Raw genomic sequence first — 57671 nt, 5'->3', positions numbered from 1 at the left:
TCGACATCGCGCGCGGCAAGCTCGCCGACGCCAAGGTCGAGGTCGAGCTGCGCCAGGGGAGGATCGAGGAGGTCGGCCTGCAGCCGGGCTCGCTCGACCGCGTGCTGTCGACGCTCGTCCTGCACCATCTCACGGCCGACGAGAAGCTCGGCGCGCTGCGCGCCGCGCGCGCGGCGCTGCGTCCGGGCGGCGAGCTGCACGTCGCCGACTTCGGTCCGCCCAGCAACGCGCTGATGTGGCTCCTGTCGCTGCCGATCCGCCTGTTCGACGGCGAGGACCGCGTGCTTCCCAACCTGACCGGACGCCTGCCCGAGATCATCCGCGCGGCGGGCTTCAGCGACGTGCGCGAGCGCGGCTCGCGCATGACGGGCTTCGGCACGCTCGTCTACTGGAGCGCGGTCGCGTGAGCGCCGCGCGGGCTTGAGCGGCGCGCGCGAGACGGTCGTGCGCGCCGCGCCGCGCGCCGACGCCGCGGGTCAGCCGAGGATCGTCCGCCCCTCGAGGTAGCCCATCTCGACGAGCTGCGCGCCGGGCGTGCGCCGCTCGAGCTCGCGGCGGATCGGCTCCGTGTCGATCGGCCTGGTGAGCGGCGGCATCCAGTCGTCGTGGTGGCAGAGGATGACGCGGCCGGGCTTCAGCAGCTCGACCTCGTCGGCGACGAAGCTCGCGAGCGTCCCCTGGTGGGGCTCGCCGTCGACGTTGCCGCGGCCCACCGCGGCGAGCAGCGCGACGTCGGGCCGGAGGTCGCGCAGGAGACCGCTCCAGTGCCCGGAGCTGTCCTTCCAGAAGATCGAGCCGGCGGGCGTCTCGATGAGGAACGCGAACGACCCGCCCTCGCCGCGCGGATGGCGGTCGCTCTCGTGCATGTGCTTGGCGATGTCGTCGCCAAGCGCGCCCGAGTGCAGGAGCTGCATCGCGCCCTCGACGCGCATGACGCGCTCCTGATGCTTGACGCCGAGGTCGCCGAGGCAGGGATCGTCGGCCGCCGAGCCCATCGTCGCCCAGATGCACGAGTGCAGGCTCGGGAAGACGCGCACGCGCACGTCCTTCGCGAGCTCGATCGGCTCGCCGCCCGCGACCGCCATGAGCTGCTGCTCGGGGATCCTGTCGACGTCGTGCAGCAGGCGCACGGTCTCGTGTGAGCCGATCACGGTGGCGCCGGTCTGACGCGCGATGCGCTCCGCGCCCCACAGGTGGTCGAAGTGCGAGTGCCCGATCAGCACCCAGTCGGCGCGCTTCACGTCGGCGACCGTCATGCCGACCGGCGGCGCCGCCGGCACGCGGTCGATGTAGGCGTCGAGGAAGATCGTCAGCTCGCCGACGACGAGGCGGAAGGTCGAGACGCCGAGCCAGTCGAGGGTCACCCGCATGGCGCACGCTTAGCAGGCCGCGCACGCGGGCGTCAGGGCGCAACCTGCGCCGCGGTTCCGCTCCCGGAGGATCGTGGTAGGCTCTTCCTCGGTACCGCGAACCATGCGTTCACCACCCGAGCGGTACGCTCCTCACAACCACTCAGGAGGGAACCATGAAGAAGGCACCACGATTCGTCGCGCTCGCCGCGCTGGGCGTCGCCCTCGCCGCGACCCCGGTCGCCGCGCAGACCTCGACCACCACCACGACGACGACCACGACGACCCGCAGCAGCGCCGACCTCGAACGCCTCGAGAGCGCCGAGCGTCAGCTCGCCGCGCAGGCGTCGGCCACCAAGGGCGCGGCGCAGCAGGAGATCCTGCTCGAGAAGCGCCGCGTGCAGATGCTGATCGATGCGCTCGAGAGCGGTCAGCGCGTCGACCCGCGCGAGGTCGACGCGGCGGTGAGCGGCCCGAGCACGCCGTTCTGACCCGAGCTCACCCTTCGCGAAGCGAGCGCACCGCGCCGAGGGGAGGCGTACGCTCGCGGCGACGGCTCAGCCCGCCGCGACGACGCCCTCGTCCTGCGGCTTCGCGCCGCGGCTGCAGCGGTCGAGCGCTTCGCGCGCCGCGCGCAGCTTCTCGAGCGCTTGCTGCTGGTCGCCCTGTCTGAGCGCGTCGGCAGCCGCGCTCATCAAGCTCGCGTAGCCCGGGCAACCCGGGACCGCACGAGGGGTGGCCTCGGCCACCCCTCGTAGCGGCGCCAGCGCGAGAACGACGACGACGAAACGGAGCACAGACAGCACGTCCGCCGCCTAGCGCAAGCGTCGCGCCAGCCGGCGGCGTCGCGAACCGCCCGTCGTTGCTGAGCGCGCGGATTCGACGCGCCGCGCGCGCTGCCCAATGCGCGGGCAGTGCGCAAAAAGCAGGCTCCGTCAGCCGGGCAGCGCGGCGCGCTCGTAGCCCGCGGGCACCTGGAACAGCTTCGGATCGATGTCCTTGCGCTGGATGTCCTTGACGCGGAACTCGACCGTCTCGCCGTCCTCGGTGGCACGCACGCGCACCGGGAAGCCGCCGACCTCGTCGAGCAGCTCGAACACCTCGGCACCGGGCGCGGCCTCGAGACCCTCCCAGTTCATCGCGGAGAGCACCTCGCGCTGGAACTCGGCGAGCTTGCGCAGGCCGACGAGGTCGTCGGGCTTGAGCCCGGTGTCGCTCCACGACGCGACGCAGGCCTCGGCGATGCGCTTGCCGCCGCGCTGCACCTCGAACTCGCGGCACGAGCGCCCCTCGACGGAGCTCGTCTTGCCGGTGGCGACCGCCTTGAGCGGCGCGGGCTCCTTCTTCTGCCCGGCGCTGCCGAGCCCGCCGAACTCCTTCATCGCCTGCTCGACCGCGGCGCGGTCCTCGGCCGACATGTTCTCCATCTGGGCGCGGATCTGCGCGCGCGCCGACTCGAGCGACGAAGCGAGCCGCTTGGCGTCGGCGCGGGTGATCTCGAAGTAGGTCTTCTCCTGGTCGTCGATCACGATCAGCGTGTCGTTCGCGCCGCGGAAGAGAACGGTGCCGGACTCCTTCTCGTCGGCGTCCGTGCGCGTGCCCTCCATGCGCACGTCCGTGCCCGACGCGTAGAGAAGGCCCGTCAGGCGACGCTTGTCCTTCGCCGCTGGGTCGTTCGCGGCCTTCGCGGAGGCGGCCGGCGGCTGCCCGCTCTTGCCGACGGCATCGCCCGGCTCCTCGCTCTCCGTCACGATGACGACGCCCGCCCGGGCCGCCGTCGGCAACCCGAGCGCTCCCACGAGCAGAACCGCAAACCACCAGCTACGTGCACGCGTCATCGCATCCTCCAGTTGCATGGCCGCCTCCCGTCTTCCGGTGAACGATCGGCTCGACCGGAAGGGAAGCGGGCGTCGCCGAGCATAGCAGCGTAGCGGGAAAGCGCAGTGCGCTGCTAACTGCGGCGCGTGGACGCCACGGGCCTGACCATCTTCGCGCTGGTCTATCTCGGCATGCTCGCGGGCGGCGTGCCGGGCCTGCTGATCGACCGCACCGGGATCGCGCTGCTCGGCGCGATCGCGCTGCTCGCAACCGAGCGCGTCGGCGTCGACGAGGCCTGGCAGGCGGTCGACGTGGAGACGATCGCGCTGCTCTTCGGGCTGATGATCGTCTCGGCGCAGCTCCGTCAGGGCGGCTTCTACGGTCTCGTCACGCGGCGCCTCACGCTGCACCAGACGTCGCCCGAGCGACTGCTCGCGCTGGTGATCGTGCTCGCCGGCGCCCTGTCGGCGGTGCTGGTGAACGACATCGTCTGCCTCGCGATGACGCCGGTGCTGATCGAGGTGTGCGCGCGGCGCAAGCTCGATCCGGTGCCGTTCCTGCTCGCGCTCGCCTGCGCCGCCAACGTCGGCTCGGCGGCGACGCTGATCGGCAACCCGCAGAACATGCTGCTCGGACAAAGGCTCGGGCTGTCGTTCGCGGGCTACTTGCTCGACGCGTCCGTGCCGGTGCTGCTCGGTCTCGGCGTCGTGTGGCTGGTGATCCGCGCGCTCTACGGAGGGCGCTGGAACGCGGCGCCGCTGCCGGACGCCACCAAGCAGGCGCGCGCGCTGCAGGTGCGCTTCGACGCCTGGCAGAGCACGAAGGGTCTGCTCGTGCTCGGAGGCATCGTGTTGCTCTTCCTCTTCACCGAGCTGCCGCGCGAGCTCGTCGCGCTGACCGGCGCCGGCATCCTGCTCGTCAGCCGGCGAACGGCGTCGCGCGCCCAGCTCGCGCTCGTCGACTGGCACCTGCTGGTGCTGTTCATCGGGCTCTTCGTCGTCAATCACGCATTCAGCGCGAGCGGCGCCGCGGCCGCGATGGTGCACGAAGCGGCGGCGGTCGGCCTCGACCTGCGCGAGCCGGGCTGGCTCTTCGTCGTCGCGGCGACGCTCTCGAACCTGGTGTCGAACGTCCCTGCGGTGATGCTGCTGCTGCCGGCGGCGACCGATCCGCTCGCGGGCCCGGTGCTGGCGCTGTCGAGCACGCTCGCCGGCAACCTGATCGTCGTCGGCAGCATCGCGAACATCATCGTGCTCGAGCAGGCGTCGCGGACCGGGCTCGAGATCGACTGGCGCACGCACGCGCGGGTCGGCGTGCCGGTGACGCTCGCGACGCTGGCGATCGCCGGCGCGTGGCTGTGGCTGCTCGGGGCGTAGCTCGGCAGACGCCGTGAGCTCGCGGGCGGGATGTCACCCGGCGGGCGCGGCGGAGCTCGGCGCGTGTCGCGCGGCGGACGCGACTCAGCCGGCGCGCAGCGCGGGCAGGACGTCGCGCGCGAGCAGCGCGACCGCGTCGAGCTTGCTCGCGTGGTCGCCGGCGATGTGCAGCACGACCTCGCTCACGCCGAGCGCCCGTAGCTCCCGCAGGCGCGCGAGCGCGCGCGGCGGCGTGCCGAAGACGTGCGCGCGCTCGAGGTCGCCGAAGAGCCGCGTCATCGTGCGCGCCGCGTCGGCACGTCGGCGCGCTTCGGCGTCGCTCTCCGCGAGCGCCGCGAGGCAGTAGACCGAGCGCGTGAGCGTCGCGGGGTCGCGACCCGCGGCGGCGCACGCCCGATCGAGCTCGCGGCTGCGCGCCTCGAGCTCGGCGACGAACGGACAGTTCCAGCCGTCCGCGACCCGTGCGGCCGCGTCGAGGACGGCGCGCGAGCGTCCGCCGAGCCAGACCGGCACCGGCTGCGCCGCGTCCTCCTGCACGGATGCGCGCAGCCGCGCGACGTCGTCGGCGAGCGTGGCGGCGCGCTCGGCGTCGTCGCGCGCGGTGACGCCGAGCGCACGTGCCGCGCGACGGTAGGTGAAGCCGCCGAGCCCGACGCCGAGCACCAGTCGCCCCGGCGCCAGCGCGGCGAGCGTCCGCATCTGCAGCGCGAGCAGCGCGTGCGCGCGCAGCGGCAGCGCGAGCACGAGCGGTCCGATGCGCAGCGTCGTCGTCGCGGCGAGCGCTGCGAGCAGCGTCGTGCACTCGAGCGGCGTTTCGCCGTCGGGACGCAGCGACACGAGATGATCCGGCACCCAGACGCCGTCGAGCCCAGCCGCTTCGCAGGCGCGCGCGAGCTCGCGCACCTGCGCGAAGGTGACGCCGTGGACCGGCAGCTCGATGCTGATCCGCAGAGCGCTCATCGCCTCGCGACGCCGCTGCTTGAGATCGGGGTCATCGCTTCCGTACAACGCGCACATGGCGTCCCGAACGGCAAAGGTCGCGATCGCCGGGCTCGGCATCACCGAGCAGGGCAAGGTGTACGGCCCGAGCGCGGTCGGCTTCGCGGTCGAAGCGGTGCGGCTCGCGCTCGAGGACGCAGGTCTCGAGGCGCAGGACCTCGACGGTCTGCTGGTCAACCCCGGGCTCACCTGGGGCCAGGCCGCGACCATGGGCTCGTTCGCGCTGCAGCAAGCGCTCGGTCTCAAGGACCTGCGTCTGTCGGCGGCGATGAACCTCGGCGGCGCGACCGCCGGCGCGATGATCATGCAGGCGGCGCTCGCGATCGAGGCCGGGCTCGCGACGAACGTCGCGTGCGTGTTCTCCGACGCGCCGCTCAAGCCGCCGCGGCCCGCGGGCGAGAAGGGCTCGGGCTCCGGCTCGTCGGGCGCCTACGCCTTCGCCGGCGACCTCAACGCCGCGTACGGCGCGTTCGGCGTGAACGGCCTCTACGCGCTGGTCGCGCAGCGTCACATGCACCGCTACGGCACGACCAACGACCACCTCGGCGCCATCGCGGTCGCCGAGCGCGCCTGGGCGCAGGGCAACCCGCGCGCGCAGTTCTACGGCAAGCCGCTGACGCTCGAGGAGTACCACGCGTCGCGCTGGGTGGCGGAGCCGTTCCACCTGCTCGACTGCTGCCTCGTGTCGAACGGCGGGCTCGCGGTGATCGTCACGAGCGCCGAGCGCGCGCGCTCGCTGCGTCAGCCGCCGGTGTACGTCCTCGGCATGGGTCAGGGGCATCCGGGCGGCGATCCGATCGAGACGCTCACGTCGGGCGCACCCATCGCCGCGAAGACCGCCTTCGAGATGGCCGGCGCGACGCTCGCGGACGTCGACTTCTGCGAGATCTACGATTGCTACACCTTCACCGTGCTGGTGACGCTCGAGGACTACGGCTTCTGCAAGAAGGGCGAGGGCGGACCGTTCGTCGCCGACGGACGCATCGCTCCCGGCGGCTCGCTGCCGGTCAACACGGGCGGCGGGCAGCTCTCGTCGTTCTACATGTGGGGCATGACGCCGATCAGCGAGGCCGTCATCCAGCTGCGCGGCCAGGGCGGCGCGCGTCAAGTCGAGAAGAACGATCTCTGTCTGGTGAGCGGCAACGGCGGCGTGCTGTCGACGCACGCGACGCTGCTGCTCTCGAAGCACCCGAGCTGAGCATGAACGCGATCGCCAAGCCCGTTCCGCGCGTCACCGAAGAGCTGGCGCCGTTCTTCGAGGCCGCCAAGCGCGGCGAGCTCGTGGTGCAGCGCTGCACCGACTGCGGCTTGCTCCGCTTTCCGCCGCGCGAGGTATGCAGCCGCTGCTGGTCGCGCAACGCCGACTGGACGAAGGTCTCGGGGCGCGGAGAGGTCTACAGCTTCTACGTGATGCACCAGATCTACCACCCCGGCTTCGCGACCGAGGTCCCGTACCCGGTGGTGGTGGTCGAGCTCGAGGAGGGCGTGCGGGTGCTGTCGAACCTCGTCGACTGCCCGCGCGAGAAGATCACGATCGGCATGCCGGTCGAGGTCACCTTCGAGGAGCTGAGCCCCGAGGTCACGCTGCCGAAGTTCCGCCCGCGGGCGAGCTGATCTGCGCGCTTTGCTGCGCCGCGGCGCGCGCGCAGCGCACGTCCGCGACGCTCACCGGCACGCGACCCGCACGCGCTGCAGCTGGCAGCGCGGCCGCGCGCCGCCCGGCGGATTCCACGCCGCGCGTGCGCACTCGTCCTCGGCGCCGAGCACGATCGCGGCGGTCGCCGACGCCGGGTCGGGCATCTCGACGGCTTCCCGATGCTTCGCGACCACGCGCCAGTCGAGGAGCCCGTCCGCCTTGCGCGAGCGGTCGTGCACCACGACGCGCACGATCCCGTCGACGGTGCCCTTCGGATCGCGGTAAAGCCAGCGCGTCCCGGCCGCGTTCACGGTCCAGCGCTCGCCGCCGGGGACGGTGACGTCGTAGCGCACGCCGTCCGCATCGGCGACGACGACGCGCACGCCATTGATGCTTGGATTGACGCCGCTCCACGGCTTCGGGACGATCGCCTGCCCGGCGAAGGTCAGCGAGAACGGCGAGCCGCGCAGGACGAGGACCGGCTTCGTCGCGAGCGGACCGCTCTCGCACACCGCCGGCGTCGGCGGCTCGCTGCACGTGCAGCCCGCGCAGGTCGCGCCCGCCGCGCAGTCGTCGTCGCTCTCGCACTCCTCGCCCGGATCGAGGTCGCCGTCGCCGCACTGCGCGAGCTGCAGCTCGTAGGCGCCGACGTCGACGCCCGCTCCGACCGGACGTGGCGCACCGTCGAGGTCGACCGTCGGCGCGCCGCTCGCCGTGCCGGCGTCGACCGCGGGGCTCGTCGGCAAGAGGTGGAAGTCGCTGCCCGGCGCGACGAAGTGCTGCGCGGGCGTCGCGACGAACGAGTGCACGTCGTAGCCGAGCGCCTGCCAAGCGGCGAGCGAGACGATGGTGTCGCCGCCGTCCGCGCTGAAGCGGCTCATGACGCTGTTGTAGTCCGACGAGAAGCCCGGCCGGCTCGAGGCGTCGATCGAGATCACGCCGCGGAACGAGTGGAAGCTGTAGAGGATGTTGTTGTGCAGCGTGTTGCCGGTCGAGCCGTTGTTGATGTTGATCGCCCAGCGCGCGTCGGACGCCTGGATGATCGTGTTGTTGATCACCAGGTTGTCCTTCGCGCCGGCGCTCGCGTCGATGCGGTAGAGGCTGATGCCGCTCGCGTGGTTGTCGAACAGCAGGTTGTTGCGGATCGTGCTCCGCGTCCCGCCGTCCATGTTGATGCCCGAGCCGCCGCCGCGTCCGTTGTCCCAGATGACGTTGCCCTCGACGAGCGCGTCCTCGATCAGGCCGTCGCCGCCGAGGCTCGCGTCGCCGTTGAAGTGGATGCCGTTCGCGTTGTTCGACCAGATGAGGTTGTTGCGCACGATCGGGCGGTCGGAGCTGTTCGACACGTAGATGCCGTGCTCGATCTGCGAGTGGTGCGCCTCGTTGTGCTCGGCGACGAAGTCGTCGACGAAGCCCGTCAAGATTCCCCAGCGCCCGTTCCAGCCGAGCTTGCAGTTGCGCACCGTGACGTGCGAGCCGAGCACGGCGCGGATGCCGGCGCGCGTGCGCTCGTTGACGACGAAGCCGTCGATCACGACGTGCGACGCGCCCTCGAGGTTGATGCCGTCGGGCGTGATCGGGTTGTTCGCGGTGATGCGGACGTTCGGTCCCTCGGCGCGGAAGGTGATCGGCGCGCCCGGAGCGCCCGAGCGCGTCAAGTAGAAACCCTGATAGTCGCCGTCGAGGACGTGCACCGTGTCGCCGGGAGCGACCCTGGTCGCGGCGTGCACGAGCGTCGCCCACGCGGTCGCGATCGACAGGCCGTCGTTCGCGTCGTTGCCGCCGTTTCTCACCCAGTAGTCCGCGGCGTGCGCGACGCTCGCGCTCGCGAGCAGCAGCCCCAGCACCACGCCCGAGATCGCCCTCATCTCCGCCCTCCCCCGGTGGTCTCGAGCAGCGAGGATGCGAGAGCGCGCGCCTCGACTCAATGCCGCCCGCGCGAAGGAACGGTCGCGTGCCGCGCGGCGCGCAGCGACCGGCAAAGCGCTCGCTGCGACGTCACGCCGAGCGCCCGGCTCTCGCTGCCGCGAACGCGATGCCGACCGCGGCGATCGCGAGCCCCGGCACCCAGAACGTCGCCGCGAGATCGAGGTGCACGGCGAGCCAGCCACCGAGCAGCGGTCCGATCACGTTGCCGATCATCATCGCGGTCGAGCCGAGACCCGCCATGCGACCGCGCGCGCTCTCCGGCGCGCGCGAGCCGATCAGCTGGAACACGAGCGGAATGAAGCCCGCGACCGACACGCCGGAGAGCAGCCGCAGCACGAACAGCACCTCGACCCGGCGCGCGAGGAAGCCGACCGCCGCGTACGCGAGCCCGGAGAGCACCAGCGACAGGAGCATCACCCGCTCGACGCCGTGACGCCCGCCGAGCCGCGCCCACGCGGTGCTGATGAACATCGCCGGCACGCCGGCGACGAAGATCACGGAGCCCGTGGTGGTCGCGACCGCGTCGCGCGGCACGCCGAGCTTCTCGACGAACAGCGCGAGCGTCGGCCACGACGCCATGATCATCACCTGGAAGAGCACGACGAGCGCGAGCAGCGCGAGCGTCCCGCGGTCGCGGACGAGCTGCGCGAGCCTGATCCGCGACGCGTGCGACGCGTGCGCCGCGGCGGCCTCGCGACGCGGCTCCTCGAGCACCATCGCGCACACGAGGCCGGCGGTCGCGGCGAGCGCGCCGACGCCGAAGAAGAGCGCGCGCATGCCGACCAGGTCGGCGATGACGCCGCCGATCAATGGACCCGAGAGGCTGCCCGCGGCGCGCGCGCTCTGCAGCATCGCGAGCGCACGCCCGACCCGCGCGGGCGGCGTGCTCGCCGAGAGCAGCGCGACCGCGGCGGGAAACACGCCGCTCACCGCGCCCTGCAGCGCGCGCCAGCCGAGCAGCGCGAGCGCCGAGTTCGCGAAGCCCATGCCGGTCGTCGCGAGCGCGATGCCGAACACCGAGCGCACCACCATCGGCTTGTGCCCGACGCGATCGGCGAACGTGCCCCAAACCGGCGTCGCGAACACGGCGACGATGAACGGTGCCGAGCCCAGCACGCCGGTCCAGTAGCGAACCGCGTCGCGGTCGGTGACGCCGATGTCCTGCAGGTAGAGCGGCAGCAGCGGCAGGATCGCCGTCATCCCGGCGAGGGTGAGGAACTGCGCGGCGCACACGATCCAGAGGTTCAGGCGCTCGGTGCGCGGCGAGGTCGACATCGTGCGCTTCTGTAGACGCCGCGTCCGGCGGCGTCGAGATGCGCTCGCGGCGCGGGGCCCGTGCTGCGTGGTGCGGGGCCGTGCTGCGTGGTGCGGGCGCCGTCCTGCGTCGCGCGCCGTTCGTCGTGGCGCGCTCGCGGTGCTCAGGCGTGCGTGGGTGCGCACAGAATTGCCGGTGTGGCAAAAAGCCATATCGACCAGCGCGCGACTCCCGTGATAGCGCCACAGCATGGCTCCCGCGACCGCGCGTCCGGGCTCCGCGGGCCGAGTGCAAGCCGGGATCCTTCTCCTCGCGACCTGCTTCCTCCTGTCCGGCTTCGGTAGCCTCGCGCTCGAGGTCGTCTGGACGCGTCAACTACGGCTGGTCTTCGGCTCCACGACGCTGGCGGCGAGCACGATCCTCGTCGCCTACATGCTCGGCCTCGGGCTCGGCGGGCTTGCGGGCGGACGCGTGGCGGACCGGCTGCGCGACGGCGTCCGCGCGTACGGCTGGATCGAGATCGCGATCGGCCTCTACGCGCTCCTCGTGCCGACGCTGATCGGCTGGTTCCCCGTGCTGAACCGCACGGTGCTGCAGGACCTGAGCTTCTGGCCGGCGGCGCTCGGGCGCTTCGTGCTCGCGCTCGGCTTGTTCTTGATCCCGACGGTCCTGATGGGCGCCACGCTGCCAATTTTGGTCGCGGCGCTCGTGCGGCACGATCCGCGGATCGCACGCGGCAGCGGCCTGCTCTACGGGATCAACACGCTGGGCGCGGTCGCGGGCGTGTTCGTCGCGACCTTCGTGCTCTTCCCGGCGGTCGGCGTGTGGCGGACGAACCTGATCGGGGCGCTGGTCGACATCGCGGTCGGCGTGCTCGCGGTCGCGCTGCTGCCGCTGCTGATCCGCGGCGCTCCTGCGACCGTCGATGCTGCGGCGGCGCGCGCACGCGACGCCGGGCACGACGTGCAGCCCGACGTACGGCCGACCGCGACGCCGACGCGGCTCGCGCCGCAGGTCGACGCGCACGTCGCGCCCGCGGCGGTCCTCACCGCCTACGCCGGCGTCGGCCTCGTCGCGCTGGTCTGCGAGGTCGGCTGGATGCGCGGTCTCGCGATCGTGCTCGGCTCGTCGATCTACGGCTTCGCGGCCATGCTCGGCGCCTTCCTCTCCGGCATCGCGCTCGGCAGCCTGATCTTCCGCAGGTGGGCCGAGCGCACGCGGCGGCCGGTGCTGCTGCTCGGCGTCGGCCTCGCCGCGCTCGGCGTGCTCGCGCTCGCGACCACGGCGGCGCTGCCCGAGCTACCGAGCGTCTTTTTGCGCTTGATCACACGCAGCCCGGAGGCGGATCGCAGCCTCGTCTTTCTCCAGGTCGTCTTCTGCATGGCGACGCTGCTGCCGCCGACGCTGATCCTGGGCGGGCTCTTCCCGCTGCTCGCGCGCATCGTCGCGGCGTCGACGCGCGATGCGGGCGTCGCGATCGGCTGGGTCTACTTCGCGAACACGATCGGTGCGGCGGCGGGCGCGTTCGTCGCGGGGTTCGTGCTGCTGCCGACGATCGGCCTCGAGCGCATGCTCGCGCTCGCCTCGGCGCTCGCGCTCGCTTTGGCGTCGCTCTTCCTGATCCGTGCGGCGCGCGGAACGACGACGCGGGTCGCCGCGGCCGCGCCGCTCGCGGCGGCGATCGCTTTGCTCTCGACGTCGCTGCCGTTCGACCGCGCGAAGCTGACGCGCGGCGTGTTCCACAGCCCCGACGCGCACATGACCTTCGCGATCGAGATGGTGCCGTTCGCCGGCGAGGCGCGGCCGTCGCTGCTCTACTACCGCGACGGCATCAACGCGACGATCTCCGTGCACCGCCTCGCCGGGATGACGGCGATGAAGGTGAACGGCAAGGTCGACGCGTCGGACGGCGAGGACATGCCGAACCAGGTGCTGCCCGCGCACGTCGCGTTGCTCTTCGGACCGCCCGCGCGCGACGTGCTGGTGATCGGCTGGGCGTCGGGCGTGACGGTCGGCTCGGTCGCGCAGCACGACGGCGTCGAGCGCATCGACGCGGTCGAGATCGAGCCCGCGGTGATCGAGGCCTCGCACTTCTTCGACGACGTCAACGGACGCCCGCTCGACGATCCGCGCGTGCGCGTCATCCTCGACGACGGCCGCACCTTCCTCGAGAACGCGCAGGACGCGTACGACGTCATCATCTCGCAGCCCTCGAACCCGTGGATGACGGGTGTCGCGAACCTCTTCACGCACGAGTTCTTCAAAGCCGCGAGCCGCGCGCTGCGCCCCGACGGTCGTCTGCTGCAGTGGATGCAGCTCTACGGCATGGAGCCCGAGTCGCTCGCCGCGGTGCTGGCCGCGATGCGCGCGGAGTTTCCGTACGTCTACGGCTTCGCCGATCGCGGGATGGGCGCGAACGTCCTCCTGCTCGCGATGCGGCGGCCGCTCACGCGCGACGACCTGCCGCGCTGGGAAGACCTCGACGACGGAGTCCGCGAGGATCTGCGCCGCGTCCGAAACTTCTCGACCGAAGACCTCTGGAGCCTGCTGCGCGTGCTGCCCCCGGACGTCGACCGGCTCGCGCGTCGCGCGAGCGTGCGCAACTCCGACGGCAACCTGTTCATCGAGCTGCGCGCGCCGCTGGTCGCGAACCGCACCGCGACGCCGGACAACTGGCGCGCGCTCGCCAAGTCGAGCGACGCGGTGTTGCCGTTTCTCGAGTCGCTCGGTGAAGAGCTCGACCACGAGCGCGTCGCCGCGCTCGCGCTGTCGTACACCGCGCAGCGACGCGACTACCCGGTCGCCGAGCAGCTTCTCCGCGCCGCGGGCGAGCGCGGCCGCGCGGGACACGCGATCACGGCAGCGGTCACGATGGTGCGCGCGCTCGACCGCAGCGGCCAGCTCTCGCACGAGAACCAGCTCGCGTCGCTCGACGAAGCGGTGGAGCTCGCGCCCGACGCGTTCGAGCCGCGCCTGCTGCGCGGCCAGGTGCGTCTCGAAGCGGACCAACCCGAGCTCGCGCTGGCGGACGCGGAGGACGCGCTCGCCCGGCGTCCGGACGATCCGCGGGCGCGGGTGCTGCGCATGCGCGCACGCGCCGCTCTCGACCGGAATCACGAGGCAGCCGAGGACGCAGATGCTCTGCTGCGCTCGCGCTTCGCCCACGGCGACGACGACCTCGCGCGCGAGGCGGCCGCGATCTACGTCGCGGCCGGACGCTTCGAGGACGCCCGACCGCTCCTCGAGCAGGAGCTGCTCGATCGCGATCCGGTGTGGGAGGACGGCTGGGCGATGCTCGCCTTGGTGTACGAGCGAGCGGGCCGCGAGCGCGACGCGGAGATGGCGCGCTACAACGTGGCCGTGGCGCGCGCGAACCGCGCACGGCAGCTGCACCGGCTCGCGCGCCTTGCGCTCTGGCAGGGCGAAGTCGACGACGCGCGAATTCTTCTCGAGGTCGCGACGTCCATCGATCCCGAATACGCAGCCGCGCGCGACGACCTCGACGGCCTCGCGCAGACGGCCCTCGTGCAGTGAGGTTCGCGCGACCCGCGCGAGCGTTGTGGCGGCGGAACCGACGGGCTAAGTTGAGTCACCCCAGGAGGTCGCAATGGCGGACGAAGGACTCGCACCCAGCCTGCTGCTCGCCATGCCGCAGCTGGACGACCCCAACTTCAACCGGGCCGTGGTCCTCCTCTGCAGGCACACCGACGAGGGAGCGCTCGGCTTCATCGTCAACCGTCCGGTGCACGTGAACGCGCGGGAGCTCCTGGCGCTCGACCCGCCGATCGAGTCGGACGCGACGTTGACGGTGTGGGAGGGCGGTCCGGTGAGCCAGGAGCGCGGCTGGCTGCTCTGCCGGCAGGCGCCGTCCGACGCGAGCAACCTCGAGGTCTGCGAGGGGCTGTACATGTCGAACTCGCCGACCGTCCTGCGGCGCATCCTCGAGGGCGATCCGCGCAACTGCGAGCCCGACCGCAGCCGGCTCTTCCTCGGCTACGCGGGCTGGGGTCCGGGGCAGCTCGACAGCGAGCTCGCGATGTCGTCGTGGCTCAACGCGCCGCTCGACCTCGACCTCGTGTTCCACACCGCGCCGGAAGAGCTCTGGGTGCGCGCCATCCGCAGCCTCGGCGTCGAGCCGACCGCGATCGCGCCAGCGCCCGGCATCCACTAGAACGACGGGGTGAGCCAAGCCCTGCCGAACGCGGCGCCCGCCGACGACGCGCCGTTCTATCTTCCCATCCGCGACGAGGTCGAGGTCTTCACCGAAGCCTACGCCTGCCGCCTGCCGGTGCTGCTCAAGGGGCCGACCGGCTGCGGCAAGACCCGCTTCGTCGAGTACATGGCGAGCAAGCTGTTGCCGCGTCCCGCCGGCGACACGCGCCCGTCGCTGATCACCGTCGCCTGCCACGAGGACCTGACGGGGTCCGACCTGGTCGGGCGCTACCTCATCCAGGGCGACGAGACGGTGTGGATCGACGGTCCGCTGACGCAGGCCGTGCGCGCGGGCGCGATCTGCTACCTCGACGAGGTCGTCGAGGCGCGCAAGGACACGATCGTCCTGATCCACCCGCTCACCGACCACCGCCGCATCCTGCCGATCGACAAGCGCGGCGAGACCATCGAAGCGCACTCGGATTTTTTGCTCGTCATCTCCTACAACCCCGGCTACCAGAGCGTGCTCAAGGACCTGAAGCACTCGACCCGGCAGCGCTTCGTGAGCCTCGAGTTCGACTACCCGCCGCGGGACCGCGAGGCGGAGATCATCCGCCACGAGAGCGGCGTCGACGCCGACACCGCGCTGCTGCTCGCGACGCTCGGCGAGAAGGTGCGCACGCTTCGCGGCGCGGGGCTCGGCGAGGGCGTCAGCACGCGTTTGTTGGTCTACGCCGGACAGCTCATCGCCCGTGGCGTGGCGCCGCGTCGCGCCTGCACGGTGGCGGTGACCAACTCGCTGACCGACGACGCCGAGATGATCCGCTCGGTCGGCGAGCTGGTGAGCGCGCTGTTCCCGTAAGACGCGCGGAAGCTGCGACGGAGGCTGCGAGAGGATGAACTACAGCCGATCGATCCGCGGCAAGCGTGCGCTGGTGACCGGCGCGGCGAGCGGCATCGGCCGCGCGACCGCGAAGCTGTTCGCGGAGGAAGGCGCGTCGGTCGCCGCGACCGACGTCGCGCGCGAAGGGCTCGAGAGCCTGGTCGATGAAGTACGCGCGCGCGGCGGCGACGCCCGCTCCTGGATCATGGACGTCGCCGACGACCAAAGCGTTCGCGACGTGGTCGCGAAGGTCGTCGCCGAGCTCGGCGGCCTCGACATCCTGGTCAACTGCGCGGGCGTGAGCATTCCGGCGCCGTTCGGCGACGACGACGCCTGGCGACGGACGTTCGCCGTCAACCTCGACGGCATGATGCGCGTCATCCGCGCCTCGCTGCCCCACCTCGAGAAGTGCGGCGAGGGACGCATCGTCAACATCGCGTCGACCGAGGGGCTCGGTGCGACACCGCTTCTCAGCCCCTACACCGCGAGCAAGCACGGCGTGATCGGCTTGACGCGCGGGCTCGCCGTCGAGGTCGCGCTGCGCGGCATCACGGTGAACGCGATCTGCCCCGGTCCGATCCGCACCGGCATGACGGCGCCGATCCCCGAGGAGAACAAGCAGAAGTGGGCGCGCCGCAAGGTGCCGCTCAAGCGCTACGGCGAGCCCGAAGAGGTCGCGCACGCGATCCTGAGCCTCGTGCTGCCCGCGTCGTCGTACATCACCGGGACGTACCTGGTGGTCGACGGCGGCATGACGGCGCTCGAGGGCTGACGCGCTCGTCGACGGCGGCCTCGTCGCGCTCGCCGCTCGACGCTCGACGTCGGTGCTTGACGTCGGCGCGCTTGACGTCGGTGCTTGACGCCGACGCTCGAGGCCGCGCCGACGTCAGATGTGGTACTCGACGTCGCTCGCCAGCTCGTGCGGCGGCCTGCGACGCCGCACCCAGCGCACCAGACGCCGCCGGGCGCGGCTCCCCCAACCGAAGCGCCGCTGGCTCCACGCCAGCAGACCGATGGCGCCGGTCGCGACCGCCGTCGGCAGCACCGAGCGGAGGTGCGGCTCGTCGTCCTTGAAGACCATCTGCAGGGCGATGAACAGCATGAAGAGACCGAAGGTCTGACGCAGAACGCTGTCGTCGAGGCGGCCGGCGAGCATCGCGCCGAGAAACGCCCCGCACGCGAAGCCCACCGCGATCCAGGCGACGACCGGCAAGCGCACGAAGCCGTGCCGCCAGTACTCGAGCGCGGCGAAGATCCCGATCGGCGGCACCAGCACCGCGATCGAGGTCCCCTGCGCCTCGTGTTGCGAGAACTTGAACACGTAGTGAAGCGCCGGCACGAGGAACACCCCGCCACCGACTCCGACCATCCCGCTCACGACACCGATCGCGAGCCCCAGCACCAGCAGTCCAAGACCCATGCGCGAAATCCTCGCGTCCGGGTCGGGCTGCGGCAAAGCGCACGCGCCGCGCCGTGGGATCACGTGTACGAAACGTCGCACGCGGCGCGCGATCGGACGCCTCCTCGCGAGCGAGGCGGCACGCACGCTCTGCGACACGCCGCGCAAAGGCGCCGCCCGACGCCCCATTGACTGAAGGAATCCTTCGGTCCTAGACCGGCTCCATGCCGCGGACGCGCCCTCGAGGCCGCTTCGACGAGCCGCCGGGCGCGTGACGCGCTACCTCGAGCGCCGCGTCGCGGGCCGCGCGCTACGCGTCGCCACCTGGGCGCTCGTCGCCCTGCACGGCGCGCTGCTCGCAGCGGCGCTCGGCGACTACCGCGTGAGCGTCGACTCCGCGTACCACGTCGCGCTCGCGCGCCAGTACGCGGAGCACGGCGCCTACTTCTGGGACGACATCCACTACGCGCCCGCGCACCGTCCGAACCTGCAGGGACCCGCGGTGCACGTCGCGATCGCGCTCGTCGGACGCATGCTCGGCGGCGACGGCGACGCGTACGTGCTGGCGAACGCGCTGATCGCGCTCGCCGGCTGGCTCGCCGCGGTGCTGACGCTGCTCCACTTCACGCGTCGCGAGGACGGAGACCGCGCGGCGCTGCTCGCGGTCGCGGCGTTCACCGGCGCCGCCTTTGCCTCGGGCTCCTACTCGGTCAACCTGCCGTCCGGCGGTTGTTCGTCTTGACGCCGTGGGCGATCGACGGGTTCTTGCGCGGCCGGCTGACGATCGCCGCGCTGCTCACGACGCTCGCCTGCTACACGCACCTCGGCGGCTTTCTCACCGCGCCGCTCGGCGTCGCGCTCGCGGCGCTGCTCACGCGGCGCGGGCGCGACCTCGTGCGGGTCGGGATCCCGGTCACGGTGCTGACGGCGCCGTACTGGATCCACTTCCTGCGCGGCCTGCCCTGGTACGTCGGACGCAAGGGCGACAGCGCGTGGATGATCGATCCGCTGGTCGACCTGCTGTGGCTCGTCGGGCTCGTCTGGGCGCTGCGCGCGCCGCGCGAGCGCGCGTTCCTCGTCGCCTGGGCTCTGGCGCCGCTCGCCTGGCTCGTGCAGGACGCGAGCCGCTTCGTGCTGCAGTCGTCGCTCGCCGGCGCGGCGCTCGGCGGCGTCGCACTCGCGCGCTGGATGGAGCGCTGGTCACGGCCGCGCCTGCGCGCCGTGGTCACCGCGACGCTGGCCGTGCTCGCGACGCTCTTCCCGCTCGGTCCGCCGGCGCTCGGCGCGGAGCTGCTCTGGCTGCTCGCGCGCTACCGCGCATGCTCGACTGGCAGGAGATGCGCGCCGACGCCGCGGCGCTGCCCGACGACGTCGATCGCGGGCGCCTCGTGCACGGCTACGCGGTCTACGTCGTGAGCGCGCTCGCCGCCTTCCGCGACCTCGCGGGCGAGCGCGGGCACTGGGTCGAGGTGCAGCCGCGTCCCGACCCGGCGGACGAGATCGCGGTCGCGGACAAGGTCTACGTGCTCGCCCTGCCGCCCGACGACGCGCACCTGCGGGCCCTCGAGCGTCGCGGCTGGCTCGCCGTGCACGGCGGCGGCGCGTGGTCGGCGGTGCTCACCTTCGGCGCGCGTCCGACCATCGACGACGCGCGCCGCGAGCTCACCTCGACCCTCGCGCGCGAAGGCGCCTGGATCGCCGATCGCTGCGAGCACAACACGCTGGGCGACGTCGGGCGGCTCGCGCTCGAGCCGGACGCGCTCGCGCGCCAGCGCGCGGTGCGCGGCGAGTGCCGCACGCGCGTCGCGCGCATCCACGTGGCGCTGCTCGCCTACTGCAGCGCGCTCGAGGCCGAGGATCCGGAGCGCGCACGGGTCTGCCGCACCGGCGCGCGCGCCGTCGGCTGGATGTGCGCGCTCGTCGGCGACGAGGCGACGCTCGACTTCCGCACCGCGGCGACGCACGCGCGCATGCGCGAGGACATGCGGGCGATCGCCGCGGCAGCCGCGGCCGGGGACGATCCCGAGCCGGCGTTCGCGGCGCTGCTCGAGCGCTACCTCGGCGAGACGCGCGGCAGCCTGATCCGCGCGCGCCGCGAGAGCCTGCCGCCGCTGCGGCCCGGCCCGCAGGCGACGACGTCGGACGACGCGCCCGAAGCCGCACCGTAGGCGTGCGCTCCGAACGCACGCGCGCACGGACGCCTGGCTCGGACGACACACGCGCGCGACGTCCGACCGAGCTCGCGCGCACGTTGAGGCAACCGCGCGCAGCCCCTAGACTTCCTGCTTCCCCGCAATGCGCGACACCCCTCCGAGCGACGCCCTCGCGACGCTGGCGGCCGACATCGAGACCGTCAGCCCGGGCTTCGCCGGCCGTCTTCGCGAGACGGCGGCGCGGCTTCGCGCCGACGTGCCCGCGCCGCTCCTGCAGCTCTACGCGACCAGCCTGCGTCGCGTGATCGAGCGCGAGGGGGCCGGACGCGAGGCGAGCCAGGCGCTGATCGCGCTCGACGCGGAGCAGCTGCGCGCGATCGGCGCCGAGCAGCTCGAAGCGTGGTGCGCCGCGGTGGAAGCGATCGCCGAGCACTCGGTGCGCGCGGCCTCGGTATTCGGTGCGGCCGCTCTGCCCGTGCTCGCCGAAGCACGGCGTCCGCTCGCCGCCGACCTCGCGACCGCGGCGCGCGCGATCACGGTGCTCGCGCGCAGACACGGAGGCGACCCGATCGTGCAGCGCTTCGCCGCGGCTTCGGGTCAGGCGCTCGCGACGCGCGGCGGATCTGTGATTGACGCCTGGTCGGGAGCGGTCGAGCGCATCGCCTTCGGCTCGCGCCGCGCGCTCGACGTCGCGAGCCGGCTGCCGGATCACCCCGAGCTCACGGACGAAGAGCTCGCCGCCGCGCTCGCCCTCGCCGGTCGCGTCGCGCCGCGCGAGAAGGCGCTCGCGCTCTTCCCGGAGGTCGCGAACGCCGTCGCGCGCATCCCGGCGGGCGAGCGCATGCAGGTCGTGCACGTGCTGAGCCTGCTCGCTGCGCATGGCGACGAGCTGACCGATGCCCTCGAGGTCGCGGGCCCGGTCGTGCGGCGCATCCCGGCTGCGGCGCGTGCGCTCGTCCTCGACCTCGCGGCGGCGGTCGCGCGGCGCGTGCCGAGCGCGCTACCGCGCTTTCTCCGCACCGTGCTGCGCGTCGGCGAAGCGGTCGGCTTCGGCGAGCACCTCGAAGCGTTCGTCGCCAAGGGCATCGCGCTCGAGGCCGAGCATCCGTCGGCGGCGCGCGCGTTCTTCGGGCTCGAGTCGCGCGGCGCGCTCGCGTTCCTGCGGCAGCACGACGTCGCGGTGCTGCTCGAGCACGTCGAGACGACGCTGCGCGGCTACCTGCAGCTCATCGCGCCGGGGCGTCCGGCGATCGAGGGCGTCGACGCGCGCGGGCTGTTCCCGCCGATCTCGACCGATCCGGCGATCATCCTGCTGCCGCAGCGCACCGACGTCTTCCCGAGCTGGGAGGAGAACTTCACGCTGCTCAAGCTGCAGGCGACGCTCGCGATCTTGTGGAACAGCGAGGGCACGCGCGAGTTCTCGCTCGGTACGTGGCTCGGCACGGAAGACGAGGGCGGGCTGCCCGAGCTGTTCGCCCGCTTCGTCGCGCCCGAGGTCGCGGCTGGCATGTTCGTGCACATCGAGGCCGTGCGCTTGATGCCGCGGCTCGCGCGACGCTTCCCCGGCCTCGCCGCCGACCTGCGCGACCTGCGCGTGAACGTCTTCCCGCACGACCAGCCGCAGGAGCCGTACGGCGCCGCGCAGGCGATCCTGTTCCTCGCGCTCGGCGGCGACCCCGCGCGCATCGTCTGGCGCGACGAGTGGCGCGAGCCGCTCGCGAGCTTCGTCGCCGCGGCCTGGGCGGAGACCGCGACGGTGTACGACACGGCGAACGTCACGGCCGCTCTGTGCGAGCGCCTCGCCGAGGGCGACCTGGTGACCGTCTACGGCATCGAGCCCTTCCTCGAGGAGGACCCGCTGATGTCCTACCTGCTCGAGGAGGCGGAGGAGCGTCCCGGCGCGATCGGCGACGGCGAGCGCGACCCGGTGCGCCTGGTCGACAAGACCAACGCGGACGGCGAGCGCGTCGACGAGACCGCGCCCGCGGGTCCGCTCGATCCGGACATGCTGCGCGCCTTCCTCGAGCAGAACCCGCACCTCAAGGTGCTGCGCGCCGACGGTCCGATCGATCCGACCGGGTTGTTCGTCGCCGGCTTGACCGGCGGCGGCCACGAGGTCGAGACCGACCAGCGCCGCGGAGCGTCGACGCAGCCCGACCAGGTGCTGGCGCTCACGCGCCACGGTCGCGAGGCGCGCGGCGTCTACCTGCACGACGAGTGGGACTACCTGATCTCCGACTACCGCGCGCAGTGGTGCCGTGTGCACGAGATCGCGCTCGAGGGCGACAACGGCGAGTTCTTCACCGGCACGCTCGCGCGCTACGCGGACATGCTGCCCGAGGTGCGTCGGCAGTTCCTGCGCGTCAAGCCGGAAGGCTACCGCACGATCCACGGCCTGCTCGACGGCGAGGACTTCGACCTCGCCGCCGTGGTCGACGCGCGCAGCGACCTGCGCGCGGGCACGACGCCTTCGCCGAAGCTCTACATCGCGCGCCAGCGCGAGGAGCGCGACGTCGCCACGTTGTTTTTGCTTGATATGTCGGCGTCGACCGACGAGGACACCGAGCCCGACGAGCCGCTGCCCGAGGACGCCGCGCACACGGGCCTTCCCCAGCGGAAGCGCCGCCCGCGGCGCATCATCGACATCCAGAAGGAAGCGCTCGTCATCATGTCGCAGGCGCTCGAGGAGATCGGCGATCTGTACGCGATCTACGGCTTCTCCGGGCACGGGCGCGATCGCGTCGAGTTCTACGACGTCAAGTCGTTCGACGAGCCGCTGAACCACGCGGTGCGCGGACGCATCGGCGCGATCGAGCCGCAGCGCTCGACGCGCATGGGCGCCGCGCTGCGTCAGTCGATCAGCAAGCTGCGTCAGGTCGCCTCGCGCGCGAAGCACCTGATCCTGCTCTCCGACGGCTTCCCGCAGGACTTCGACTACGGCGAGGACCGGCGCTCGAACGTCTACGGGCTGCGCGACACGATGATGGCGCTGCGCGAGGCGCAGCGCGCCGGCATCGCCCCATTTTGCATCACCGTCGACCGCGCCGGGCACGACTACCTGCGCGAGATGATCGACGAGAAGCGCTACCTCGTGATCGAGGACATCTCGGAGCTGCCGCGCCAGCTGCCGAAGATCTACTCCGAGGCGACGCGCGGCAGCTGAGCGCGCCGTGCTCCGCGCCGCCGCTCGAGCACCCGGCGGCCGGCCCTTCGGTGCCCCATCCGCACTCTCCGGACGGCGTCGGGTCGGAAAAAGACGTACGCTAAAAAAATGTGCTTGCCTATGTCATGAGCGCGCTTGTATGAGGGCTTGCCAGCTCGGTTCGTCACCTAACTCGGAGCAAGGAGGTCTCTCATGCGCTTCACCGTCCGCTCGCTCGCCACGATCGTCGCCCTCGCGACACTCGCCCTCGCGGCACGACCGGCGAGCGCGCAGCTCGACGTCACCATCGACCCGACGCAAGGTTTTCCGGGCGATTCGGTGAACGCCCAGGTCGATCCGGGCACCGTGGCGGCAAACTGCACCACGACGGTGCCCGGCCTCTCCGCCACCTTCACGGACCTGTTCGCCGGACCGTTCGCCGACGGAAGCCTCGAAGGCGAGCTAGCGCAGCGCTTCTTCCCCGATCCGGACGACATCGTCTACGAGAGCTACGGGCAGCTCTCGTACCTCTTCACGATGCTCTACGTCGGAGCCGTCGCGCAGAACTTGCTCAACGCCACGGTCACGGAGCTTCCACACACGTTCGTCCTGACGTTTGCCGATGCCGTTCTGTCGCAGCAGATCGGCGCGATCACCCTTTTCGATGCGGAGACCGGTAGCGGCTCGCTCACGGTGCCCGACGAGCCGGCCGGTCCGTACTCGGTCGTCGCGCTCTGCATCACGCCGAGCTTCGACCTCGACTACCTCGAGCAGGGAGTCATCCAGGGCGGTCAGTACCTGCAGAGCATCGGGGCGGTGTTCGGACCAGCCGGTCCGGTCTCGCCGGAGTTCACGGAGTTCGCCCAGGAGTACCTCGACACCACGGCGACCGGCTTGGATCTGCTCGCCGAGTTCGTTCTCGCCGTCGGACCGAACCTGGTGCAGCCGCTGATGATTCCCCAGGCGCTCGGCGTGCAGCCCTACGAGATCCTGGCGCCGGGCCCGATCAACATCCGCACGGCCAACGTCTGGCGGACGCGCACCAAGCCGGGCCGCGTCCACGTCAACGGCACGCTGCAGACCGGGCAGCTCGGGCCCGACGACAAGATCGAGCCGACCGACTTCACGATCCGGGTCACCGACGGCCTCGATCTCGACGTCGCCGTCGACGTCACCGGGGCGAGCTGCACGCTCAAGAAGAACGGGGCCGTCATTTGCCAGAACGGCGCCAAGACGTACCGCGTGCGCTTCATGCCCGTGAAGAAGAACCCTGGGCAGTACAAGTTCGACATCAAGCTGTTCGGGCTCGACGTCAGCGCCCCGCAGGAGGGACCGGTCACGCTCGAGCTCGACAACGGCATCCCGCGCGCGGGATCCGCTGCGAGCTGCCGCACGAACAACGCGAAGCTGACCTGCAAGGGGTGAGCGCGTCGCCCACGACGCCCCCTTCGTAGGACAAGCACAAAAGAAGCCCGCCGGCGGCGAAGCCGGCGGGCTTCTTTTCTTTCCGTCGCGCGACGATCAGCGCGACGCGTCGGGCTTGGGCTCGGCGAGCATCTGCAGCAGCACCGAGCGCCGCGGATCGAGGTCGAGCGGCACGCCGACGTTGTGCAGCATGATCGTGCCCATCGCGAGGGTCGTGAGCAGCTGCCCGAGCCGCACGGGGTCGAGGTCGCGCCGGATCAGCGAGCGCTGCTGACCTTCGCTCACCGTCTTCGTCAAGCGGTCCATCGCCCGCACGATCAGCGCGTCGAAGCTCTGGCGCAGCACGGGCCAGCGGTTGATCGCGTCCATCAGCCGGATCGTCGCGATGCGGATGCGCGGCATCAGCGGCCAGGTGCCCGATTCGAGACCGTTCAGGAAGCGCTCGACCGTCGTCGCCAGATCCTCGTGCGACTCCTGCGCGAGCAGCGTCTCGACGATGCCGCCCAGCACCCACTCGGTGATGCCGACGAGCAGGTCCTCGCGGCTCTTGAAGTGCACGTAGAACGCGCCGCGCGTGTAGCCGGCGCGGGCGCAGATCGCGTCGAGGCTCGCGTCGAGGCCGTGCTCGATGATCTCCTCGAGCCCCGCCTCGAGCAGCGCCTGCCGCGTCTGACGCTTGGCCTCGGCGCGCTCGCGGCGCCGACGCTCGCGCATCTCGGCGTAGTGGGCCGCGCGATCCGCAGCGGAGGTGCGCGACGAGCGACCGCCCGCCCCGGACGTGCGTCGGGGCGCGCTCAAGCGCCTTCCCCGCGCCGGGTCTCGCCCGACCGGCTCATCTGCTCACCCAACGGCCGCACCTCCGCCGCCCGCCGCGCGTCCCTCTAGCGCCTCGCCGCCCGTGCTTCCACGCCCTTCGTTCGACGCCCGCGCGCTCGCGACAGCCATCGCGGTCGCCGCATGAAAGGCCCTTGCATCTGCCATTAGCGACCTTGTATGAGGCGAACCACAAACGCTCAAGTATGTGAAATGCGCCACCGTATCTGCTCGCAGGCTCGCTTCGAGGTCGCGACGACGACGCCGCTGTCGCCAGCGCTGCGAGCCGAGCCCTGCACCCGACGCCGGCGGGGGTGGCGACCGCCGGCGCGCGCCGACCCGGACTCGCCGACGACGCTGCTGCTCGATCCTTCCGGTTCCCCGGAGCCAAGCTCCGGAATCATCAACCGCGGTCGCGGGAGGTTCCGACGATCCCGTCCCGCCACCGAAACTCGAGCACGAGGAGTCAGGTCATGCGCATCAGCTTCGGCAGACTTGTCGCGATCGTCGCCCTCGCGACGTTGACCTCGGCGCAACCGGCAAGCGCGCAGCTCGGATTCACCATCGACCCGACACAGGGTTTCCCCGGCGATACGGTGAACGGCCAGGTCGACCCGGCCACCGTCGCCGCAAACTGCACCACGACGGTGGAAGGGCTCTCCGCCGTCTTCACCGATCTCTTCGTCGGACCGTTCGTCAGCAGCGACACCGAGGGTGAGCTACCGCAACGGTTCTTCCCCGATCCGGAGAACATCGTCTACGAGAACAGCTCGCAGCTCTCGTACGTCCTGACGTTGCTCGTCGTCCTGGGCATCTCGCAGAACATCAACGACGCCGCCGTCGGCGCGTTGCGCAAACTTTCGTCATGACATTTGCGGACATCGCGACGCAGGAGCCGATCGGCCCGCTCGGCAACTTCGATCCGACGACCGGCGTCGGCTCGACGATCGTGCCCGACCTGCCGCCCAGCCTGCAGGCGGTGGTCGCAACCTGCGTCACACCGACCTTCGACATCGACGCCCTCGAGCAGGGCATCATCGAGGGCGGTCAGTTCCTCGACAGCATCGGTGTGCAGTTCGGGCCGGAGGGTCCGGTCTCGCCCGAGTTCGAGGCCTTCGCCCAGCAGTTCCTCGGCACCACGTCCACCGGCTTCGAGCTGCTGATCGAGTTCGTTCAGGCCGTGGGACCGAGCCTGCTGCAGCCGATCATGGTGCCGCAGGCGGTCGGCCTGCAGTTCTTCGAGATCCTGCCGCCGGCGCCGATCAACATCCAGACGGCCAACGTCTGGCGCACGCGCACCAAGCCCGGCCGCATCATGATCAAGGGCAACCTGCTGACCGGGCAGTTCGGACCGAACGACGCGATCGTGCCGCCGAGCGACTTCTCGATCCGCGTCACCGACGGCCTCAACCTCGACGTGGTCGTCGACGTCGCCGCCTCGAGCTGCGCCGTCAAGCCAAACGGCGCCGTCATCTGCCAGAACGCCGCGAAGACCTATCGCGTGCGCTTCATGCCGGTGAAGAAGACCCCTGGGCAGTACAAGTACGACATCAAGCTGACCAACCTCGACATCAGCGCTCCACAGGTCGGGCCGGTCACGCTCGACATGGAGCTCGGCATTCCGCGTGCGGGTACCGCCGGGAACTGCCGTGTCGACAACGCCAAGCTGACCTGCAGGGGCTGAGCGCGCCGCGTAGGACGCGCACCCCGTAGGCCAAGCGCAAAAAAGCCCGCCGGTGGCAACGCCGGCGGGCTTTTTTCCTGACCAAGAGGCGGCGAAAGGTCCGCTACTTCGTCAGCCCCCACTTCGCCTTGTTGGCCTCGACCTGCTCCGCCGTCGGGTGCTCCTTCTTCTCGTGCTTCTGCACCTCGAAGTCCGACTGGAACTCCATCATCTTGTAGTTCAAGGCGATGTCGTCCTTGAACACCTCCGGCACCGCGACCTCCTCGAAGATCGCCTGCCAGGGGCACTCCGGCTCGCAAGCTCCACAGTCGATGCACTCGTCGGGGTGGATGTAGAGCTGATTCGGGAAGGTGGCCGTGTCCGAGCCGCGGTAGCCGTAGATGCAGTCAACCGGACAAACCGCGACGCAGCCGGTGTCCACGCAGTCACGGCAGAGCCGGGTGATGATGTAGGCCATCGTTCTACTTGCCTCCTGCTGACTTGAAGGGAAATGCCGTGCCGCAGAAGGCACGGAAGACGTGAAATATAGCGGCCCTCGGTGGCAATGCAACGCGCGGTAACGATGCGCTCGGCCGTCTGCAAGCCCGATTTTCAGCCATTTTCACGGCTCGAGACGCTGCGGACCTGCGCGGGCTCGCTCAGCCCTCGGCGCCGCGCGACGGCAGCAAGCGCAGGCCGATGTCAAGCACGATCAACACGAAGGCCGCGAGCGCCAGCGCCTCGATCAGCGGGTAGGTGAGCTGACGCTCGGCCGGGGCGCGCTTCAGGATCTCGGCGAGCGGCGCGTTCACCGCACCACCCGTGATCTCGGCGATCTGCGACAGCAGCGGCCAGTTCGGCTCGGCCTCGGGATCCTCCTCGCCGACCTGCTCGTTCGCCGCGGCGGCGGGCAGCCACTCCTCGCGCGAGAACACGAGCTCGTCGCCGCGCTTCTTCTGCACCACGATGCGCGGCTCGATCGAGTCGAGCGGCGGCAGCGCGACCTCGTAGTGACGCGGACCGAGCGCCGGCGGGGAGATCTCGCGCACGCTGCCGTCTCGATTGGTGAGACGCAGGACGAGCGTGCCGTCGTGCACGCTGTCGTAGGTGTCGATCGCAAGGATCGGCGTGCGACCTTCGTCGCGCACCTCGAGGCGCAGCTCGTCGGCGCTCTGCGGACGCGCGAGCCAGCGCACGAGCTGCGCCCAGAAGCGACGCACCTGGTTCCAGCTCTGCCACTCGCGCGTCGGGTTGGCGGTGAACACCACGACGCGACCGAGCCCGTTCTGCCAGCCGGCGAGGATCGGGCTCGTGCTGCCCGTCTGATCGGTCGTGAGCCACGCCTGCGCGCCCGGCTTGAGCGGCACCTCGGCGAGCTCGCGCAGCACCGGCAGCTCGCGCTCGCGCAGACCACCGAGCGCTTCCGCCTGCATCGCGACGCGCGGCCGGAACGGCGCGTCGCTCGGCTCCTCGTCGTCGCGCCCGGCGCGCTTCTGCGTGTCCTGGATCATCAGGCTCGGCAGCGAGACCGCGTCGGTCACGAGGTAGAACGCGCCGCCCGTGCGCTCGGCGATGTCCTTGACGAGCTCGTAGCTGTCCTTGTCGTCGCCGATGCGGATCGAGGTCACGGTGACGCCCGAGCGCACCAGCGCCTCGATCAGCGGCTCGTGCTCCGCCGTCGGTCGGATGCTCGCGCCGTCGCTGAGCAGGATGATGTGCCGCGTCGTGCGGCCGCTCGCGATGAGCTGACGCGCCGCGATCTCGAGCGCTTCCTTGAAGTCCGTGCCGCCGCTCGGCACGAGCCGGCTGATCAGGTCGTTGACCCGCTCGCGGCTCTGCCCGAGCGGCTGCAGCGGGCTCAAGAGCGAGGTCTCGGTGTCGAACGCGACAGCGCCGAGCTCGTCGCGATCCTCGAGCTGCGCGATCAGCGCCAGCGCCGCCTCGCGCGCGTACGACATGCGGCTCGGATTCTGCTGGTCGAGCCGCACGCCGTAGCTCATGCTCGACGAGCGGTCGACGACCAGGAACAGCGCCATCGGCTCGCGCACCTGCTTGCGCGGCTTCTGCTCCTTGACGCGCACCGGCAAGAGCCGCTCGAGCGCCGTGCCCTTGAGCTTCGCGTCGGATACGAGGCCGCGCCCGGCCGCGAGCAGCAAGCCGCCGCCGAGGTCGCGCACGTACTCCTCGAGCGCGTCGAGCGCCGCGGGCGCGAGGTCGTTGCGCGACACGGTGCCGAGCACGACCGCGTGGAAGCGCGCGAGCTCGGCGGCCGTCACCGGGCCGAGCTGCGCGCGACGTTCGACGTCGAACCCGGCCTCGCGCAGCAGCGGCACCAGCGCCGCGTCCGACGACACGACGAGCACGCGCGGCGGCGGGAGGACGCTGAGCGTCGTGCTGCGTCGCGCGCGCGCCGACGCGACCTCCGGCGGCGCCTCGAGCGAGACGGTCACCGCGTAGTGGCCCGGCACGCCGGCGCGCACCTCGGCGTCGACCACCGAGCGCCCGGGCGCGACGCGCAGCGGCACGCGCCCGAGCTCGGTCTCTCCTTGACGGGCGACCAGCGTCGCGTCGAGCGTCTCGGTGCCGCGGTTCGCGATCGCGACCGAGAGCTTGACGTCGGTTCCCTGGCGCGCGACGCCGGGCGCGCTCACGTGCTCGATGGTGAGCGGCGCCTGCTTGCGCGGCGGAACGATTGGGTAGACGCGCACGCCGCGCCGGCGCGCGCTTTCGGCGGCGACCGAGGCGTCGCCGACGTTCTCGTTGCCGTCGCTCAGCAGCACGATCGCGCCGCCGCGCGTCGAGGCGAGGCTCGCGCCGGAGTCGATCGCGGCCATCAGGTTGGTCGCGCTGCCGTCGGTCTCGGCCGCGACCTCCGCCGGCAGGACCGGCGCGCCCGGACCGCTCACCAGACCGGCGTCGCGCCCGAAGGTGAGGAGCGCGAGCTCGTCGTCGCTGCGCATCGCGCCGACGAGCTGCTCGAGCCAGTCGCGCATCCAGGCCTGCTCGGCGGGGCTGATGCTCTCCGACGCGTCCTGCAGCGCGACCACGGTGAGGCGGTCCTCGCGCTCGGTCTCGACCAGCGTCACGCCGCTGATCGCCGCCACCGCGCACAGGTACGCGACCGTGCGCAGCAGCGTCGCGGTCCACAGCCGCCAGAGCGGCGCGACCGGCCAGCCCGCGCGCGCCGCGCGCCGCCGCCGGACGTGCGTCACGACGGCGAGGATCAGGAACGCCGGCGCGAGCAGCGCGAGCGGCAGGTACTGCGGCGAGGCGAAGGCGAGCCCGCGGTCGCCGATCTGCAGCCACTGCGCGAGCATCAGGCGCTCGCTCCCGCGGCCGGCGACGCTTGCGCGCCGTCGTCCGCAGCCGTCGTTCCGCGCCGCGCGCGCGGCCCGGAGAGCGCCACCACCAGCCACTCGAGCAGCATCGCGGCGAGCGCGACGAGCAGCGCCTCGCGCACGTACGGCACCCGCTGCCAGAGCGGCTGCGCGACCGGCTCGGTCGTCGCGGGCCGCGGCGACGCGACCACCGTCGCCGGCGCCGCCGGACGCGCGATGTCGGACTCGACCGGGTCGACGAAGCTGACCAGGAGCTGGCGCTCCTCGCCGCCCGCGACCGCCGTGTACACGCCCGCGCGCTCGAGCGTGATCTCCTCGCCCGGATCGAGGTCGCGCGCTCCCTCCGGACCCTCGACGCGCGAGATCGGCGCCGCGTCGGGGAAGCCGGCGCGCAGGCGCTCGCCGGCGGTGCGCGTGAGCGGCGCGACGCCGCTCGTCGGCGACAGCCAGCGCAGCATGTTGATCGTGAAGACCAGCGTCGGCAGACCGTCGGCGCTGCGCAGGTCCGCCGCGCGCAGCGGGAAGGACGTCGCGACCACCCGACGTCCGCCGGCCTCGCCCGCGAGCACGAGCGGCACCTCGCGGCCCTCGACGCGTCCGAGCAGGACCGGCTTCAGCACGCCGGTCGGGGCGAGCGCGACGCCGTCGTCGAGCAGCGTCTCCGCGTTCTGCACGCCGGCGATGATCTCGTGCTCGCGCTGCTCGGCGAGCCGACCGCGCGCGAGCGGGCCCGCGACGGTGACGTCCGAGTTGCCGCGCGACGGCGCGAGGTAGGCGACGTTGCCGGCCGGCGGCAGCGGCGGCGCGTAGCGGTCGAAGATCGTGATCTCCTCGCGGCCGTCGGGTCGGTACTGCACCGGCACCAGCGTCCGCACCGAGACGTTGCCGAGGCTCCGCGCGAGCGTCTCGAACGCCCGCTGCAGGTTGTTGTCCTCGGTGACGAGCAGCACGCGCAGCGGCACGGGCTCGGGCACCACACCGTAGACCACGTCGTCGAGCGGCAGGTCGTCCGCGGGCGACAGCACGGCGCGGAAGGCGCCGGACCAGGTGAAGCCGTCGATGCTCACGACCTCGGTCGCGCCCGGGGCGAGCGTCACGGTGCGCTCGATCGGCCGCGCTTCACCCTCCGCCGTCTCGTCGAGCGGCTCGAGCGTGAGCGTCACCTCGCGCGGCTCCGTGGCATAGCTGTGCAGCGTCACGAGCGCGCGCGTCCGCGCGAGCGAGTCGAAGGGGTTCGCGAGCACGCGCACGCCGGAGATCGCGACGTTCTCGCCGCCGCTGCCGAAGCGATGCACGGTGGTGATCGCGCGCGCGTCGCGGCTCATCACCAGCGAGTCCGGCGCGACGTCGGTGAAGACGTCGATCGAGCCCTGCGGTCCGGCCTGCGCCGCCGCGAGCTCGGCGGCGGCGGTCAGGTTGCCCGACGTGTCGCGCGGCTCGAGCTCGCCGATCAGGTCCGCGGCCTGCGCGCCGTCGAGCTGCGTGCCGACGACCTGCGGCTGCTGTCCGGCGGCGATGACCGTGATCTTGCGGCCGCTGCGCCCGAGCTCGTAGGCGCGCTCCTGCGCCGCGGCGCGCGCGCGCGCAAAGCGCGTCCCGCCGCCGTCGAGCGCCTGCATGCTGGCCGAGACGTCGAGCACGATGATCGCGTCGCGCGGCGGTCCGGGCGGCACCGGCTCCTGGCGGAACGGCTGCGCGAGCGCGATCACGCTCGCGGTGATGAGCGCCGCCTGCACGAAGAAGAGCAGCGGCAGGTACGGGCGCTTCTTCGGCGTCGCGGCCTCCTGCAGCACGCGCCAGACGATGAGGCTCGACACCACCGCCGGCGGCCGGCGCCGCGAGCGCAGGTAGAGCCACAAGAGCGGCACCAGGATGGCGAGCGCCGCGAGCCAGAGCGGAGAGGCGAAGCCGTAGGGCATCGTCACCTCACCAGGCTCAGGCCGAGGCGAGGCAGCTCGCCGGAGAGGAAGCCCAGCAGGCCGACGTCGGTGACCGTGAGCGCGCTCGCCATGCCGCGCGACGACGCCGCGCGCGAGAGCGCCCGCACGTGCGCGAGCAGCGCCTCCTCGTAGCGGCGGAAGGTCTCCGGCGACGGATCGATGCGGAACTCGCCGCCGGTCTCGCGGTCGATCAGCACGTCGTGGCCGTAGAGCCACGACGGATCTCTGTCTTGACGCGACAGCACCTGGATCAGCTTGCCCTCGAAGGAGCGCGTGGTCAGCACGTCGAGCGCACGCTCGACCAAGGCGACCTCGCACAGGAAGTCCGAGAGCAGCACGACCATGCCGCGCCGGCTCGCGCGCAGCAGGTGGTCGAGGCCGGACGCGAGGTCGGCGCCGCCGTCGGCGAGACGGACGCCGGCGAGGAAGCCGCGCAGCTCGTGCAGCGCACGTCGCGAGCGCAGCGGACCGCACGACACCGCGGGCGCGCCGTGGCCCGGGATCACGCCCAGATGGACGCGGTCGCCGCCCGACAGCGCGACCGTCGCGAGCAGCGCCGCGATCGCGCGCGCCATGTCGAGCTTGCCGTGCGGCTCGTCCGGACCCATCGACGCGCTCGCGTCGATCACGAACCAAAGCGGCACCTCGCGCTCGGCGACGAAGCGCCGCGTGACGAGCTCGCCGAGGCGCGCGTAGACGTTCCAGTCGATGCGCCGCAGGTCGTCGCCGCGCTCGTAGGGCACGTGACGCTCGAGCTCGGTGCCGCTCGGGTCGCTGCGACCGCGCACCCGCGTGTGCCCGGGACGGTCGCCGCTCGCGTGCTGCGCGCGCAGGCGGATGCGGTCGAGCACGCGCAGCACCTCCGGGGTGAACGCCTGCTCGAACAGGCTCGGTTCGGAGGAACGAGCCTTCGCTGCTCTCAGCGCTGCCACTTGCGGGCGACTTCGACCAGATGCTCGACGATCGCTTGCGGTGTGATGCCTTCCGACTGCGCCGCGAAGTTGAGCACGATGCGGTGCGCGAGCGCCGGCACGGCGACCTCCTCGATGTCGGCGTAGGACACGTTGACGCGACCGTTGAGCAGCGCGACCACCTTGCCGCCGAGGATCAGCGACTGCGCGCCGCGCGGGCTCGCGCCGTAGCTGACGTAGGAGCGGACCTTCTCGTCGTTGGTCGCGTCGGGGATGGTCGCGCGGACGAGCGCCGCGACGTAGTCCTCGATCTGCGGCGCGACCAGCACCTCGCGTACTTGACGCCGCAGCTCGTTGATGCGCGCCGCGGCGTCCTCGCCGAACACCGGCGTGATCTTCGCCTGCGTCGCGCCCGTCGTGCCGCGCACGATGGCGCGCAGCTCCTCGACGCCGGGATACGAGAGCGGCACCTTGAACAGGAAGCGGTCGAGCTGCGCCTCGGGCAGCGGGTAGGTGCCCTCCATCTCGATCGGGTTCAGCGTCGCGAGCACGAAGAACGGCAGGTTCAGCGGGTACGTCGTGCCGGCGACCGTGACCTGCAGCTCGGCCATCGCCTCGAGCAGCGCGGACTGCGTCTTCGGCGTCGCGCGGTTGATCTCGTCGGCGAGCATGATGTGCGTGAACAGCGGACCGGGCTGGAAGACCATCGTCCGCCGTCCGCTCTCGCTCTCCTCGAGGATGCGCGTGCCGGTGATGTCGGCCGGCATCAGGTCGATGGTGAACTGCACGCGCGAGAACGACAGGTTCAGCGCCTCGCCGAGCGAGCGCACGATGAGCGTCTTGCCGATGCCGGGCACGCCCTCGATCAGCACGTGCCCGCCCGCGAAGAACGCGATCAGGATGCGCCGCAGCGCCTCGCGGTGGCCGACGACCACCTTGCCGATCTCGCGCTCGAGCGCGGCGAAGGTCTCGCCGAACTCGGTGGGCGTCGGCAGCTTGTCGCCGACCATCACAACGGCTTCTCCGCTCATGGGTCCCTCTTGAAGATGCGCTTGACGACAGTCTCGTACTCGGCGGGGATTTCCTCGTGCCGCACGGAGCGCTCGGCCTCCTGCGGCCCGCGCTCGGCCTCGGCGATGCGCGAGCGCGGCTGACCGATCATCGACTTCGGGCCGTCGGCGCCCGCGCTGCCGCTGGCGCCGCCGAGCATCAGCGAAAAGCGAGCCTTGTGGCGTCCGCCGGAGAGCGTCAGCGGCTTGTCGGCGAGCAGCGCCTCGGTCGCCTTGCCGGAGCCCGCGCCGGCGCCGCCGGCGTGCTTGCGGGTGCCGGCCTGCTCGCCGACCGCGAGCGGACCGTCGGCGGGCTTGTCGCCGCCCTGCTGCGGGCGTCCGCCGCGCGCGTCGCCGGGCGCGCCCTGCTGCGGGTCGCCGTCCGATTCGCGGCCGCGCTGACCGGCCCCGGGCCGTGCGAGCGCGGCGGCGCCCGTGCGCGGCTCGCCGCCTTCGCGCGTCACCGTCTGCCCGGTGCCGTCGTCCTGCTCGCGCCGCGAGAGCTCCTCGTCCGGCGTGCGGCCGCCCTCCTCCGCCTTGCTGCGCCCGAGGCCGGACTCCGCGACCTCGCCGCGCTTCGCCGGCTCGCCGCCGCCGTCGCCGCGCGCCGAGTCGCGCATCATCGCCGCGCCGGCGAGCGAGCGTGCGAACGAGCGCGCGAGGTCCGACTGCAGCTCGACCAGCGCACCGCCCGGGGCACCCTCGAACTTGAGCTCGCCCGGGCTCGCCTCGGCGCCGGCGTCGTCGAGCATCGTGCGCGGTCCGGTGCCCGTTCCGGGGCGCCGCCCGACCTCGCCCGCCGTCGCTTCACCACCGCCCTGCGCCGGCACCGCGCCCGCCGGAACCTCGAACGGCGCCGTCGTCTCGGCGTACCACGGCACGAGGAACAGCCAGGCGGCGACCAGCGCGAGCAGCAGCAGGAAGACGTTCGCCGGCACCGGCGCGATGCCGAGGCGCTGGTCGGCCCAGCGGCCGAGCTGGACGCGGTTGTCGGCCACGAGCTCCGGCCAGAGCCGCGCGTTCCGCTCGGAGCGGGCGCTGACCAGCGTCAAGAGCCGCTGCTCGAGCGGCACCTTGCGCTCGACCCAGCGCGCCGCCTCGAGCGCGTCGGCCCAGCGCGCGTGCGCGCGCAGCAGCGATCCGACGGCGACCGCGAGCGTCAGGACGACGAGCACGACGAGCGCGACCGCGAACCAGAACGCCGACAGCCACGCCGCCGACGCCGCGAGCGCCGAGGCCGCGAGCAGCGCCACGGCGATCGTCCGGTACACCGCCCGCTGCAGCGTCAGCCGGTTCAGGCGACGCGCGACGAGGGCGAGACGCGCCTCGGTCTCCGGCGCCTCGAGACCGGTGGAACCGTCGATCGGGACGAGAGATTCGGCGGGGCTGGGCGACAACGGATGGACGCTACGCGAGGGGTTTCGGGCGGTCAACACGCGCCACGGCGGGCAGCGGGCGCATCCGTCGAGCGGTCGCAAGGCGGCGCCGAACGGACGGTTTCGGCGTGGTCGTACGAGGTCCGCGCGCGGCCCGCGCGGTCGCTCGTCGATGCGCGGCCCGAGCGCTCGCTTGCCGGTGCGCCGTGTGAGCGCGTCGCGCCGGCGCGGCGTCGGCGACGCGGCGTTGGCCGCACGCCGTGGTGGTGACGGCTCGCGCGTCGGTGCGCGGCCTACGCGCGCGGCAGGCGCGCGCGCAGGCGGCGAGCGACCTCGTCGAGCGTCTCGAGGCGCTTGGCGTACGCCCAGCGGATGCGGTCGCGGCCGAGGCCCGGGGTCGCGTAGAAGCTCGAGCCCGGCACCACGGCGACGCCCGCCTCGCGGATCAGGTGGCGCGCCACCGCGTGGTCGTCACCGACGTCGGCGAGCGGGCCGAAGTCGCTCAGCACGTAGTACGCGCCCTCCGGCGGCGACGCGGCGAAGCCGTGCTCGGCGAGGATCGCCATCATGCGCGCGCGGCGCTCGTCGTACTCGCGGACGAGGCGCTCGTAGTAGCTCTCGGGCAGCGTCAGCGCGGCGACGGCCGCGTGCTGCAGCGGCGTCGGCGCGCAGATCGTGAGGAAGTCGTGCACCGTGCGCAGCGCCGTCGCGAGCGGCTCGAACGCGCACGCGTAGCCGAGACGCCAGCCGGTGACCGCGAACGTCTTGCCGAGCCCGCCGATGGTGATCGTGCGCTCCGCCATGCCGGGCAGCGTCGCGAGCGGCACGTGGCGGCGGCCGTCGTAGAGGATGCGGTCGTAGATCTCGTCGGTGACCGCGACCACGTCGTGCTCGATGCAGAGCCGCGCCACGCCCTCGAGCTCCTCGCCGGTGAACACACGCCCCGTCGGGTTGTGCGGCGAGTTGATCAGGATCGCGCGCGTCCGCGGCGTGAACAGGCGGCGCAGCTCGTCCGGGTCGAGCAGGTGGTGCGGCGGTCGCAGCGCGTAGAACACGGCGTTCGCGCCCGCGAAGGTCGCGGCCGGCAGGTAGTTCTCGTGGAACGGCTCGACGATGATGACCTCGCCGCCCGGGTCGACGCAGGCGAGCAGCGCCGCGGTGATCGCCTCGGTGACGCCGCAGGTGATCACCGCGTGACGCTCGGGGTCGTAGTCGAGCCCGAAGCGCTCGCGCAGCTTCGTGGTGAGCGCCTCGCGCAGCGGCCGGATGCCCCAGGTGATGGCGTACTGGTTGTGGCCGGCGTCGATCGCGGCGTGCGCGGCGGCCACCACCTCGGGCGGCGGCGGGAAGTCGGGGAACCCCTGGGCGAGGTTCACCGCGTCGTGCTCCATCGCGAGACGGGTCATCTCGCGGATCACGGATTCGCGCAGGCGCGCGAGACGCTGGGCGGGAGTTCGCATGTCGCGATGCGTTTAGTGAACTCCGGCCTTCGCCGGTAGCGGCGTCCTTTACACGCTCGGCGTCGGGCGCGGCTCCGCGGTCGCGCGCGGCCCGAGGCACCGCGCATGCGTGCGCGGCACGACGCGCTACGCGAGGTTGTGGAACACCTTCTGGACGTCGTCGTCCTGCTCGAGCGCGTCGATCATCTTGAGGACCTCGGTCGCCTTGTCCTCGGGGAGCTGCACCGGCGTCTGTGCGACGTACTCCGACTCCGCGGAGATCGGCGTCAAGCCGCGGTCCTCGAGCGCTTTCTGCATTTGACCGAAGTCGGCGAACGCGCAGCGGATGACGAGCTGCGGCTCGCCCTTCTCGCCGGTGCTCTCGCCCATCTCCTCGAGGCCGTGGTCGATCAGATCGAGCTCGAGCTCGTCCTGGTCGATGCCTTCCGGATTCAGGCGGAAGACGCCCATGCGCTTGAACTGGAAGGCGACGCTGCCGGTCGCGCCGAGGTTGCCGCCGGCCTTGTTGAAGTGGCCGCGCACGTTGGCGACGGTGCGGGTCGCGTTGTCGGTCGCGGCCTCCACCATGACCGCGACCCCGTGCGGCGCGTAGCCCTCGTAGACGATCTCCTCGTAGTCCTTCGCATCCTGGCCGGAGGCGCGCTTGATCGCGGCCTCGACCTTGTCCTTCGGCATGTTCACCTGCTTCGCGTTCTGCATCACGCGACGCAGCGCCGGGTTGTTGTCCGGGTTCGGCCCGCCCGCCTTCACCGCGATCGTGATCTCCTTGCCGATGCGGTGGAACGTCTTCGCCATGCGGTCCCAGCGCGCGAACATGGTGGACTTGCGTGTCTCGAAGATGCGACCCATGGGCGGACCTTTAGAGTCTCGCGCGCTCGCCGTCGAATCGCTTCGTGTCCGACGTCAAGACTCAATTTTAGGTAGCGAGGCGCCGGGCCGGGAAACGCGCGCGCATGGCGTCCGCCAAGGACGCCGCCAACCATCGAATCCGTCTTGTGGCGCCGGCCCTCGATGGGGAACAACGGCGTCGGCGGCCGACGACCGCAGCCCGCGCCGCCCGCTACGGAAGGAGCCCTCGATGGACACCGCGATTCGCCGTGCGCTCGTACCGACGGCCGTCGCGACGCTCGCGACGCTGGTCTTCTCGGCGCGCGCGGGCGCACACGGCACGATGATCGTCCCCGAAAGCCGCATCCACCGCTGCGCGTTCGACGGCAGCGTCGAGAACCACCAGGACCCGGCGTGCCGCGCTGCGATCGACCTGGGCGGCAAGCAGGCGATGTACGACTGGAACGGCGTCCGGCAGGGCGACGCGAACGGACGCCACCGCGAGCTCGTCCCGGACGGCCAGCTCTGCAGCGGCGGCAGCCCGGACTTCGCGGGCCTCGCGCTCGCGCGCGCCGACTGGCGGACGACGCCGGTGACGCCCGCGGCGGACGGGAGCTTCGAGTTCGTCTGGCACGCGACCGCGCCGCACGCGACGCGCGACTGGCAGTTCTACTTGACGCGCGACGGCTGGGACCCGACCGTGCCGCTGCGCTGGTCCGACGTCGATCTCTTCTGCACGAGCGGCGCCGTGCCGCTCGAGACGGACGCCCAGGGCCGGCAGGTCTACCGCATCCCGTGCACCCTGCCGAAGCGGACGGGGCGTCACGTGGTGTTCGCGATCTGGCAGCGCTCGGACAGCCCGGAGGCGTTCTACGCGTGCAGCGACGTCGAGCTGTCGGGCGGCGTCGACCAGGGCTGGCGGCAGATCGGCCGCGTCCTGGCGCCGCAGCGGCTCGCCGCGCGCTCGGTCGTGACGCTGCGGGTGTTCGACGAGAACGGCGCGGACCTCGAGCGGATCTCGGTCGTCATCAAGAAGAAAAAGGCGAGCCGCGGTCGCTGGCCGCTCGCGCTCGCACGCAAGGTGAACGCGGAATCGAACCTCGTGCGGATCGGCGTGCTCGACGCGACGGGCTCGGTCGTGCCGACCCGCCGTGTGAACGGCAACTACGTCTACGCGACGGCGGGACGGAACCTGCGCTTCGAGATCGAGGTCACGCGCCCTGGCGGAGGAGGCGGCGGCGAGCCGGTCTACCCGGAGGGCATCGGCAGCTACGGACCCGGCACGCTGGTCCGCGGCGCGCAGGACGGTCTGCTCTACGAGTGCCGGCCGTTCCCGGCGTCGGGCTGGTGCAACCAGGCGCCGCACGCGTACGCGCCGGGCGTCGGCTACGCGTGGAACGACGCCTGGATCCGGCGCTAGGACTGCTGCCGGCGCGCGGCGCGGCTACTGCCGCGCGCCGACCAGCGCCTGCACCGCCTCCGTCAAGCCATCCACGCTCAGGTGGAACATCGGGAACAGCCGGCGCACGACGCGCACGGTCTGGAAGTCGTCCCAGATCTGCGGCTTGTCGGGGTTGATCCACACCACGCGGTCGAAGTGATCCGCGATGCGGTGCAGCCACTGGATGCCCGGCGTGGGCGTGGTGATGCGCGGGTCGATGCCGCCGTAGGGCTCGATGAGCTCCGCCGGGTGCATCGCCGCGTCGCCGACGATCGCGACCTTCCAGCGCGGATCGAGGCGGCGCAGGATGTCGCCGGTCGGCACCGCGTCGTCCCGCGTCAAGCGCGCGCGCGTGTAGACGTGGTCGTAGATGCAGTTGTGGAAGTAGTACGCCTGGAAGTCGCGTAGCCCGCGCTCCTCGTGCAGCGCGGTGAGGAGCTGGCTCACGGGCTCGTAGTACGGGTCCATGGTGCCGCCGACGTCCATCAGGAGCAGCAGCCGGACGTCGTTCTTGCGCGGCGGGCGGAAGACGAGCTCGATCTCGCCCGCGTTGCGGCAGGTCTCGTCGATCGTGCCGTCGAGGTCGAGCTCGGTCGGCGGCCCGGTGCGCGTGAGCTGCCGCAGGCGGCGCAGCGCGACGCGCAGCTGCCGCACGTCGAGCGTCATGTCGGTGCGGTAGTCGGCGAAGCGGCGCTCCTCGGCGACCTTCATCGCCGAGCGCGATCGGCCCTTGCCGCCGACCCGGATGCCGGTCGGGTGCACGCCGTTGTGCCCGAACGGCGAGCGTCCGCCGGTGCCGATCCAGCGGTCGCCGCCGTCGTGACGCTCGGTCTGCTCGGCGAGCGTCTCGAGGAAGCGGCGCATGAGCTCGTCGTTGGTGAGGCGCTCGAGCGCGGCGAGCTCCTCGGGCGAGAGCTGCGGGAAGTTCTTCGGATCCTTCAGCCACTCGAGGATCTGCTCGGTGATGTCGTCGCCGAGCGAGCCCTCGACGCCCTTGAAGACGCGCGCGAACACCTTGTCGTACGCGTCGAAGTAGGTCTCGCTCTTGATCAAGCAGGCGCGCCCGAGGTGGTAGAAGCGCAGCAGGCTGCAGCCGTGCAGGCCCTCCTCGAGCGCCTCGAGGAAGGTGCGCCACTCCTGGATGGAGACCGGGACGCCCTCCTCGCGCAGCCCGTAGAACAGGTCGAGGAACATGCTGCGCATCGAGTAGCGGCCGCGCCGGGACCTGGCAAACCCCGTCCGCCGCGGACCCGCGACGCGTCCTCCGCTCGCGCTTTGCACCCGCCCTTGCCAAGGAAGGGCGCATGACGCCCCGGCAGAGTGCCCGCGGCACGAGCGCCGTGGTCACGGTCGCGCGCCGGACGCTCGGTCCGCTGGTCGCGCGGCTCGGCGTCCGCGTCTTCGACCTGATCTACGGCGAGCGCCCGATCGCGCAGGTGCCGCCCGAGGTCCCGACCGCGGCGGCGCTGACGGTGCGTCTGGCGCACCCCGACGACGTGCCGGCGATCGCGGCGCGGGTCGGCGACGTCGAGGGCGCGCGCGTCGCGCGGGCCGCAGAGCGCGGCGACGTCGGCGTGGTCGCGCTCTCGGACGGCGCGATCGCCGGCTACATCTGGGGGAGCCGCACGGTGGTCGAGCTGCTCGACCTGACGCTCTGCACGCTTCCTCCGGACGGCGGCTACGTCCACGCCGCGTACGTGATGCCCGAGCACCGCGGCAAGCGCGTCCTGCAGGTGATCGCGCGTGCGCTGCACCTCGAGCTCGCGGCGCGGGGCTGCAGCTTCACCTGCCGCCTCATCGACCGCGCGAACTACGCGAGCCTGGTCGCGACCGAGCGCAGCGGCATCGACTACCGCTGGGCGCCGGTCGTCGCGCTGCCGAGCGGACGCGCGTTCTTTCTCCTCGGCCGCCCGGGCGCGCTGCGCCGCGGGCTGCCGCTCTCGCACGACGGCACGCGCGCCGCCCGCGTCTAGGACGACGTCCGCTCGGGCGGCCGCATCGCGTAGACGCGCGTCAGCGCGACCTCGATCGTCACCACGCGGCGCTCGGCGCCGCTGCGTCCCGGCCGCGCCGGACGCAGGCTGCCCGGCACCTCGCGCGCGCGTCCGTAGAGGATCGCCGCGGCGCCGTCCTTCCAGGTGGTGAAGGCGACGCGCGGGTTCTTGCGCAGGTCGGCGCGGCGCACGGCGTTCTCGTAGACGACGAGGCGCAGCGTCGTGCCGTCGAGCTCGGCGTGCACCGGCGCGATGTGCGGCTGGCCGTTCTCGCCGACGGTCGCCATCGCGATCAGCCGGGCGTCGCGCACGAGCGCGACGAGCTCGGCGCCGGTCATCTGGCGGTCGGGATAGGCGACCGAGTCCGCGACCGCCGGGGTCGCGGTGCGGACGCTGCGCGCGATCAGCGCGTCGAGGGCGGCGAGGTCGGACATGCGTCCGACCCTACCGCCGCCGTCGCCGCGCACAAGCCCGCGCGCGAGCGCAGCCACGCCCTCTCCCCGCGCGGCCGCGTGCGCACGGGCGTGCCCGCGACGCGGCGTCAAGCCGTCAAGCAACGACGCCGCGCCGCAGCCTCGAGTGCCTCACGCCGCCGTGGTCGTCGCCGCCGATCCCCTCCCCCTCACGCCGCCCGCGCCGTCCCCGACGCCATGTGCTCGGTCGCCCAGCGCACGAAGTCCTCCTCGGTCACGATGCCGACCACGTGCCCCGCGTCGTCGACCACCGGCAGGCAGCCGATCTTGTTCACCACCATCCGCAGGCCGGCCTCGGACGCGGGCTCGTGCGGCGACGCGACGCAGAGCTGCGTCTCCATCACCTCCGACGCCTCGCTCCCGGCGAGCACGTGCACCTGCGCCTCGACCGTCTCGCGCTCGAGCGAGCTCGACGCCGCGGCGAGCACGTCGCGGTGCGTGACGAGACCGACCAGACGATCCGCCTCGTCGAGCACCGGCAGGTGACGGATCCGCCGCGCGTGCATCAGGCGGAACGCGTGCAGCAGCGAGTCCGACGGGCGGATGCAGATCACCGGGCTCGTCATCAGGTCCGCGACGCGCGGCGCCGGAGCCTCGGCGTCGAGCGGCCGGCGCGCGCCCTCTTGCGCTTCCTCGACGAGGAACGCGTCCGTCAGCTCGCGCGCCGACGCGTCGATGGCGCTCATCAGGTCGAGGAGGTCGGGCACCAGGGTCGGATCGGCGGTCGCGGTGATCGACACGTTGCCGGCGTAGCTCAGGAGCGCGAACTCGACGCCCATGCTCTGGAAGAGCGGCACGAGCCCGTGCACCGCGCGCACCTCGTGCCCGAGCAGGTAGCGCACCTCGCGCGGACCCGGGACGTTCGTGCAGATCGTGTTCGCGACGAGGCCCTCGGGCGCGAACCGTCCGAGCAGCGCCTCGAACGGCGCCGGCAGCGCGCCGACCAGCGCGAGCATCATGCCCGCGGCGCGCGGCTGACCGCGCAGCTTCAGATTCTGCGTCTCGCTCGCGATCGCGGCGAGGCGCTCCTTCGGGTCGGCGATGCCGACCGGCAGACGAGGCAGCATCGCGGAAACGAGGTTGCCGAGCTGCAGACGCTCCTCGCTGCGCCGTACGCTCACCGGAACCAGGGCGCGCACGCACAGGTCCGCCGTCTCGAGACCGTGCGCTTCGAGATAGCGTCGCAGCCCGCCGGCGATGATCGCCAGCAGCACGTCGTTCGCCTTGCAGCCGGCGCGGCCGCGGATCGCGAGCACGTCGTCGAGCCGCACGCTGGTCCACGCGACGGTCCGGCGATCGCTGAGCGGCTTGTTGAACGGCAGCGGATCGTTGGGCTCGAGGACCAGGCCGCCGATCGCCTTGATCGCCTCGCCGAGCGAGCGCACGTTCTCGAGCACCTCCGACGGCGCCGGCAAGCCGAGACGTCCGACGAGCCCGCCACCGTCGCTCTTCGGTCGCACGTCGAGCGCGCCGTTGTTGGGCAGCAAGCAGGACGTCGAGCCGTGATCCGCCGCGCCGACGCCGGACGCGCTCTCGAGCCGGCGCGGCTCGCGCGCGGGGTCGGTGACCAGCTCGATGATCTGCGCGCCGCTCACGCCGTCGATCATGCAGTGGTGCACCTTGCTGAACAGCACGGAGGAGCCGTTCGCGAGACCGTCGATCAAGTAGATCTCCCAGAGCGGATGCCGCCGATCGAGCGGCGCCATGAACAGCGTGTCGATCAGCTCGCGCAGCTCGGCCTCGCCGCCGGGCGCCGGCAGCGCGATGTGGCGTACTTGACGGCGGACGTCGAAGGTCGGGTCGGGCTCCCAGGCGGGTCGGTCGAGATCGAGCGTCGCGCGCACCGGCCGCTCGCTGTAGCGCGGCAGCCGGTCGCACAGGCGCTCGCGGATGGTCTCGACGAGCTCCTGGAACGGCACCGTGCCCTCGACCTCGGCGATGCACGCGACGTGCAGGAGCTGGTTCGGCCGCTCGAAGTAGAGGAATGCCGCGTCGAGCGGTGACAGCCGGCGGACGCGCTCCGCGACGGTCTCCGGCGATCCGCCCTCCGACGTTCGGCTGACGACCTCGGCCCGCGACGCTGTCATGGACGGCTCCTTCCGCGCCGCACCCGGGCGCGTGCGTGAGATGCCGTCGGGGCATGCAAGCGCGGGACCGGCGAGTTCTCTCGGGAAATCGGCGCAGCGGCGGTGCGCGGTTTCCCGCCCGTCCGAATCCTGCGCGCCGCCGCTTCCCGCGGCTGGGAAACGCGCGCCGCCGGCGCGCGCTCGCCGTCCGCCGCGGGGCGGCCGACCCTCAGCCGTCGAGCGCGATCTCGAGGATCATGCGACGCTCGAGCCCGCCGACCAGACGCCGCAGCAACGTGCCGAGACGCATCTGCCAGCCGTACTTGCGGTCGAGCGCCGCGTAGGCGCGCGCCTCGTGCTCCGGGTCGGTGACGATCGTGCAGGTCCCCTCGTGCCAGGGACCGCGCACCTTGCCGACCACGTTGCACGCCGCGACGCGCACGCGCGGGTTGCGCCGGATGCGCTTCACCTTGAACGAATCGCGCAGGGTGAAGACGACGAGCTTGCCGTCGAGCGGCGCGGCCCACACCGGCGTCGCGACCGGCGTGCCGTCGCGCTTGAAGCTTACCAGGCTGACGTAGGGCTCGCGGTCGAGAGGGGTGCCCACGTCAGATTCGCTCGCGTGCTCTCGCGGCTACTGGTTGTAGCGCGGGCCGAGCTCGCTCCACTTCGTCGGGTACTTGCCGCCGCGCGCGTCGTAGGTCGTGAGCGCGTCGACGTCCTGCTCCTTCTTGAGCAGCGCCCCGACGAACGGGATGTGCGCCTCGAGCTGGTCGGCGGTGATGCCCGAGCGCAGCAGGACGGCGATCCAGTCGACCAGCTCGGAGGTCGACGGCTTCTTGCGGAGCTCGCTCTGCTCGCGCAGCCAGTAGAACTTGATCAGCACCTGGTCGAGCAGCTTCGCGTCGAGGTTCTTGTGGTGCACCGCGACGATCTGCTTCATCAGGTGACGGTCCGGGAACTCGATGAAGTGGAAGATGCACCGGCGCAGGAAGGCGTCGGGCAGCTCCTTCTCGTTGTTCGACGTGATGATGACGACCGGCCGCTGCTTGGCGACGATCTCCTCGCCGGTCTCGACGATGGTGAAGCGCATCTCGTCGAGCTCGTGCAGCAGGTCGTTCGGGAACTCGAGGTCCGCCTTGTCGATCTCGTCGATGAGCAGGACGTGGCGCTGCTCCGCGGCGAACGCCTGCCCGAGCGGGCCGAGCTTGATGTAGCGGCGGATGTCGGAGACGTCGCCGCCGCCGAAGCGGCTGTCGTTGAGGCGCTGGACGGTGTCGTAGACGTAGAGGCCGTCCGCCGCCTTGGTGGTCGACTTGATGTGCCAGCTGATCAGCGGCATGCCGAGTCCCTCGGCGACGTGCCGCGCCAGAACCGTCTTGCCGGTGCCCGGCTCGCCCTTGATCAGCAGCGGCCGCTCGAGCGCGATCGCGCAGTTGACTGCGTCGACCAGCGGTCCGGAGGCGATGTATCCGGGAGTCCCCTTGAAGCGCTCGAATCCGTTGTCCTTGGCCATTGGGGCAATCGACCTAGCGGTCGTGCCGAGGCCGAGCAAGCGCGGCGTGGTCCGCGGGACGGCGACGGGGCACGGTGCGCCGTCCCGCGGACTCCGCTGCGGGGCCGTGGGCGGAGGCCCCTCATCGCGGCGAGCCGCGCGGCGCCCGGAGGGTCGAGCGTCGCGCGCGCCACGCGTCCGGTGTCGCGCTCGGACACGACGGGTTTCGGCAGCTCGCGTGCGCGACTTGATGGTCGCGGCTAGAGTCGTCCGCCGTGAGCGCAGAGACCAAGGCCGTCCTCTTCGACTTCGGCGGAACCCTGTTCGACTACGCGGACCTCGCCGCGGCGCAGCTCGAGTCGCTCGAGTGCTTCGCGCGCGAGATCGGCATCGAGGCGAGCACGGCCGAGCTCGCGCGGGCGCACCGCGAGGCGACCGCCGCGGCGTTCCGCGACTACCTCGAGCGGCCGTACTACCTGCACCGCGACTTCTTCGCGGACGCGATCCGCGGCATGGCGCGCGGCGTCGGCGTGACCCTCAACGAGGACCAGGTCGAGCGCTGGTTCGCGATCCAGCACGAGCGCCGCGCGCGCGCCTTCAAGCTGCGCCAGGGCGTCGTCGAGACGCTGCAGGAGCTGCGCTCACGCGGCTTTCACCTCGGCATCGTCAGCAACATCGACGAGGACGACCTGCACCACCTGATCGATCTCGGCGGCCTGCGCCCGTGCTTCGACTCGCTGCTGTCGAGCGAGGCGGCGCGCTCGTGCAAGCCCGACACCGGCATCTTCCACCAGGCGCTCGAGCGCGCGGGCTGCGCGCCGCAGGAAGCGCTGTTCGTCGGCGACTCGCTGCCGCAGGACGTCGCCGGCGCGAACCGCGTCGGGCTGCGCTCGGTTCTGCTGTGGCATCGCGACGACAAGCCGCCGCCGGCGGAGCCGGTGCGGCCGCGGCACGTCATCCGCCACATCCCCGAGGTCCTGCGCCTCGTCTAGCGCCGCGGCTCACACCTCGTAGACGAACTCCCGCGCCATGCCGGCCTCGAGGTGGTAGAGGTTGTGGCAGTGGAAGAACCAGCGGCCCGGGTTGTCGGCCGCGAACTCGATGCGGATGGTCTCGCCGGGCGCGACGCTGACCGTGTGCTTGAGCGGGCAGAAGTCGCCCGCGCCCTGCAGGACGCGGAAGAAGTGCCCGTGCAGGTGCATCGGGTGCCACATCATCGATTGATTGACGAGCTCGAGCTCGACGCGATCGCCCGGCTTGATCACCAGCGGGTCGGCGTCGGGCCACGCCTGGCCGTCGATCATCCAGACGTAGCCCTTCATGTCGCCCTGCAGCGGCAGGCGGAAGCGGCGCGTCTCGCCCGCGGGCAGCACGGTCGGCGCGGGCGCGCGTAGCTGCGCGTAGCGCAGCGTGCGGCTCTCAGGCGCCGCTGCGGGCATGCTGCGGTTCGGCTGCGGCTTCGCGTCCGGCGTGTGCAGCACGCCGATCGCCTGCCCGGAGCCGTCCTGCGCGACCGCGTGCAGCGTGTAGCTGCCGGATTTCGTGAGCTTGACGACGACGTCGTAGCACTCGGCGTTGCCCATCAGGATCTGCTCGACGGTCACCGGCTCGACCGCGAGACCGTCGGCGTGCACGACCTCGAGCGGGTGCTCGTCGAGCGAGACGCGGAAGAAGGTCGAGGCGCCCGAGTTGATGAGGCGCAGGCGGATGCGCTCGCCCGGCTGCGCGGCGAAGGTCCAGGGCGCGTTCGGAGCCTTGCCGTTCAGGAGGAACGAGCTGTACTTGACGTCCGCGAGATCGGGCTTGGCGCCGCTCGCGTCCATCTTCATGCCCGGCGTGGCGCCACCGTTGCCGCGCGGCTCGGCGGCGTTCGCGCCGCCAGCGTTCGCGGCAGCGCCGCTTTCGTCGCCGTTCTTCTTGCCGCGCAGCTCCTCGAACACCTGCATCGGCGAGCGGTGCAGCCAGTCGCTCATCAGGACGACGACGTCGTGCTCGGCGCGCACGGGATCGTCCTTCGCCTCGATCACGAAGGCGCCGAACATCCCCTGCTGCTCCTGGAAGCCGACGTGCGAGTGGTACCAATAGGTGCCGCTCTGGCGGATCGGGTACTCGTAGACGTACGTGCCGCGCGGCGCGATCGGAACGTTCGAGATGTCGGGCACGCCGTCCATCGCGGCCGGAACGAGCAGCCCGTGCCAGTGGATCGTGGTCGGCGAGTCGGCGAGCCGGTTCGCGACCACGGCGCGGAAGATCTCGCCCTCGCGCACCCGGATCTCGGGACCGGGCAGCGTGCCGTTGACCGTGATCGCCGGCATCTCCTTCTCGCCGTCGGGGTCGAGCGTGACCTGCTCGACCGACAGCGCGTACTCCGTCCGCCCGGGTCGCGGCACGTAGGCTCGCTCGGCGTCCGCCGCGGGCGACGCGGACGGCGCCGTCGCGCCCGTCGCGGCGAGCGCGCTCGGAGGGGCACCGCCGCGGCGTGCGAGCGCGGCGCCGCCCAGCACGGCGAGGGCCGCGCCACCGCCGACGAAGCTTCGGCGCGAGAGCGTGCGCGCCTCCCGAGCTCGATCCCGATCGCGGGTGCGCTTCGACATGGGAGCCTCCTTTCGTCGCTACGTGAATCTCATCGTCCCGAGGGGCGCGCTCCTCTAGGACACGGGCGTGGAGAGCGCGCGCTGGCGTCCCGCGCCGCCTCGGTGCACGATCCTCGCCCATGAGCGAGGCGAACGTCGACACGGTGCGCGCGCAGTTCACGCGTCAAGCAGAGATCTACGCGCGCATGCGCCAGACCACGGACCAGAAGGGCCTCGACGGCCTCGTTGCGCTGAGCGGCGCCAAGCCGGGCGACCGCGCGCTCGACGTCGCGTGCGGCCCGGGCTTCCTCACCATGACGCTCGCGACGCGCGCCGCGCACGCGACCGGCTTCGACGCGACCGACGCGATGCTCGCGCTCGCGCGCGCGGAGGCGGCGCGCCGCGGCATCGCCAACGTCGAGTTCCGCTCCGGTGACGCCGAGGCGCTGCCCTTCCCCGACGCGAGCTTCGACGTCGTCTGCTGCCGCGCGGCGTTCCACCACTTCGCGCGGCCCGAGCGCGTGCTCGCCGAGATGGTGCGGGTCGCGCGTCCGGGCGCGAAGATCGTGATCGCCGACATGCTCGGCCCCGAGGACGCGGCGAAGGCCGCGTACCGCGATCGGATGGAGCGCCTGTGCGACCCTTCGCATGCGCACGCGCTGTCGGAGAGCGAGCTCCGCGCGCTGTTCGACGCAGCGGGCGTCGAGGTCGCGTTCGCCTTCAGGTCGCCGTTCGCGGTCGAGGTCGAGGAGTGGATCGAGCACGGCGGACCGACCGCCGAGGTGGCGGAGGAGCTGCGACGAATGGTCGCGGCCTGCGCCGACGAAGACCTCGCCGGCATCACGGTGCGCCGCGACGGCGACCGCGTGACGTTCTCGTACGAGGCGGCGGCGTTCGTGCTCGCCCGCCCGGCCTGAGGTGCGCACGCTCAGCGCAGCACCGCCCCGGCGACGGCGAGCAGCAGCGCCGCGAGCGTCGTCGTGTTGAGCATCGCCGAGACCTGGTGCAGGCGCGCGAAGCGCGCGTCCTCGCCGTCCAGGTCGCGCAGCCGCGGCAGGATCGCCTCGCCGCCGATCAGCGTCGCGACCAGCGCCACCGCGACCGGCAGCGACAGCCGCATCAGCTCCTCCTGCGTCAAGCTCGCCCGTCCGAGCAGCACCATGCCGAGCGCCACGAAGCCGCACAGCGCGCCGAGCCGGTAGTAGCGCGGGAAGAGCGGCCGCAGGAAGCGTCGCGCCTCGGCGGTCGGGAAGTTGCCGTGCGCGACCGGCGCGACGAGGAACGAGACGCAGACGTTCGAGCCGAGCCACACGGCGACGGCGACGGTGAAGAGCAGCCGCAGCATCGGCCGAGCGTGCCACAATGCGGCCCGCCTGTCGCGGTGCGGCGGCTCGCGCGTCAGGCTCGGCTCGTCCGCCGCGCGTCCACCGACGCGGCGCCGGCCCCCGCGCATGCGCGAGGCGCGCGCTAGCGGATGCGCTCGATCACCACCTCCGGCGAGCCCGGCGGCCCGAGCGCGCCCTCGAAGCGCAGCATGTCGTACGGCGGCGTGGTCGAGATCCAGTAGGTCGTCTCGCCGGAGAACCAGACCTCGCCTGCGCTCTCCGCGTGCTGCCGCCAGACTTCGGGCACGTCGATCGAGCGCGCCGCCTGCCGGACGTCGAGCCCGACGCGGATGCGACGCGCGCGCTCGGGGCGTCCGCGCACCTCGAGCGTCTCCTCGCCGTCGACGTACGCGTAGACCGGCACCGGGATGCCGCTTCCGCCCCAGACGTAGAAGCGCACGACGCGCGCCGACTGCGGGAAGCCGGCGATCGCGACGCCGAGGCAGGTGCCGACGTACGTGTTGGGCTCGAAGTCGCGCTTGCGTGCCGACCAGGTGTCGTTGAACTGCTCGCGCTCGAGGTCGACGTAGACCTCGTCGGAGCGGTTGCCCGCCTGGTCGATCACGACCTCGCCGTAGGCGACGTTGCGCAGCCTGCCGCCTTCGTTGCGGAAGATGCAGCTCGTCGTCTTCTCGCGACCGTCTTCCGCGCGGTCGGTGCGGATCGCGTTGTACATCGTGCGGCCCTGGTCGTCCTTCGCGGCCGCGATCGCGCTCGGTCCGGGGACGATGAAGTCGCGCTCGAGGCCGCGTCCCGGGTCGGTGACCCGCAGACGGTAGACCGGCTCGCTCGACTCGTACGGCGTGAGCGGCGGATCGACGAGGAAGGTCTCGCCCGCGACGCGCGCGATCACGTCGGTCGGCTTCTCCTCGGACGGCAGTCCGGGCGTCTTGACGAGCAGATCCGGCATGACGGCGATCGCGCTGCGTCCGTCGGCGAGCTTCACCTCGCGGTCGAGGCGCGCGATCACCTCCCACTCCTGCCCGGCGGTGAGGCGCTCGGGATTCTCGAGCGGCCCCGGCAGGCGGAACACGACGCGCGCGTCGTCGCCCGTCAAGACCAGAACGTCCTCGCCGGCGGCCGTGCGCTCGGTCTGCACGCCGTCGGCGAGGAAGCGCACGCGCTTGCCGGCGAGCGTCATGTCGGGATCGGAGAGGCGCAGCTCGGGGCCGCTCGCCTTCGCGACCTGCGACAGCTCGAGCGGCACGATGCCGGCGCGCGGCCGCGGCGGCTCCTGCGCGCGGACGTCGAGGCCGAGCGCCGCCGCCGCGAGCAGCGCGACGATCGGCACGACGAAGCGCCTCGCCGCCCGCACCGCAACTGCGGCGGCGACGACGCGAGCTGTGCGGCTCACGCGCGGCCTCCTCATGTCGGGATCTCCGCCAACTCGCGCAGCACGATGCGGTCGAGCCGCACGCTCTCCGGGGTCGTGAGCGCGTAGAGCAGCGACTCGACGACGTCGTCGACCTTCATCATCTCCGGCAGCCCCGTCCAGCGCATGACGCTGCGAATCGCGTCCTCGCCCGGCGGGCGCAGCGCCACGCCGCCCCCTTCGGTGCCGGCGGTGTTGCCGATCTGCACCTCGGTGAAGCGCACGCCGCTCTTGCCGTACTCGCCGCGCAGCGCGGCGAGGAAGTGCGACAGCGCGGCCTTGGTCGTCGAGTAGATCGTCAAGTATGGAATCGCGAGCGTCGCCGCGGTCGAGGTGACGTGGATCACGTGCCCGCGCGCGCGCGGCAGCATGTGCTTGAGGGCGTGCTGCGTCGCGCAGATCGCGCCCGCGAGGTTGACGTCGAGCATCGTGCGCCACGCCTCCTCGCTCTGCGTCGCGAACGGCTCGAGCCACAGCACCGCGGACGTGTTGACCAGCGCGTCGAGCGGCGCGCCGTCGCGCGCGACCGCGTCGAACAGCGCGGCGACGCTCGACGACGACGCGACGTCGCAGGCGTGCGGCGTGGCCGAGCCGCCGGCGGCGCGGATCTCCTCGGCGATGGCCGCGAGCTTGTCGAGCCGGCGCGCGGCGAGATGCACCGACGCTCCCTCCCCAGCGAGCCGTCGTGCGAGCGCCGCACCGATGCCCGCAGAGGCGCCGACCACGACGACCTTCTTTCCCGACAGTCGAGCCATGCGCGTCTCCCGCGCCCACAAAGGCGGGAATCGTCGCGATGGTCAATCGGAGCGGGCGCGGGGGCGCCGCACGACGATCAAAGGTGAGAGCCCGTGCGCGCGCAGCGAGCGCGCCGCCGGTCGAGATCAGGCGCGGCGCGTGATCTTCGACGCCGCGACCTTCGAGCGGATCGCGGTGCGCGCCTGGTCGGTCAGGTCGACGAACGAGCAGCCCATCTGGAGCTGGTAGCGGCCGTCCTCCTTGACGTGGCGCACCTGGACGATCGCGTCGAGCACCTCGACCTCGTCGAGGTAGAACTCGAGCCAGAACTTCGCGCCCACCGGCAGCGGCAGCAGCGGCGAGAAGCGCCGGTCGAGCACCAGCCTGACGCCGGTCGGGCTCAGGTCGCCGAGGACCGCCGGGATCATCTCGCCGTTCGACGCCGTGAGCCGCGCCGGGAGCTCGGTCGACATGCGCGCCTCGGCGCGCTGGTAGCGCAGGGTCTCGGGGAGCTCGACCGGCAGGATCTCTACGGTGTCGTCCGGATGGGACATGAAACTTCGCTCGTGACAGGGGCTTCGGCGGTCCGGGCGCGCTGCTTGAGACGATCCCGTCGCTTCCCCGCAAGCGCCTTGCGACTTGCCCACGACGCAGCGGAGCAGGCAAAGTCGCTGCTCGTTCGCTCGACCGGCCCCGGAGGGAAGCATGCTCACGACGCCCTGCATCATCCGGCGGTCCAGGCTCGTCCTGGCCGCTGCCTGGATCCTCTGTGCCTCGCTCGCCATCGGCGAGGAGGCCGTCGCCGCCGACTGCTGGGGCGGCACCGCGAAGCGCGTCGCCGTCAAGCGGCGCGACGTGGTCTACCGCGGCACGGTGACGTTCCCCGGCGCGTCGCACGACACGGTGATCGGCCCGCAGGGGCTCACCTTCCAGATCGTCGACGCAGCGGATCCCGACCGGGTCCTCTTCGAGACCACGGTGCCGCGCGCCCGCTTCCGCTCGACCGCGACCGTGACGCAGTACGACCGCACCGGTCCGATCAACGGCCGCATCCGGCTGCGCAACGCGCGCAACCAGAACGACACGGTCGAGATCGACCTCCGCGTGTTCGGCTTCTTCGACCTCGGCAGCGCGGCGCCGGACGGCGTGCACGTCGTGGTGCGCAGCGGCGACACGTGCGTGCGCTCGTGCTTCAGCGCGTGCAACCCGCGGCGTCCGGGCGGCGTGCTGCGCTGCAAGAAGAGCGCGCTCTACGAGCCGTTCGCCGACGCGGGCTTCGGCGCCCTGGTGCGCGACGGCGTCAAGCAACCCGGCCCGCGCTCGCCCCTGTGCGGCCTCGCCATCAAGACCACGGGGCCGCGCTGCGACTTCCTGATCGACGAGCGCTGCATCCTGCCCTACCCGTCGTCGGTCTTCCTCGACCCGGACCCGACGACGCCGACGGGTCTCCGCGTGCACTACGACGTCGGCTCGCTGCCCGCGAACGTCGCCGGCAAGCCGATCGATCCGACCGACTGGAACACGCTCGACGGCTTCAGCCCGGGTCCGATGATCCTCGCGCTCTTCCCGGACACCGGGCACCCGGTCGACCTGGAGGCGTCGAACGTCGCCTTCCACACCAACTTCGCGCGCTCGCTCGACCCGGATCACCCGACGGTGCTCGCTCGCGCCGACGACGGCGAGCGCATCATCCACTTCGCCGAGCTCGACGCGCAGACCGACGACGTCGAGAAGAAGGCGCTCATCATCCGTCCGGGCAAGCGGCTCGACGACGCGACCCGCTACGTGGTCGGGATCCGCAACCTGGTCGACACGCAGGGCACGCCGATCGAGCCGCGCCTCGCCTTCCGCGTGCTGCGTGACGGGATTCCCGACGCGCAGGTCGCGCTCGCCTGCGGCGACGCGTGCGCCGCGGCGATCGCAGCGCGACGTCCGGCGATGGAGGACGTGTTCGCGCGGCTCGAGGCGAGCGGCGTCGCGCGCGAGGACCTGATCCTCGCCTGGGACTTCACGACCGCGAGCACCGAGGCGATCACGGGCTACCTGGTGTCGATGCGCGATCAGGCGTTCGCGCTCGGCACGCCGTCGTTCACCGTCACCAGCGTCAATACCGGAAATCCGCCGGGCTCGGGCTTCAACTCGCAGATCTACGCGCGCATCGAGGGCACGTTCCAGGCGCCGCTGTTCATGACCGCCGACGCGCCCGGCTCGCGCCTCAACCTGGTGAACGGCGTGCCGACGCAGAACGGCTACGCGACCGTGCCCTACGTCGTGCACATCCCGCGCATCGCGGTCGCGGCCCTGAATCCCGACGCGACGCCCGCGAAGGCGAGCCTCTGGGGGCACGGGCTCCTCGGCTCGCGCTTCCAGCTCGGCGCGCTGTCGGAGCTCGCGAACACCTACAACTACGTGATCGCCGCGGTCGACATGCAGGGCATGTCGGACGCCGACGTCGCCGGGGGCGTCATTCCGGCGATCAACGACTTCTCGCTCTTCCACCGCATCCCCGAGCGGCTGCACCAGGGGCTCTTGCACCACCTGCTGCTCGGGCGCCTGCTCGCCGACCCGGTCGCGGGCTTCAACTCGCACCCGGCGTTCCAGCTCGGCGTCGGCGGCGCGCCGGTGGTCGACACCGAGCAGGTGTTCTACTCGGGCGGCAGCCAGGGCGGCATCTTCGGCGGCACGATCATGGCGATCGCCGAGGACTTCGACCGCGGCTTCCTCGCCGTACCGGCCGCGAACTACTCGACGCTGCTCCAGCGCAGCATCGACTTCAATCCGTTCTTCGCGCTGCTCAACGTGAGCTACCCCGACAAGCTCGACCAGATCCTCATCTTCCCGCTCATCCAGCAGCTCTGGGATCGCGCGGAGCCGCAGGGCTACCTGCCGCACATCCTGCCCGGGACGCTCTCGAACCCGCCGCGGCCGCACAAGATCCTGATCCACATGGCGACCTACGACAGCGAGGTGTCGAACCTGGGCACCGAGATCATGGTGCGCTCGCTCGGCATCCCGCAGCTCTTGCCGGTGCATCGCAGCTTCGTCGGCATCCCGGAGATGGCGGCGCCGTTCGACGGCTCCGCGTTCGTCGAGATCGACCCGCAGCGCGGCTTCGGCCGTTGTCACACGCCGGGCACGACCGACGCGGGCGCGATGTGCACGACCGACGCGCAGTGCCCGGGTCCGGGCGATCCGGCGTCGCGCGTGATGTGCGCGTCGGGCATCCCGCCGCTCACCAACACCGCGCCGCTGTTCAACAACGGCGCGCACGGCTCGACGGGCAACCCGACGACCGGCATGCAGATCGCGAACTTCCTGCGCGACGGCGGCTTCATCGAGCAGTTCTGCGACGGGCCCTGCGACCCGGAGTAACTGCTTCGCGCATCAGTCGGGCGACGCGTGGATCTCGCGTCCGCCGAGCACGTCCTGCTCGGCGACGCGGATCTCACGCGTCGCTCGGTCGCTCTCGATCCGCCAGGCGGAGCTCTGCCCGAGGTCCGGACGCTCGGACGAGTACGGCAGCACGACGCGCGCTTCGCCGCTCGCGTCGAGGCGCACGGTCTTCTCGTAGGTGCGCGCGCGTCCGGCGTCGCTTCGCCACGCGTAGCGTAGACGCACCTCGGCGCCGGGCGCGCCGCGCAGCACGAGCGTCGCGCCCGGCACGCGCTCCCACACCTTGACGTGGCCGATCTGGTCGTCGCTCGCCGAGTCGACGACGAGACGCAGGTGGTCGAGCGCCGGGATCACCTCGGTCGTGCCGTCGGGGCGCTCGAGCGGAACCTCGGAGCCGCCGAAGCGCGTCAAGCGTGCATACAGCGAGCGCAGCAGCGGCGGCTCGAAGGTGTAGATCACGCCGTCCGGCGTCGGCGCCTTGCCGTACCAGTCGCGCGGATTCTCGCCGCGGCCGACCAGCGCCGCGCCGATCGTGCCGAGGTCGTTGTCGACCACGACCCAGCGGCTGCGGCGCGCGTCGAGCAGCGCGAGCGCGCGCGCCTCGTCGCTCGCGAGGAAGAAGTCGATCCAGTCCTCGAACGACGAGCCGCCGACGTAGGAGCCGAAGGGCGTCACCGTCACCGGCACGCGCGCGACGTGCAGCAGCTTGTGCCCGAGCGGCCAGGGGTTCATCGCGCCGCCCGGCTCGGCGTCGTCGGGCGTCGTCGCGTGCGCGAGCGCGGCGAAGCCCGCGAGCGCGCGGTGCAGGCGGACGTCGCTCGAATCGCGCTGCGCGGCGAGGTCGCCCGGCGTGAAGGCGCCGGCGAGGGCGCGCGGCAGCGCGGTGAGGCGGTCGGGGTGCGCGAGGTAGCCGCGGTAGTACGGCGCGAACGCGAGCACGAGCACGACCGCGACGACGGCGAGCGCGCCAGCCCGCACCGCGCCCGGCGCGCTGGCCGATGCGCCGCCGAACCGGAGCTCGAGCCGGCGCACGGCGTCGTCGAGGAAGTCGGCAGCCAGCACGGCGAGCGCCGGTGCGAAGCTCTCGCCGAAGCGCCGCTGGCGCAGCGTCAAGATGAAAAGCGCGCTCGCCCGGACGAGCACGAAGAGCCGTCCCGCGTCCGCGAAGCGCTCGCGCGCGAGCCGTGCGAGCAGCAGGACGAGCAGCAGCGGCACAGCGAAGAAGAGACGGCTCATCCACACCTGCGGACCGCGCCAGTCGAGCCCGCCGTCCGCCCCGCGCAGGATCGGCACCGACTCCTGCACCGCGCTCATGAACGCATCCGAGGCGAGCGTCCACTCGAGGACGCGCTCGAGCGCGGCGCGCTGCGACCAGACGAGCGCGCCGCCCGCGACCGCGAGCATGCCGAGGACGAGCAGCATGCGACCGAGCGGCCAGCCGCGCGCGGCGACGCGTCCCGCGAGAAAGCAGAGCACGGCCGCGACGCCCAGCACCGCGACGTGCAGGTACGACAGCGTGACCGAGCTCACCGGCGCGCCGCCTGCGCGCACCGTCGCCACCGCGACCGGCAGCACGGCGAGCGCGCCGAAAAGGTGCACGACGGTCGCGAGGCGCGCGATCCGCAGCCGTCCGCCCGCGTCGCTCGCCGCGAACAGCGCCGCGAGCCCGAGGTCGAGGATCGCGAGCGGCAGGAGAAAGCCGTTCCAGGTGAGGAGTCCCGCCGCGGCGACCGCGGCGGCGAGCGCCGTGTCGCACGCGCGTCCCGGACCCGCCGCGACGCGCGCCGTGTCGCACGCGCGTCCCGGACCCGCCGCGACGCGCGCGCCCGGTCGCACGTCGAGCGCGCGCAGCACCGCCGCCGTGAGCCAGGCCGCGAGCAGCGTCACCGCGACGTGGTGGTCGACGAAGCCGAGCCGCGAGTACCAGACGTGCGCCGGCACCAGCGTCACGACCAGCGCCGCGAGCAGGCCCGCGCGGCGCGACGCGATCCGGGTCGCGAGCGCGTACACCGGCAGGCAGGTGAGCGCGCCGAGCAGCGGCGGCAGCAGCGCCGCCATCCGCTCGACCGCGGTGACGTCATCGACGCCGAGGCCCGCGAGCCGCGCCAGCGTCGCGAGCGCGAAGTCGAACAGCGGCGCGAACACGATCGGCGCGCCGTGCGGGTAGTCGATCCAGGGATCGAACAGCGGCACGTGCGGCCAGTCGGCGAGGATCAGGACGACGCGCCGCAGGTGGTAGTACGGGTCGTTCTCGGCGAGCACGACCGCGTCGCCGACGAACACGGTCGCGGCGTTGCCGGTGCGCAGCACGAAGCCGAGCACGCACAGCAGGACGAGGACGATCGGGATCGCGAGGCCGCGGCGCGGCATCGCGCCCTTCAAGCAGATTCCGGCTAGCGCGACGAGCGCACGGGCATCAGCGGCAGCGACACGGTGAAGGTGGCGCCCTTGCCTTCGCCCTCGCTCTGCGCGGCGACGGTACCTGCGTGCAGCTCGACGAGGTGGCGCACGATCGCGAGCCCGAGCCCGAGGCCGCCGTGCACGCGCGTGTCCGACATGTCGCCCTGGCGGAAGCGCTCGAAGACGTGCGGCAGCAGATCGGGCGCGATGCCCTTGCCGGTGTCGCTCACCGTCAGCACGCAGCGGTCGTGGAGGCGCGCGACGGAGACGCGCACCCTGCCGCCCTCGGAGCTGAACTTCACCGCGTTCGACAGCAGGTTCGCGACGATCTGCGTGAGCCGCCCGGGATCGCCCGCGACCAGGTCGTGATCGCTGCCGAGCGCCGCGTCGATCTGGACGCCCTTCGCCTGCGCGACCGGCCGCACCGAGTCGACCACCGCCGCGACGATCTCGCGCACGTGCACCGGTGCGTACTCGACGAGGGCGAGCTTGCCGCTCGTGATGCGGGCGACGTCGAGCAGGTCGTCGATCAGCAGGGACAGGTTGCGGGCGTTGCGCTCGATCGTGCTCAGGGCCGCGCGGGTGTCGTCGGGGGAGAGCTCCTCCTCGCGCAGGATGTCGGCGAAGCCCAGGATCGGTGAGAGCGGCGTGCGCAGCTCGTGCGACACGACGGCGAGGAACTCGTCCTTCGCGCGATTCGCCGCCTCGGCCTCGGCGCGCGCGCGACGCTCGCGCTCGAGCAGCGCCGCGCGCTCCGCCTCGACGCGCCGGAGCTCCGTGACGTCCTGCATCGCGCCGATCGCGCGCACCACGCGGCCCGCGTCGTCGCGCACGATGAAGCCACGATCGACGACGTGCACGTAGCGTCCGTCGTAGCGGCGGAAGCGGTACTCGTCGTACCAGCTGTCCGTCGTACCGCCGAACGCTTCCTCGATGCTGTGCTGCACGCGCGCGCGGTCCTGCGGATGGATCTGCTCGAGCCACCAGCTGATGTCGGATCCGACCGCCTCGCGCGGGTGCCCGAAGCGCAGGTGCACCCCGTCGCTCCACTCGAGACGATCCGGGATCACGTCCCAGTCCCAGATCGCGTCGTTGATCGCGCGCGACGCGAGGCGGTAGCGCGTCTCGCTCGCGCGCAGACGACGCTCGGCCCGGCGCAGGTCGGTGACGTCGTAGTAGGCGACCACCGCGGCGAGCAGCCGTCCCGCCTCGTCGCGCACCGACGCGGCGCTCACGCGCACGATGACGCGCCGGCCGTCGCTGCGCTCGTACTCGATCTCCTCGGCGTCGACGGTGTCGCCGCGCAGCGCGCGCACGAGCGGGTACTCCTCGGCGGCGTACGGACGTCCGTCCGGATGCAGCGCGCGAGGACCGCCTGCTCCGAGCGCCGCGCCCGGCGGCGCCGGCGGCGCACCGAAGAGTCGCGTGAGCTGCTGGTTGTGCAGCACCA

At 72.1% G+C, this 57671-nt stretch carries 49 protein-coding genes (2 of these 49 running past the window's edge); 21 read left to right on the top strand and 28 right to left on the bottom strand.

Annotated elements, in window-relative coordinates:
• On the top strand, positions 1–407 hold the 3' portion of the coding sequence (locus VIS07_16485; GenBank protein HEY8517110.1) for a methyltransferase domain-containing protein. The gene continues 256 nt to the left of window position 1, outside the view; the window shows 407 of its 663 coding nt (coding positions 257–663); its start codon lies beyond the left edge, outside the window; the stop codon is at positions 405–407.
• A gap of 69 nt (positions 408–476) precedes the next feature.
• Here VIS07_16485 and VIS07_16480 read toward each other — a convergent pair whose 3' ends face one another.
• Entirely contained in the window at positions 477–1370 is an 894-nt protein-coding gene (locus VIS07_16480) for an MBL fold metallo-hydrolase (protein ID HEY8517109.1), read from the bottom strand.
• Positions 1371–1525: 155 nt separating this feature from the next.
• On the opposite strand from VIS07_16480, the gene VIS07_16475 reads away from it, so the two are divergent.
• A complete protein-coding gene (locus tag VIS07_16475; GenBank protein HEY8517108.1) occupies positions 1526–1840 on the top strand; it encodes a hypothetical protein in 315 nt (104 codons plus the stop codon).
• A 66-nt stretch (positions 1841–1906) separates the two neighbouring features.
• On the opposite strand, the gene VIS07_16470 is transcribed toward VIS07_16475, so the two are convergent.
• On the bottom strand, positions 1907–2044 hold the full coding sequence (locus VIS07_16470) for a hypothetical protein (protein ID HEY8517107.1): 138 nt from the start codon (positions 2042–2044) through the stop codon (positions 1907–1909).
• A 240-nt stretch (positions 2045–2284) separates the two neighbouring features.
• Positions 2285–3187, bottom strand: coding sequence for a DUF4412 domain-containing protein (locus tag VIS07_16465; GenBank protein ID HEY8517106.1), 903 nt, complete (start codon positions 3185–3187; stop codon positions 2285–2287).
• Positions 3188–3313: 126 nt separating this feature from the next.
• On the opposite strand from VIS07_16465, the gene VIS07_16460 reads away from it, so the two are divergent.
• Positions 3314–4543, top strand: a complete 1230-nt coding sequence (locus VIS07_16460; GenBank protein HEY8517105.1) for an anion transporter — start codon at positions 3314–3316, stop codon at positions 4541–4543.
• An 84-nt stretch (positions 4544–4627) separates the two neighbouring features.
• On the opposite strand, the gene VIS07_16455 is transcribed toward VIS07_16460, so the two are convergent.
• Positions 4628–5551 carry an LLM class flavin-dependent oxidoreductase gene (locus VIS07_16455; protein HEY8517104.1) on the bottom strand — a complete coding sequence of 308 codons (924 nt, stop codon included), beginning with the start codon at positions 5549–5551 and terminating at the stop codon, positions 4628–4630.
• Positions 5552–5558: 7 nt separating this feature from the next.
• Between VIS07_16455 and VIS07_16450 the strand changes: the two genes are divergently transcribed.
• The gene (locus tag VIS07_16450; protein ID HEY8517103.1) at positions 5559–6740 is read left to right on the top strand and encodes a thiolase family protein; all 1182 of its coding nucleotides are present in this window, start codon (positions 5559–5561) and stop codon (positions 6738–6740) included.
• A 2-nt stretch (positions 6741–6742) separates the two neighbouring features.
• Entirely contained in the window at positions 6743–7156 is a 414-nt protein-coding gene (locus VIS07_16445; protein ID HEY8517102.1) for an OB-fold domain-containing protein, read from the top strand.
• 51 nt (positions 7157–7207) lie between these two features.
• On the opposite strand, the gene VIS07_16440 is transcribed toward VIS07_16445, so the two are convergent.
• Together VIS07_16440 and VIS07_16435 are read right to left on the bottom strand one after the other, a co-directional pair.
• Positions 7208–9046 (bottom strand): right-handed parallel beta-helix repeat-containing protein, encoded by a 1839-nt coding sequence (locus VIS07_16440; GenBank protein HEY8517101.1) that lies wholly within the window; start codon positions 9044–9046, stop codon positions 7208–7210.
• Between the two features lie 130 nt (positions 9047–9176).
• Positions 9177–10382 carry an MFS transporter gene (locus VIS07_16435; protein ID HEY8517100.1) on the bottom strand — a complete coding sequence of 402 codons (1206 nt, stop codon included), beginning with the start codon at positions 10380–10382 and terminating at the stop codon, positions 9177–9179.
• Positions 10383–10650: 268 nt separating this feature from the next.
• Between VIS07_16435 and VIS07_16430 the strand changes: the two genes are divergently transcribed.
• The 4 genes from VIS07_16430 to VIS07_16415 all read left to right on the top strand — a co-directional run bounded on the left by VIS07_16430 (position 10651) and on the right by VIS07_16415 (position 16169).
• The gene (locus tag VIS07_16430) at positions 10651–13896 is read left to right on the top strand and encodes a fused MFS/spermidine synthase (GenBank protein HEY8517099.1); all 3246 of its coding nucleotides are present in this window, start codon (positions 10651–10653) and stop codon (positions 13894–13896) included.
• A gap of 73 nt (positions 13897–13969) precedes the next feature.
• Complete coding sequence (locus VIS07_16425; protein HEY8517098.1) at positions 13970–14533, top strand: YqgE/AlgH family protein; 564 nt, start codon at positions 13970–13972, stop codon at positions 14531–14533.
• 9 nt (positions 14534–14542) lie between these two features.
• Entirely contained in the window at positions 14543–15376 is an 834-nt protein-coding gene (locus tag VIS07_16420; GenBank protein ID HEY8517097.1) for a CbbQ/NirQ/NorQ/GpvN family protein, read from the top strand.
• Between the two features lie 34 nt (positions 15377–15410).
• Positions 15411–16169 carry an SDR family NAD(P)-dependent oxidoreductase gene (locus tag VIS07_16415; GenBank protein ID HEY8517096.1) on the top strand — a complete coding sequence of 253 codons (759 nt, stop codon included), beginning with the start codon at positions 15411–15413 and terminating at the stop codon, positions 16167–16169.
• A 114-nt stretch (positions 16170–16283) separates the two neighbouring features.
• On the opposite strand, the gene VIS07_16410 is transcribed toward VIS07_16415, so the two are convergent.
• Positions 16284–16985, bottom strand: a complete 702-nt coding sequence (locus VIS07_16410; GenBank protein HEY8517095.1) for a sulfite exporter TauE/SafE family protein — start codon at positions 16983–16985, stop codon at positions 16284–16286.
• Between the two features lie 82 nt (positions 16986–17067).
• Here VIS07_16410 and VIS07_16405 point away from each other — a divergent pair, with 82 nt between their 5' ends.
• From VIS07_16405 to VIS07_16385, 5 genes are all read left to right on the top strand, one after another.
• Complete coding sequence (locus VIS07_16405; protein ID HEY8517094.1) at positions 17068–17538, top strand: hypothetical protein; 471 nt, start codon at positions 17068–17070, stop codon at positions 17536–17538.
• Positions 17535–18212: a hypothetical protein gene (locus VIS07_16400; protein ID HEY8517093.1), complete on the top strand. Its 678-nt coding sequence runs from the start codon at positions 17535–17537 to the stop codon at positions 18210–18212. Before VIS07_16405 ends, VIS07_16400 begins: the two co-directional genes overlap by 4 nt.
• Entirely contained in the window at positions 18116–18964 is an 849-nt protein-coding gene (locus VIS07_16395; GenBank protein HEY8517092.1) for a hypothetical protein, read from the top strand. Before VIS07_16400 ends, VIS07_16395 begins: the two co-directional genes overlap by 97 nt.
• 127 nt (positions 18965–19091) lie before the next feature.
• Entirely contained in the window at positions 19092–22112 is a 3021-nt protein-coding gene (locus tag VIS07_16390; protein HEY8517091.1) for a VWA domain-containing protein, read from the top strand.
• 192 nt (positions 22113–22304) lie between these two features.
• Complete coding sequence (locus VIS07_16385) at positions 22305–23516, top strand: hypothetical protein (GenBank protein HEY8517090.1); 1212 nt, start codon at positions 22305–22307, stop codon at positions 23514–23516.
• Between the two features lie 96 nt (positions 23517–23612).
• Here the strand turns inward: VIS07_16385 and VIS07_16380 are convergent, their stop codons facing one another.
• Positions 23613–24314 (bottom strand): TetR/AcrR family transcriptional regulator, encoded by a 702-nt coding sequence (locus VIS07_16380; GenBank protein HEY8517089.1) that lies wholly within the window; start codon positions 24312–24314, stop codon positions 23613–23615.
• A gap of 488 nt (positions 24315–24802) precedes the next feature.
• On the opposite strand from VIS07_16380, the gene VIS07_16375 reads away from it, so the two are divergent.
• Together VIS07_16375 and VIS07_16370 are read left to right on the top strand one after the other, a co-directional pair.
• Complete coding sequence (locus VIS07_16375) at positions 24803–25198, top strand: hypothetical protein (protein HEY8517088.1); 396 nt, start codon at positions 24803–24805, stop codon at positions 25196–25198.
• Complete coding sequence (locus VIS07_16370) at positions 25195–26013, top strand: hypothetical protein (GenBank protein HEY8517087.1); 819 nt, start codon at positions 25195–25197, stop codon at positions 26011–26013. Before VIS07_16375 ends, VIS07_16370 begins: the two co-directional genes overlap by 4 nt.
• A 103-nt stretch (positions 26014–26116) precedes the next feature.
• Here VIS07_16370 and VIS07_16365 read toward each other — a convergent pair whose 3' ends face one another.
• From VIS07_16365 to VIS07_16330, 8 genes are all read right to left on the bottom strand, one after another.
• Positions 26117–26470: a ferredoxin family protein gene (locus VIS07_16365; GenBank protein HEY8517086.1), complete on the bottom strand. Its 354-nt coding sequence runs from the start codon at positions 26468–26470 to the stop codon at positions 26117–26119.
• Between the two features lie 181 nt (positions 26471–26651).
• Entirely contained in the window at positions 26652–29309 is a 2658-nt protein-coding gene (locus VIS07_16360; protein HEY8517085.1) for a VWA domain-containing protein, read from the bottom strand.
• Positions 29309–31249, bottom strand: a complete 1941-nt coding sequence (locus tag VIS07_16355) for a BatA domain-containing protein (GenBank protein ID HEY8517084.1) — start codon at positions 31247–31249, stop codon at positions 29309–29311. The genes VIS07_16360 and VIS07_16355 overlap by 1 nt, the downstream gene beginning before the upstream one ends.
• Positions 31250–31251: 2 nt before the next feature.
• Positions 31252–32202, bottom strand: a complete 951-nt coding sequence (locus VIS07_16350; GenBank protein ID HEY8517083.1) for a DUF58 domain-containing protein — start codon at positions 32200–32202, stop codon at positions 31252–31254.
• On the bottom strand, positions 32190–33212 hold the full coding sequence (locus tag VIS07_16345; protein ID HEY8517082.1) for a MoxR family ATPase: 1023 nt from the start codon (positions 33210–33212) through the stop codon (positions 32190–32192). The genes VIS07_16350 and VIS07_16345 overlap by 13 nt, the downstream gene beginning before the upstream one ends.
• Positions 33209–34627, bottom strand: a complete 1419-nt coding sequence (locus tag VIS07_16340; protein ID HEY8517081.1) for a hypothetical protein — start codon at positions 34625–34627, stop codon at positions 33209–33211. Before VIS07_16340 ends, VIS07_16345 begins: the two co-directional genes overlap by 4 nt.
• A 272-nt stretch (positions 34628–34899) precedes the next feature.
• The gene (locus VIS07_16335; protein HEY8517080.1) at positions 34900–36066 is read right to left on the bottom strand and encodes an aminotransferase class I/II-fold pyridoxal phosphate-dependent enzyme; all 1167 of its coding nucleotides are present in this window, start codon (positions 36064–36066) and stop codon (positions 34900–34902) included.
• 126 nt (positions 36067–36192) lie between these two features.
• Complete coding sequence (locus VIS07_16330; GenBank protein HEY8517079.1) at positions 36193–36915, bottom strand: YebC/PmpR family DNA-binding transcriptional regulator; 723 nt, start codon at positions 36913–36915, stop codon at positions 36193–36195.
• 229 nt (positions 36916–37144) lie between these two features.
• Here VIS07_16330 and VIS07_16325 point away from each other — a divergent pair, with 229 nt between their 5' ends.
• On the top strand, positions 37145–38314 hold the full coding sequence (locus tag VIS07_16325) for a lytic polysaccharide monooxygenase (GenBank protein HEY8517078.1): 1170 nt from the start codon (positions 37145–37147) through the stop codon (positions 38312–38314).
• A 24-nt stretch (positions 38315–38338) separates the two neighbouring features.
• Here the strand turns inward: VIS07_16325 and VIS07_16320 are convergent, their stop codons facing one another.
• Positions 38339–39538 carry a VWA domain-containing protein gene (locus VIS07_16320; protein HEY8517077.1) on the bottom strand — a complete coding sequence of 400 codons (1200 nt, stop codon included), beginning with the start codon at positions 39536–39538 and terminating at the stop codon, positions 38339–38341.
• Positions 39539–39639: 101 nt separating this feature from the next.
• Between VIS07_16320 and VIS07_16315 the strand changes: the two genes are divergently transcribed.
• Entirely contained in the window at positions 39640–40308 is a 669-nt protein-coding gene (locus VIS07_16315) for a hypothetical protein (GenBank protein ID HEY8517076.1), read from the top strand.
• Here the strand turns inward: VIS07_16315 and VIS07_16310 are convergent.
• From VIS07_16310 to VIS07_16295, 4 genes are all read right to left on the bottom strand, one after another.
• On the bottom strand, positions 40305–40763 hold the full coding sequence (locus VIS07_16310) for a pyridoxamine 5'-phosphate oxidase family protein (protein ID HEY8517075.1): 459 nt from the start codon (positions 40761–40763) through the stop codon (positions 40305–40307). The genes VIS07_16315 and VIS07_16310 overlap by 4 nt on opposite strands.
• Before the next feature lie 188 nt (positions 40764–40951).
• The gene (locus VIS07_16305) at positions 40952–42889 is read right to left on the bottom strand and encodes a wax ester/triacylglycerol synthase family O-acyltransferase (GenBank protein ID HEY8517074.1); all 1938 of its coding nucleotides are present in this window, start codon (positions 42887–42889) and stop codon (positions 40952–40954) included.
• 208 nt (positions 42890–43097) lie between these two features.
• On the bottom strand, positions 43098–43475 hold the full coding sequence (locus VIS07_16300; GenBank protein ID HEY8517073.1) for a PPOX class F420-dependent oxidoreductase: 378 nt from the start codon (positions 43473–43475) through the stop codon (positions 43098–43100).
• A 27-nt stretch (positions 43476–43502) separates the two neighbouring features.
• Positions 43503–44384: a MoxR family ATPase gene (locus VIS07_16295; GenBank protein ID HEY8517072.1), complete on the bottom strand. Its 882-nt coding sequence runs from the start codon at positions 44382–44384 to the stop codon at positions 43503–43505.
• Positions 44385–44638: 254 nt separating this feature from the next.
• Here VIS07_16295 and VIS07_16290 point away from each other — a divergent pair, with 254 nt between their 5' ends.
• Entirely contained in the window at positions 44639–45355 is a 717-nt protein-coding gene (locus tag VIS07_16290; protein ID HEY8517071.1) for an HAD family hydrolase, read from the top strand.
• 9 nt (positions 45356–45364) lie between these two features.
• Here the strand turns inward: VIS07_16290 and VIS07_16285 are convergent, their stop codons facing one another.
• The gene (locus VIS07_16285) at positions 45365–46957 is read right to left on the bottom strand and encodes a multicopper oxidase domain-containing protein (GenBank protein ID HEY8517070.1); all 1593 of its coding nucleotides are present in this window, start codon (positions 46955–46957) and stop codon (positions 45365–45367) included.
• Between the two features lie 119 nt (positions 46958–47076).
• Here VIS07_16285 and VIS07_16280 point away from each other — a divergent pair, with 119 nt between their 5' ends.
• Positions 47077–47853, top strand: coding sequence for a methyltransferase domain-containing protein (locus tag VIS07_16280; protein HEY8517069.1), 777 nt, complete (start codon positions 47077–47079; stop codon positions 47851–47853).
• Between the two features lie 11 nt (positions 47854–47864).
• Here the strand turns inward: VIS07_16280 and VIS07_16275 are convergent, their stop codons facing one another.
• The 4 genes from VIS07_16275 to VIS07_16260 form a co-directional block, all read right to left on the bottom strand.
• Positions 47865–48281, bottom strand: coding sequence for a DUF4149 domain-containing protein (locus tag VIS07_16275; protein ID HEY8517068.1), 417 nt, complete (start codon positions 48279–48281; stop codon positions 47865–47867).
• Between the two features lie 122 nt (positions 48282–48403).
• Complete coding sequence (locus VIS07_16270) at positions 48404–49675, bottom strand: hypothetical protein (GenBank protein HEY8517067.1); 1272 nt, start codon at positions 49673–49675, stop codon at positions 48404–48406.
• A gap of 11 nt (positions 49676–49686) precedes the next feature.
• The gene (locus VIS07_16265) at positions 49687–50448 is read right to left on the bottom strand and encodes an SDR family oxidoreductase (protein ID HEY8517066.1); all 762 of its coding nucleotides are present in this window, start codon (positions 50446–50448) and stop codon (positions 49687–49689) included.
• A 126-nt stretch (positions 50449–50574) separates the two neighbouring features.
• Entirely contained in the window at positions 50575–50982 is a 408-nt protein-coding gene (locus VIS07_16260; protein HEY8517065.1) for a PilZ domain-containing protein, read from the bottom strand.
• 151 nt (positions 50983–51133) lie between these two features.
• Here VIS07_16260 and VIS07_16255 point away from each other — a divergent pair, with 151 nt between their 5' ends.
• Positions 51134–53800, top strand: a complete 2667-nt coding sequence (locus VIS07_16255; GenBank protein HEY8517064.1) for a hypothetical protein — start codon at positions 51134–51136, stop codon at positions 53798–53800.
• Positions 53801–53812: 12 nt separating this feature from the next.
• On the opposite strand, the gene VIS07_16250 is transcribed toward VIS07_16255, so the two are convergent.
• The gene (locus VIS07_16250; GenBank protein HEY8517063.1) at positions 53813–56191 is read right to left on the bottom strand and encodes an STT3 domain-containing protein; all 2379 of its coding nucleotides are present in this window, start codon (positions 56189–56191) and stop codon (positions 53813–53815) included.
• A 23-nt stretch (positions 56192–56214) separates the two neighbouring features.
• Positions 56215–57671: the 3' portion of an ATP-binding protein gene (locus VIS07_16245; protein ID HEY8517062.1), read on the bottom strand. 697 nt of this gene lie beyond the right edge of the window; only the last 1457 of its 2154 coding nucleotides appear in the window; the start codon falls outside the window, past its right edge; it ends in the stop codon at positions 56215–56217.

This window comes from Candidatus Binatia bacterium, from assembly GCA_036563615.1.
Taxonomy (GTDB): Bacteria; Desulfobacterota; Binatia; order UBA12015; family UBA12015; genus DATCMB01.
This window is presented reverse-complemented; position numbering and strand designations above follow the sequence as displayed.

What these genes read in the sequence shown, in the direction of transcription:
- VIS07_16480 (HEY8517109.1), bottom strand. Translation starts at nt 1,370, where the DNA reads ATGCGGGTGACCCTCGACTGGCTCGGCGTCTCGACCTTCCGCCTCGTC.
- VIS07_16475 (HEY8517108.1), top strand. Translation starts at nt 1,526, where the DNA reads ATGAAGAAGGCACCACGATTCGTCGCGCTCGCCGCGCTGGGCGTCGCC.
- VIS07_16470 (HEY8517107.1), bottom strand. Translation starts at nt 2,044, where the DNA reads ATGAGCGCGGCTGCCGACGCGCTCAGACAGGGCGACCAGCAGCAAGCG.
- VIS07_16465 (HEY8517106.1), bottom strand. Translation starts at nt 3,187, where the DNA reads ATGACGCGTGCACGTAGCTGGTGGTTTGCGGTTCTGCTCGTGGGAGCG.
- VIS07_16450 (HEY8517103.1), top strand. Translation starts at nt 5,559, where the DNA reads ATGGCGTCCCGAACGGCAAAGGTCGCGATCGCCGGGCTCGGCATCACC.
- VIS07_16445 (HEY8517102.1), top strand. Translation starts at nt 6,743, where the DNA reads ATGAACGCGATCGCCAAGCCCGTTCCGCGCGTCACCGAAGAGCTGGCG.
- VIS07_16440 (HEY8517101.1), bottom strand. Translation starts at nt 9,046, where the DNA reads ATGAGGGCGATCTCGGGCGTGGTGCTGGGGCTGCTGCTCGCGAGCGCG.
- VIS07_16435 (HEY8517100.1), bottom strand. Translation starts at nt 10,382, where the DNA reads ATGTCGACCTCGCCGCGCACCGAGCGCCTGAACCTCTGGATCGTGTGC.
- VIS07_16425 (HEY8517098.1), top strand. Translation starts at nt 13,970, where the DNA reads ATGGCGGACGAAGGACTCGCACCCAGCCTGCTGCTCGCCATGCCGCAG.
- VIS07_16415 (HEY8517096.1), top strand. Translation starts at nt 15,411, where the DNA reads ATGAACTACAGCCGATCGATCCGCGGCAAGCGTGCGCTGGTGACCGGC.
- VIS07_16410 (HEY8517095.1), bottom strand. Translation starts at nt 16,985, where the DNA reads ATGGGGCGTCGGGCGGCGCCTTTGCGCGGCGTGTCGCAGAGCGTGCGT.
- VIS07_16395 (HEY8517092.1), top strand. Translation starts at nt 18,116, where the DNA reads ATGCTCGACTGGCAGGAGATGCGCGCCGACGCCGCGGCGCTGCCCGAC.
- VIS07_16390 (HEY8517091.1), top strand. Translation starts at nt 19,092, where the DNA reads ATGCGCGACACCCCTCCGAGCGACGCCCTCGCGACGCTGGCGGCCGAC.
- VIS07_16385 (HEY8517090.1), top strand. Translation starts at nt 22,305, where the DNA reads ATGCGCTTCACCGTCCGCTCGCTCGCCACGATCGTCGCCCTCGCGACA.
- VIS07_16375 (HEY8517088.1), top strand. Translation starts at nt 24,803, where the DNA reads ATGCGCATCAGCTTCGGCAGACTTGTCGCGATCGTCGCCCTCGCGACG.
- VIS07_16370 (HEY8517087.1), top strand. Translation starts at nt 25,195, where the DNA reads ATGACATTTGCGGACATCGCGACGCAGGAGCCGATCGGCCCGCTCGGC.
- VIS07_16365 (HEY8517086.1), bottom strand. Translation starts at nt 26,470, where the DNA reads ATGGCCTACATCATCACCCGGCTCTGCCGTGACTGCGTGGACACCGGC.
- VIS07_16360 (HEY8517085.1), bottom strand. Translation starts at nt 29,309, where the DNA reads ATGCTCGCGCAGTGGCTGCAGATCGGCGACCGCGGGCTCGCCTTCGCC.
- VIS07_16355 (HEY8517084.1), bottom strand. Translation starts at nt 31,249, where the DNA reads ATGCCCTACGGCTTCGCCTCTCCGCTCTGGCTCGCGGCGCTCGCCATC.
- VIS07_16345 (HEY8517082.1), bottom strand. Translation starts at nt 33,212, where the DNA reads ATGAGCGGAGAAGCCGTTGTGATGGTCGGCGACAAGCTGCCGACGCCC.
- VIS07_16335 (HEY8517080.1), bottom strand. Translation starts at nt 36,066, where the DNA reads ATGCGAACTCCCGCCCAGCGTCTCGCGCGCCTGCGCGAATCCGTGATC.
- VIS07_16330 (HEY8517079.1), bottom strand. Translation starts at nt 36,915, where the DNA reads ATGGGTCGCATCTTCGAGACACGCAAGTCCACCATGTTCGCGCGCTGG.
- VIS07_16325 (HEY8517078.1), top strand. Translation starts at nt 37,145, where the DNA reads ATGGACACCGCGATTCGCCGTGCGCTCGTACCGACGGCCGTCGCGACG.
- VIS07_16320 (HEY8517077.1), bottom strand. Translation starts at nt 39,538, where the DNA reads ATGCGCAGCATGTTCCTCGACCTGTTCTACGGGCTGCGCGAGGAGGGC.
- VIS07_16315 (HEY8517076.1), top strand. Translation starts at nt 39,640, where the DNA reads ATGACGCCCCGGCAGAGTGCCCGCGGCACGAGCGCCGTGGTCACGGTC.
- VIS07_16310 (HEY8517075.1), bottom strand. Translation starts at nt 40,763, where the DNA reads ATGTCCGACCTCGCCGCCCTCGACGCGCTGATCGCGCGCAGCGTCCGC.
- VIS07_16305 (HEY8517074.1), bottom strand. Translation starts at nt 42,889, where the DNA reads ATGACAGCGTCGCGGGCCGAGGTCGTCAGCCGAACGTCGGAGGGCGGA.
- VIS07_16295 (HEY8517072.1), bottom strand. Translation starts at nt 44,384, where the DNA reads ATGGCCAAGGACAACGGATTCGAGCGCTTCAAGGGGACTCCCGGATAC.
- VIS07_16285 (HEY8517070.1), bottom strand. Translation starts at nt 46,957, where the DNA reads ATGTCGAAGCGCACCCGCGATCGGGATCGAGCTCGGGAGGCGCGCACG.
- VIS07_16280 (HEY8517069.1), top strand. Translation starts at nt 47,077, where the DNA reads ATGAGCGAGGCGAACGTCGACACGGTGCGCGCGCAGTTCACGCGTCAA.
- VIS07_16275 (HEY8517068.1), bottom strand. Translation starts at nt 48,281, where the DNA reads ATGCTGCGGCTGCTCTTCACCGTCGCCGTCGCCGTGTGGCTCGGCTCG.
- VIS07_16265 (HEY8517066.1), bottom strand. Translation starts at nt 50,448, where the DNA reads ATGGCTCGACTGTCGGGAAAGAAGGTCGTCGTGGTCGGCGCCTCTGCG.
- VIS07_16260 (HEY8517065.1), bottom strand. Translation starts at nt 50,982, where the DNA reads ATGTCCCATCCGGACGACACCGTAGAGATCCTGCCGGTCGAGCTCCCC.
- VIS07_16255 (HEY8517064.1), top strand. Translation starts at nt 51,134, where the DNA reads ATGCTCACGACGCCCTGCATCATCCGGCGGTCCAGGCTCGTCCTGGCC.
- VIS07_16250 (HEY8517063.1), bottom strand. Translation starts at nt 56,191, where the DNA reads ATGCCGCGCCGCGGCCTCGCGATCCCGATCGTCCTCGTCCTGCTGTGC.